Source organism: Parvularculales bacterium, from assembly GCA_036881865.1.
In the GTDB taxonomy this organism is placed as follows: Bacteria; Pseudomonadota; Alphaproteobacteria; order JAPOUT01; family JBAJNM01; genus JBAJNM01.
Window position 1 is genome coordinate 57,672 of record JBAJNM010000001.1, and the last position, 57,201, is coordinate 114,872.

The 57,201-nt window shown below is 49.5% G+C and carries 57 protein-coding genes, 1 tRNA gene and 1 pseudogene (2 of these 59 running past the window's edge); 36 read left to right on the top strand and 23 right to left on the bottom strand.

The window, feature by feature from the left end; genetic code table 11:
* A protein-coding gene (locus tag V6Z81_00275) for a Tim44/TimA family putative adaptor protein (protein MEG9860934.1) crosses the window boundary here: on the bottom strand, positions 1–240 show its beginning. It extends 474 nt beyond the left edge of the window; only the first 240 of its 714 coding nucleotides appear in the window; its start codon is at positions 238–240; its stop codon lies off the left edge, out of view.
* A gap of 256 nt (positions 241–496) precedes the next feature.
* Here V6Z81_00275 and V6Z81_00280 point away from each other — a divergent pair, with 256 nt between their 5' ends.
* Entirely contained in the window at positions 497–1,006 is a 510-nt protein-coding gene (locus V6Z81_00280; GenBank protein ID MEG9860935.1) for an FxsA family protein, read from the top strand.
* Between the two features lie 36 nt (positions 1,007–1,042).
* Complete coding sequence (gene secB / locus V6Z81_00285) at positions 1,043–1,594, top strand: protein-export chaperone SecB (GenBank protein MEG9860936.1); 552 nt, start codon at positions 1,043–1,045, stop codon at positions 1,592–1,594.
* Between the two features lie 15 nt (positions 1,595–1,609).
* Here secB and dnaQ read toward each other — a convergent pair whose 3' ends face one another.
* Genes dnaQ through V6Z81_00310 form a run of 5 tightly spaced genes read right to left on the bottom strand, consistent with a single transcriptional unit; the run spans position 1,610 to position 5,327 of the window.
* Positions 1,610–2,347, bottom strand: a complete 738-nt coding sequence (gene dnaQ, locus V6Z81_00290; protein MEG9860937.1) for a DNA polymerase III subunit epsilon — start codon at positions 2,345–2,347, stop codon at positions 1,610–1,612.
* Positions 2,348–2,358: 11 nt separating this feature from the next.
* On the bottom strand, positions 2,359–3,009 hold the full coding sequence (coaE, locus tag V6Z81_00295; protein ID MEG9860938.1) for a dephospho-CoA kinase: 651 nt from the start codon (positions 3,007–3,009) through the stop codon (positions 2,359–2,361).
* A 14-nt stretch (positions 3,010–3,023) separates the two neighbouring features.
* Positions 3,024–3,899, bottom strand: a complete 876-nt coding sequence (locus tag V6Z81_00300; protein ID MEG9860939.1) for a shikimate dehydrogenase — start codon at positions 3,897–3,899, stop codon at positions 3,024–3,026.
* Positions 3,899–4,504, bottom strand: a complete 606-nt coding sequence (locus V6Z81_00305; GenBank protein ID MEG9860940.1) for a Maf family protein — start codon at positions 4,502–4,504, stop codon at positions 3,899–3,901. The genes V6Z81_00300 and V6Z81_00305 overlap by 1 nt, the downstream gene beginning before the upstream one ends.
* A complete protein-coding gene (locus tag V6Z81_00310) occupies positions 4,494–5,327 on the bottom strand; it encodes a pyruvate, water dikinase regulatory protein (protein ID MEG9860941.1) in 834 nt (277 codons plus the stop codon). The genes V6Z81_00305 and V6Z81_00310 overlap by 11 nt, the downstream gene beginning before the upstream one ends.
* Positions 5,328–5,819: 492 nt before the next feature.
* On the opposite strand from V6Z81_00310, the gene hemE reads away from it, so the two are divergent.
* The 7 genes and pseudogenes from hemE to V6Z81_00345 all read left to right on the top strand — a co-directional run bounded on the left by hemE (position 5,820) and on the right by V6Z81_00345 (position 13,833).
* On the top strand, positions 5,820–6,878 hold the full coding sequence (gene hemE, locus V6Z81_00315; protein MEG9860942.1) for a uroporphyrinogen decarboxylase: 1,059 nt from the start codon (positions 5,820–5,822) through the stop codon (positions 6,876–6,878).
* Between the two features lie 9 nt (positions 6,879–6,887).
* Positions 6,888–7,976: a ferrochelatase gene (gene hemH, locus V6Z81_00320; protein ID MEG9860943.1), complete on the top strand. Its 1,089-nt coding sequence runs from the start codon at positions 6,888–6,890 to the stop codon at positions 7,974–7,976.
* Positions 7,973–8,431, top strand: coding sequence for a protoporphyrinogen oxidase HemJ (gene hemJ, locus V6Z81_00325; protein ID MEG9860944.1), 459 nt, complete (start codon positions 7,973–7,975; stop codon positions 8,429–8,431). The genes hemH and hemJ overlap by 4 nt, the downstream gene beginning before the upstream one ends.
* Before the next feature lie 328 nt (positions 8,432–8,759).
* The gene (rho, locus tag V6Z81_00330; GenBank protein ID MEG9860945.1) at positions 8,760–10,019 is read left to right on the top strand and encodes a transcription termination factor Rho; all 1,260 of its coding nucleotides are present in this window, start codon (positions 8,760–8,762) and stop codon (positions 10,017–10,019) included.
* Between the two features lie 152 nt (positions 10,020–10,171).
* A complete protein-coding gene (locus tag V6Z81_00335) occupies positions 10,172–10,798 on the top strand; it encodes a hypothetical protein (protein ID MEG9860946.1) in 627 nt (208 codons plus the stop codon).
* Between the two features lie 206 nt (positions 10,799–11,004).
* Positions 11,005–13,500, top strand: a pseudogene (locus V6Z81_00340) (DNA methyltransferase).
* A 3-nt stretch (positions 13,501–13,503) separates the two neighbouring features.
* Entirely contained in the window at positions 13,504–13,833 is a 330-nt protein-coding gene (locus V6Z81_00345; GenBank protein MEG9860947.1) for a type IIL restriction-modification enzyme MmeI, read from the top strand.
* A 42-nt stretch (positions 13,834–13,875) separates the two neighbouring features.
* Here the strand turns inward: V6Z81_00345 and V6Z81_00350 are convergent, their stop codons facing one another.
* From V6Z81_00350 to V6Z81_00365, 4 genes are all read right to left on the bottom strand, one after another.
* Positions 13,876–14,574, bottom strand: a complete 699-nt coding sequence (locus V6Z81_00350; protein MEG9860948.1) for a dienelactone hydrolase family protein — start codon at positions 14,572–14,574, stop codon at positions 13,876–13,878.
* Positions 14,575–14,632: 58 nt separating this feature from the next.
* Positions 14,633–15,865, bottom strand: a complete 1,233-nt coding sequence (locus V6Z81_00355) for a hypothetical protein (protein MEG9860949.1) — start codon at positions 15,863–15,865, stop codon at positions 14,633–14,635.
* Positions 15,819–16,085, bottom strand: coding sequence for a hypothetical protein (locus V6Z81_00360; GenBank protein MEG9860950.1), 267 nt, complete (start codon positions 16,083–16,085; stop codon positions 15,819–15,821). Before V6Z81_00360 ends, V6Z81_00355 begins: the two co-directional genes overlap by 47 nt.
* Before the next feature lie 71 nt (positions 16,086–16,156).
* On the bottom strand, positions 16,157–16,642 hold the full coding sequence (locus tag V6Z81_00365) for a thioredoxin domain-containing protein (GenBank protein ID MEG9860951.1): 486 nt from the start codon (positions 16,640–16,642) through the stop codon (positions 16,157–16,159).
* A gap of 41 nt (positions 16,643–16,683) precedes the next feature.
* Here V6Z81_00365 and mnmE point away from each other — a divergent pair, with 41 nt between their 5' ends.
* The 13 genes from mnmE to V6Z81_00430 all read left to right on the top strand — a co-directional run bounded on the left by mnmE (position 16,684) and on the right by V6Z81_00430 (position 34,469).
* Positions 16,684–18,018 carry a tRNA uridine-5-carboxymethylaminomethyl(34) synthesis GTPase MnmE gene (gene mnmE / locus V6Z81_00370; protein MEG9860952.1) on the top strand — a complete coding sequence of 445 codons (1,335 nt, stop codon included), beginning with the start codon at positions 16,684–16,686 and terminating at the stop codon, positions 18,016–18,018.
* Between the two features lie 49 nt (positions 18,019–18,067).
* Complete coding sequence (mnmG, locus tag V6Z81_00375; protein ID MEG9860953.1) at positions 18,068–19,969, top strand: tRNA uridine-5-carboxymethylaminomethyl(34) synthesis enzyme MnmG; 1,902 nt, start codon at positions 18,068–18,070, stop codon at positions 19,967–19,969.
* The gene (rsmG, locus tag V6Z81_00380) at positions 19,950–20,654 is read left to right on the top strand and encodes a 16S rRNA (guanine(527)-N(7))-methyltransferase RsmG (GenBank protein MEG9860954.1); all 705 of its coding nucleotides are present in this window, start codon (positions 19,950–19,952) and stop codon (positions 20,652–20,654) included. The genes mnmG and rsmG overlap by 20 nt, the downstream gene beginning before the upstream one ends.
* Before the next feature lie 3 nt (positions 20,655–20,657).
* Entirely contained in the window at positions 20,658–21,461 is an 804-nt protein-coding gene (locus V6Z81_00385; protein ID MEG9860955.1) for a ParA family protein, read from the top strand.
* The gene (locus tag V6Z81_00390) at positions 21,461–22,432 is read left to right on the top strand and encodes a ParB/RepB/Spo0J family partition protein (GenBank protein MEG9860956.1); all 972 of its coding nucleotides are present in this window, start codon (positions 21,461–21,463) and stop codon (positions 22,430–22,432) included. Before V6Z81_00385 ends, V6Z81_00390 begins: the two co-directional genes overlap by 1 nt.
* A gap of 99 nt (positions 22,433–22,531) precedes the next feature.
* Positions 22,532–22,999 (top strand): DUF3576 domain-containing protein, encoded by a 468-nt coding sequence (locus V6Z81_00395; GenBank protein ID MEG9860957.1) that lies wholly within the window; start codon positions 22,532–22,534, stop codon positions 22,997–22,999.
* Positions 22,996–25,599: a leucine--tRNA ligase gene (leuS, locus tag V6Z81_00400; GenBank protein MEG9860958.1), complete on the top strand. Its 2,604-nt coding sequence runs from the start codon at positions 22,996–22,998 to the stop codon at positions 25,597–25,599. The genes V6Z81_00395 and leuS overlap by 4 nt, the downstream gene beginning before the upstream one ends.
* Before the next feature lie 109 nt (positions 25,600–25,708).
* On the top strand, positions 25,709–26,116 hold the full coding sequence (lptE, locus tag V6Z81_00405; protein ID MEG9860959.1) for an LPS assembly lipoprotein LptE: 408 nt from the start codon (positions 25,709–25,711) through the stop codon (positions 26,114–26,116).
* The gene (gene holA, locus V6Z81_00410; GenBank protein ID MEG9860960.1) at positions 26,113–27,180 is read left to right on the top strand and encodes a DNA polymerase III subunit delta; all 1,068 of its coding nucleotides are present in this window, start codon (positions 26,113–26,115) and stop codon (positions 27,178–27,180) included. The genes lptE and holA overlap by 4 nt, the downstream gene beginning before the upstream one ends.
* Positions 27,181–27,241: 61 nt before the next feature.
* Entirely contained in the window at positions 27,242–27,922 is a 681-nt protein-coding gene (rpe, locus tag V6Z81_00415; GenBank protein MEG9860961.1) for a ribulose-phosphate 3-epimerase, read from the top strand.
* Positions 27,923–28,046: 124 nt separating this feature from the next.
* Positions 28,047–29,765 (top strand): heparinase II/III family protein, encoded by a 1,719-nt coding sequence (locus V6Z81_00420; protein MEG9860962.1) that lies wholly within the window; start codon positions 28,047–28,049, stop codon positions 29,763–29,765.
* A 185-nt stretch (positions 29,766–29,950) separates the two neighbouring features.
* Positions 29,951–31,708 (top strand): amidohydrolase family protein, encoded by a 1,758-nt coding sequence (locus V6Z81_00425; protein MEG9860963.1) that lies wholly within the window; start codon positions 29,951–29,953, stop codon positions 31,706–31,708.
* 232 nt (positions 31,709–31,940) lie between these two features.
* Entirely contained in the window at positions 31,941–34,469 is a 2,529-nt protein-coding gene (locus V6Z81_00430) for an alpha/beta hydrolase fold domain-containing protein (GenBank protein MEG9860964.1), read from the top strand.
* A 327-nt stretch (positions 34,470–34,796) separates the two neighbouring features.
* Here V6Z81_00430 and V6Z81_00435 read toward each other — a convergent pair whose 3' ends face one another.
* Positions 34,797–35,000, bottom strand: coding sequence for a hypothetical protein (locus V6Z81_00435; protein ID MEG9860965.1), 204 nt, complete (start codon positions 34,998–35,000; stop codon positions 34,797–34,799).
* A gap of 163 nt (positions 35,001–35,163) precedes the next feature.
* Between V6Z81_00435 and V6Z81_00440 the strand changes: the two genes are divergently transcribed.
* From V6Z81_00440 to V6Z81_00450, 3 genes are read left to right on the top strand one after another with little or no spacing between them, the layout of a single operon-like run.
* A complete protein-coding gene (locus V6Z81_00440) occupies positions 35,164–36,273 on the top strand; it encodes a Fic family protein (GenBank protein ID MEG9860966.1) in 1,110 nt (369 codons plus the stop codon).
* A gap of 35 nt (positions 36,274–36,308) precedes the next feature.
* Positions 36,309–36,560 carry a hypothetical protein gene (locus tag V6Z81_00445; GenBank protein MEG9860967.1) on the top strand — a complete coding sequence of 84 codons (252 nt, stop codon included), beginning with the start codon at positions 36,309–36,311 and terminating at the stop codon, positions 36,558–36,560.
* 8 nt (positions 36,561–36,568) lie between these two features.
* Positions 36,569–37,018, top strand: coding sequence for a hypothetical protein (locus tag V6Z81_00450; GenBank protein ID MEG9860968.1), 450 nt, complete (start codon positions 36,569–36,571; stop codon positions 37,016–37,018).
* 91 nt (positions 37,019–37,109) lie between these two features.
* Here the strand turns inward: V6Z81_00450 and V6Z81_00455 are convergent.
* Positions 37,110–37,185, bottom strand: a tRNA-Ala gene (locus V6Z81_00455).
* 211 nt (positions 37,186–37,396) lie between these two features.
* On the opposite strand from V6Z81_00455, the gene V6Z81_00460 reads away from it, so the two are divergent.
* Genes V6Z81_00460 through V6Z81_00470 form a run of 3 tightly spaced genes read left to right on the top strand, consistent with a single transcriptional unit; the run spans position 37,397 to position 39,585 of the window.
* Positions 37,397–37,684, top strand: coding sequence for a YggT family protein (locus tag V6Z81_00460; GenBank protein MEG9860969.1), 288 nt, complete (start codon positions 37,397–37,399; stop codon positions 37,682–37,684).
* A gap of 3 nt (positions 37,685–37,687) precedes the next feature.
* Positions 37,688–38,596 (top strand): bifunctional methylenetetrahydrofolate dehydrogenase/methenyltetrahydrofolate cyclohydrolase FolD, encoded by a 909-nt coding sequence (folD, locus tag V6Z81_00465; GenBank protein MEG9860970.1) that lies wholly within the window; start codon positions 37,688–37,690, stop codon positions 38,594–38,596.
* Positions 38,596–39,585 (top strand): aldo/keto reductase, encoded by a 990-nt coding sequence (locus V6Z81_00470; GenBank protein MEG9860971.1) that lies wholly within the window; start codon positions 38,596–38,598, stop codon positions 39,583–39,585. Before folD ends, V6Z81_00470 begins: the two co-directional genes overlap by 1 nt.
* Positions 39,586–39,746: 161 nt before the next feature.
* Here the strand turns inward: V6Z81_00470 and V6Z81_00475 are convergent, their stop codons facing one another.
* The 5 genes from V6Z81_00475 to V6Z81_00495 all read right to left on the bottom strand — a co-directional run bounded on the left by V6Z81_00475 (position 39,747) and on the right by V6Z81_00495 (position 42,512).
* Positions 39,747–40,970, bottom strand: coding sequence for an argininosuccinate synthase (locus tag V6Z81_00475; protein ID MEG9860972.1), 1,224 nt, complete (start codon positions 40,968–40,970; stop codon positions 39,747–39,749).
* Positions 40,971–41,020: 50 nt separating this feature from the next.
* The gene (locus V6Z81_00480; protein ID MEG9860973.1) at positions 41,021–41,374 is read right to left on the bottom strand and encodes a helix-turn-helix transcriptional regulator; all 354 of its coding nucleotides are present in this window, start codon (positions 41,372–41,374) and stop codon (positions 41,021–41,023) included.
* On the bottom strand, positions 41,343–41,474 hold the full coding sequence (locus V6Z81_00485; GenBank protein ID MEG9860974.1) for a hypothetical protein: 132 nt from the start codon (positions 41,472–41,474) through the stop codon (positions 41,343–41,345). Before V6Z81_00485 ends, V6Z81_00480 begins: the two co-directional genes overlap by 32 nt.
* Before the next feature lie 69 nt (positions 41,475–41,543).
* Positions 41,544–41,984 (bottom strand): ankyrin repeat domain-containing protein, encoded by a 441-nt coding sequence (locus tag V6Z81_00490; protein MEG9860975.1) that lies wholly within the window; start codon positions 41,982–41,984, stop codon positions 41,544–41,546.
* Positions 41,985–42,035: 51 nt separating this feature from the next.
* On the bottom strand, positions 42,036–42,512 hold the full coding sequence (locus V6Z81_00495; protein MEG9860976.1) for a hypothetical protein: 477 nt from the start codon (positions 42,510–42,512) through the stop codon (positions 42,036–42,038).
* Positions 42,513–42,872: 360 nt separating this feature from the next.
* Here V6Z81_00495 and V6Z81_00500 point away from each other — a divergent pair, with 360 nt between their 5' ends.
* The 3 genes from V6Z81_00500 (at position 42,873) to V6Z81_00510 (ending at position 45,210) form a co-directional block, all read left to right on the top strand.
* A complete protein-coding gene (locus tag V6Z81_00500) occupies positions 42,873–43,763 on the top strand; it encodes a CoA ester lyase (protein MEG9860977.1) in 891 nt (296 codons plus the stop codon).
* Between the two features lie 3 nt (positions 43,764–43,766).
* Positions 43,767–44,825 (top strand): MaoC family dehydratase, encoded by a 1,059-nt coding sequence (locus V6Z81_00505; GenBank protein MEG9860978.1) that lies wholly within the window; start codon positions 43,767–43,769, stop codon positions 44,823–44,825.
* A gap of 70 nt (positions 44,826–44,895) precedes the next feature.
* The gene (locus tag V6Z81_00510; protein ID MEG9860979.1) at positions 44,896–45,210 is read left to right on the top strand and encodes a hypothetical protein; all 315 of its coding nucleotides are present in this window, start codon (positions 44,896–44,898) and stop codon (positions 45,208–45,210) included.
* Here V6Z81_00510 and lepA read toward each other — a convergent pair.
* The 5 genes from lepA to rpmI form a co-directional block, all read right to left on the bottom strand.
* On the bottom strand, positions 45,191–46,984 hold the full coding sequence (gene lepA, locus V6Z81_00515; protein ID MEG9860980.1) for a translation elongation factor 4: 1,794 nt from the start codon (positions 46,982–46,984) through the stop codon (positions 45,191–45,193). The genes V6Z81_00510 and lepA overlap by 20 nt on opposite strands.
* Before the next feature lie 32 nt (positions 46,985–47,016).
* Entirely contained in the window at positions 47,017–49,497 is a 2,481-nt protein-coding gene (gene pheT, locus V6Z81_00520; GenBank protein MEG9860981.1) for a phenylalanine--tRNA ligase subunit beta, read from the bottom strand.
* A 38-nt stretch (positions 49,498–49,535) separates the two neighbouring features.
* The gene (pheS, locus tag V6Z81_00525) at positions 49,536–50,672 is read right to left on the bottom strand and encodes a phenylalanine--tRNA ligase subunit alpha (protein MEG9860982.1); all 1,137 of its coding nucleotides are present in this window, start codon (positions 50,670–50,672) and stop codon (positions 49,536–49,538) included.
* Positions 50,673–50,698: 26 nt separating this feature from the next.
* Positions 50,699–51,055, bottom strand: a complete 357-nt coding sequence (gene rplT, locus V6Z81_00530) for a 50S ribosomal protein L20 (GenBank protein ID MEG9860983.1) — start codon at positions 51,053–51,055, stop codon at positions 50,699–50,701.
* Between the two features lie 76 nt (positions 51,056–51,131).
* On the bottom strand, positions 51,132–51,329 hold the full coding sequence (gene rpmI / locus V6Z81_00535) for a 50S ribosomal protein L35 (GenBank protein ID MEG9860984.1): 198 nt from the start codon (positions 51,327–51,329) through the stop codon (positions 51,132–51,134).
* 184 nt (positions 51,330–51,513) lie between these two features.
* Between rpmI and V6Z81_00540 the strand changes: the two genes are divergently transcribed.
* Complete coding sequence (locus V6Z81_00540) at positions 51,514–52,503, top strand: glycerophosphodiester phosphodiesterase family protein (protein ID MEG9860985.1); 990 nt, start codon at positions 51,514–51,516, stop codon at positions 52,501–52,503.
* Here V6Z81_00540 and infC read toward each other — a convergent pair.
* Positions 52,500–53,033, bottom strand: a complete 534-nt coding sequence (infC, locus tag V6Z81_00545; protein ID MEG9860986.1) for a translation initiation factor IF-3 — start codon at positions 53,031–53,033, stop codon at positions 52,500–52,502. The genes V6Z81_00540 and infC overlap by 4 nt on opposite strands.
* A 298-nt stretch (positions 53,034–53,331) precedes the next feature.
* On the opposite strand from infC, the gene V6Z81_00550 reads away from it, so the two are divergent.
* The 4 genes in view from V6Z81_00550 to V6Z81_00565 are tightly spaced (at most 49 nt apart) and all read left to right on the top strand, a layout consistent with a single transcriptional unit that may run on beyond the window.
* Positions 53,332–55,359 carry a protein meaA gene (locus V6Z81_00550; protein MEG9860987.1) on the top strand — a complete coding sequence of 676 codons (2,028 nt, stop codon included), beginning with the start codon at positions 53,332–53,334 and terminating at the stop codon, positions 55,357–55,359.
* Positions 55,356–56,285: an ankyrin repeat domain-containing protein gene (locus V6Z81_00555; protein MEG9860988.1), complete on the top strand. Its 930-nt coding sequence runs from the start codon at positions 55,356–55,358 to the stop codon at positions 56,283–56,285. The genes V6Z81_00550 and V6Z81_00555 overlap by 4 nt, the downstream gene beginning before the upstream one ends.
* 49 nt (positions 56,286–56,334) lie before the next feature.
* On the top strand, positions 56,335–56,568 hold the full coding sequence (locus V6Z81_00560; protein ID MEG9860989.1) for a hypothetical protein: 234 nt from the start codon (positions 56,335–56,337) through the stop codon (positions 56,566–56,568).
* Positions 56,514–57,201: the 5' portion of an AEC family transporter gene (locus V6Z81_00565; protein ID MEG9860990.1), read on the top strand. The gene runs 95 nt beyond the window's last position; 688 of the gene's 783 nt are visible here — the first part of the coding sequence; it begins with the start codon at positions 56,514–56,516; the stop codon falls past the right edge of the window. Before V6Z81_00560 ends, V6Z81_00565 begins: the two co-directional genes overlap by 55 nt.

Sequence of the window (57,201 nt, forward strand, 5' to 3'; positions counted from 1 at the left end):
TGCCCCCCATTGATGGGCACCCTCAGCGGAGCTGACACTTTCGGTAGAGCTTTTATCCGCCCCTGTCTTGACATCAACACCAACCTTAGCGTCAACAGAAGTATCCCTACCTGTAAAGTGGTCTGTCTGAGGTCGGCGCTCATGGCCAGTCCTACGCCCTAAAACACTACGTAACTTCAGGAAAACAACAACCGCTAAAACCAGAAAAACGATATTGACAAGGTCAAATACATTTTCCATGGGCAACGCTTTCTATTATGGTGAAGTTGGCTAACATAAAGACCACTCTACGCTTCTTTGACAAACAGAGTAAATAGAAAACAGGCTACACAAGGATAATCCCTACCTCTATCGTAGCCGAACTTGTAGCTGGCCTTGTAAAACAACCTATTATACATCATATTTTCACTGTATTTCCATTAGGGTTTTGCTGTGATGCTTAAATTATGAACAGAGCCGCCTTACAATGCCCTAAAACTTGAGAAAAGGCTATATTTTGCGCAGGTTTGTTCTTCCGCTTGTCATAGCATTCCCGTTTATTGAGATTGCCCTGTTTATTGAAGTAGGCAGCCTTATAGGCGTAGGCGCTACACTGTTTCTGGTGATTTTATCAACAATGCTGGGCTTTAGCTTACTGCGCTATCACGGTTATATTACCTTTGCCCACCTACGGGCAGTACAGAATACTGATGAAAGCCCCGCAACCGGCTTTCTTAAAAAAGCCCTTGGCACCGCTAGCGCTATTCTTTTAATAATCCCCGGGTTTCTAACCGATGCTCTTGGGCTTTTACTCTTAGTGCCTATGTTACGGGAAACCATAGCCCGCCACATATTGACCTCCTCTATAGTTCAAAGCCGCTCTCCCCCAGGAACACAAAGACCAGAAAAATCAGGGGGATTTGTGATTGATGCCGAAGACTGGCATGAAATCTCCACCCCTAATTCTGCTCAATCCCGTGACGATGGCAACAGCCAAAACGGATCGTCTTCTCCATGGCAACCCTAAACCCCAACAAAAAGTCATAGAAATAGAGAGGCGCTTATGTCTGACGCTCCCCCTGAAGGACAACAAAATCAATCCCCCGCCAAAAAGCAAGAAAATCTGCACCCTGCGACACAGATGCGTATCCTATCGCAATATGTGCGGGATTTATCTTTTGAAAATCCGGATGCGCCACATAATTTGACAGATTTCTCAAACAAAGACCCAAAAATCGACGTCCAAATTAATGTCAATGGGAGGCGCTTAGCTGAAACCGATTACACCATAGACTTAAAAATAGAAGTTACTGCCAAATCCGGTGACTCAAGCAAAGGGACTAATACATTCTTTATGGTGGAACTTGTTTATGGCGGCCTATTCAGGCTCATTAATGTTCCGGAAGACGCTCTTCAACAGGTTATTATGGTGGAGTGTCCTAGGCATTTGTTTCCCTATGCCAGACGAGTTCTAGCAGATGCCGTTCGGGATGGTGGCTTTCCCCCTGTTATGTTAGACCCTGTGGATTTTGGACAATTATATGCTTCCCGCGTCAAGCATGACACAGTAAACACACCGGAGCCTTCACACATTAACGGATCGGGAACAGTATAATAACTCCTTTAAGAATTACCCGTCGCTAGAGAGACGCTTCCAGAGTGGAACAATGCCATCTGCAGCATCACGGGCTAGGCTTTCAACAAAAATATCATGAGATTTACGATCTTCATCGCTCAATCGTGGGGGCAACGGATGCAGCCGTGCCACACAGGCTGCCGTTGCAATACCACCATTTTGCCCACCATCGACCATTCCGCCGTCAGATGCCCCCATACTGACAAGCCCTAAATCCGGTTCACGACCTCCTAAAAGTTTCAGATAAACCTCGGCTAGAAGTTTAGCATCAAGTAAGGCGGAATGTTTTTCTCGCCCAGACAGGTCAATCTTAAAGCGCCTACATAGAGCATCCAGATTATTAGGACGACCTGGATATTTGCGTCGCGCTATCTCCAACGTATCAATGGCTCGATCTTCCGGAAACGGTGGCCAGTCAAGACGCTTAAGCTCCGCATTAAGAAAGCCCATATCAAAAGGCGCATTATGCATCACCAAAGGGGCTTCCCCTATAAACGATAAAAAATCCTCTACAATATCAGTAAAGACTGGTTGGTCAGCCAGAAACGTATCATCCAGACCATGGACCTTCCAGGCGACCTCCGGCATGGCACGCTCCGGATTAACATAGGTATGATACTGTTCTCCCGTTGGCACATAATTGATTAATTCTATACAACCAATCTCAACAATGCGGTGATCTTCATCCACTTCAAGGCCGGTGGTCTCTGTATCCAGAACAATCTCTCTCATATCTCTCTTTTCTAATTTCGCTGCATCGCTTGTTCACGCAGTTGTGCTACTATTTTTTTCACCTGCTTAAAAGCATAATCAAGCCCCTGACTACTATCTACAATATAATCAGCCCGCTCCCGTTTTTCTTCATCAGGCATTTGAAGAGCTAAGATAGACTCGAACTTCTCCTCCGTCATACCCTCCCGCACCAAAGCCCGCTCTCGTTGCATATCAGCAGGTGCACTTACCACAACCACAGCCTCAACCCTTTCCTCCCCTCCAGTTTCAAACAACAAAGGAATATCCATAACCACCAGCGCCTGAGCTTGCGATATAGCGGTTTTTAAAAAATCACGCCGACCCGCCTCAACAAAAGGGTGAACAATGTCCTCAAGACGGCTGACCGCCACTTTATCTCCCAAAACCAATTTCGAAAGCACCACCCTGTCAATCCCCCCACCTGCATCCACAACGCCCGGAAAGGCAGCAGCGATAGCCGTGACAGCCGCTCCACCCGGGGCATACAACTCTCCCACCACCGCATCAGCATCGTACACCGGAACCCCGAGACTCTGAAACATTTTAGCCGTTTCCGACTTGCCCATTGCAATAGAGCCGGTCAACCCCACAACAAAGGGACGACCGGACAAAGGACGAAACGTAGAAGTAGAAGACGGCATAAGACTCTGTTCTATCACAAAGATAGACGATCGATAATATGGCGTCTCAACTCTTCTGTGACCTCAGGGTGCACTCCGAACCATGCCTCAAACCCAGGCACCGCTTGATGCAACAACATACCCAAGCCGTCTACCACCCTAAGACCTCTAGCCGCCGCCGCCTGCAAAAGGGGTGTTTCAAGTGGCGTATAAACAACGTCACAAACCACTGCTTCCCGAGGTAGCATCGCAATATCGAACTCAAGGGGCGGGGCACCTGTCATACCCAACGTGCTGGTGTTAACCAAAAGGCTGGCGTTGGTAAGACAAGAAGATAAGCGCTCTTTATCACCAAAGGACAAGACGTCCCCTGCCACCCCTAAATCATCCATAATTGCTTGACCCTTAGAAAGGGTACGATTGACCACAGAAAAAAATGACACGCCAGAATCCGCTAAAGCCCCGATAACCGCCCGCGCCGCACCGCCTGCTCCTATAATAACCACCGGCCCTACCTGCCATGTTGGGGTCTGGCTTTGAAGCCCTGCTATAAACCCGACCCCGTCTGTATTGTACCCTATCACATTATCGTGGGTAAAAACGAGAGTGTTAACCGCCCCCAAATGGTGGGCAGCTTTGTCCAATTTTCCATATTTTTGCACATAATCAAAAACTGCTATTTTGTGAGGAACCGTTACATTAACCCCCGCATAGTCTTGTGCACGCATATCATTCAAAGCGCTTTCTATGTCATCAGGTTTTATGGCGATGGCCTCGTAACGTCCCTGAGTTATGCCATAAGTGCGCAACCAAAATTGATGAATAAGAGGTGAGCGGCTATGCTCTATAGGCCAACCTATAACCCCTGCTCGTATTTCTGCCGCATTATTCTTATTCACTACATCAGGCACTATGAACCCACCACCCCCCGATGACGTAAGGCCTCCAGCAGTGGCAAGAGGGGGAATCCTAAAACTGTAAAATAACTGCCTTCAATTTTGTCAAAAAGCTGAACGCCCACGCCCTCCAGATGATAACAGCCAACACTACCTAGAATATCCTCCCCGACTCTCTCTAAATATTCCTCTAAGAAACCATCACTAACTAAGCGCATAGTCAGCACAGCTCGGTCACAAAAACGCCATTCTATCATGCCAGCTCGAGCTATAACTACAGCACTATAGAGTTCATGAGAGCGACCTCGCAACGCCTCCAGCGTACGCCGTGCGCCTGCCATATCTTTGGCTTTGTCAAAAAAATCACCTTCACACCATAAAATCTGGTCGGCTCCAATGACAAAAGAAGCCGGCTCTTCACTACTGACCGCTAGCGCTTTAGCTTCAGCTAATGCGCTCGCCAAAGTTTTAGGGGCAACCCCCTCAAGTTGATCCTTTATCGCAGCCTCATCAACGCCAGATGCCTGCACGGTGCATATTAGCCCTGCACTCTCAGCAAGTCGTCTGCGGCTTACGCTGGTGGATGCCAAAATCAAAGGCACACTCCTATCAAGGTGCATAATCTTCCTGACGCTTTGAGTACAAATCAAGTATGGCGGCTGCAGTCTCCTCAACCGAGCGGCGGGTCACATCAATCACCGCCCATCCCCAGCGCGTAAAAAGTCGACGCGCATCCTGCACTTCATCATTTACTAGATCTTTATCTACGTAATTGGTTTGTCGGTTTTCTACTAAAACCGACATGCGATTGCGCCTCACCTCAATCAAGCGTTCCGGATTTGTTGTTAACCCCACTATGAGAGGATGCTTAACCTCCCCGAGGATAGGGTCTAGTGGAATTCCCGGTACAATAGGTACATTAGCTGCCCGAATACCTCGATGAGCCAGATACATGCAGGTTGGAGTTTTTGACGTGCGGCTAACTCCCACGAGGATAACATCAGCTTCGTTTAAGGTCTCAGTCATCTGTCCGTCATCGTGAGCGATGGTATAATCAAGAGCCGCCATACGTTTAAAATATTCTGAATTCATAACATGTTGACCTCCCGGGCGATGAGTAGACTCGCTACCTAGGTAGTGACCAAGAGCTTCAATAGCTGGGTCCAGAACTGATACATGAGGTATAGACAGAATATGGCATTGGCTTTCCAGTTGACGGCGCAAGTTATTATCAACCAGTGTGTACATAACCATACCGGGTTTTTCTTGAATAGCAGAACACACTCGCTCTAGTTGACGAGCACTCCTCACAAGAACATGAACGTGTTCAACGGGGTTCGCCATATCATATTGGGCACATGCAGCGCGAGCTATGGTATTGAGCGTTTCACCAGTTGAGTCCGATATAAGATGGAGGTGAAAGATATCCTTATTATCAGACATAAAAATAATAACTTTCGAATACTAGAGCCTCTATGAAGTGGGAAAACATAGTTAATATCAAGTTAATAAACTGTACATTTTATAGTCGGAGGACCTCAATTCAAAAACAGTTAGAATATGTCCTCTGTTCTCCCTTACTTTTTTCCACCGGAAAAAATACATATCCAGCCTTTACGGAATAATGTGGAGAAGAATAATTCACGATTATAGCATATTTTCCCACATCTCTCTTTTAATTATTGGCTCCATTAATCAATGAAATAGACAAGAGAACATATGAAAATCATCGTGTAAGTTTCCATCTACGCCTATTGTCCACATAGTTCTAAAATACTTAAGACTTCTTTTAAACATGAGAAGCCGTAACTTCGCTGTACACAAGTTCAGGAGAATTTATGATATACACATGACCCACAGGGATTCACATCTATCTACTCCTTATATTATAAGACTCTATATATTACAAAGGAGATAAACAGATAACAAGGAAACATGACAGAACATTATCTAAACAATACAAAACATTTTCATTCTGTTTTCTCAGATGAAATTAATTTTTCAAGACCTCCACCGGTATGGTTTATGAGACAAGCAGGGCGCTACTTACCGGAATACAAATCATTACGCGCACAAGCAAAAGATTTTCTGGATTTTTGTTTTACTCCCTCTCTTGCAGCAGAAGCAACTTTGCAGCCTATTAGGAGATTTAATTTTGATGCAGCTATTCTCTTTGCAGATATTCTTCTTGTTCCATATGCGTTAGGACAGTCTGTACGTTTTGAAGAAAACATTGGGCCTGTTCTTGAATCTCTTAGCGGTAACCCAACCCTTCTCAGTAGATTGTCTCCTGATAATGTCATGGGATGTCTTGACTGTGTTTATGAGACAGTATCTCGTGTAAAATCAGAGCTTCCATCTGATGTTGCTCTGATTGGTTTTGCCGGTGCGCCGTGGACGGTTGCCACTTATATGATTGGTGGGAGAAGCACAAAGGACCGTGCTCCTGCTCTTGCATATGCTTCTAGGAAACCACAGGAGTTAACCTTTTTATTAGATATGTTGGTTGAGGCCACGGTTCCTTATCTTGAAGGACAGATAAAAGCAGGCGCTGAGGTTATTCAGTTGTTTGACACGTGGGCAGGGGATTTATCAGAATTTGATTTTGAGTCTTATGTTATCAAGCCTACTGCTGAGATTGTTCGACGGCTTAGAAGTAAATACCCTCATGTGGATATAATTGGATTTCCTCGTGGGGTTGGTAATCTCTATGTGGACTATGTCAAACGGACTGGTGTTTCGGGGATTAGTATTGATGCTAGTGTTGAACCTTCATGGGCGGCACAGCATCTTTGTCCTTTAGGAGTGGTTCAGGGTAATATTGACCCTGAGGTGGTGGTACTGGGGGGTGAGGTGATGGAGGCCAGCGTTGCTAGATTGCGAGAAACCCTTTATGGGTTGCGTTTTATTGCAGGCCTTGGCCATGGTATTCTACCTCACACACCACCAGAGCATGTAGCAGAACTGGTAGATGAGATAAGACGTATGCCATGAGGGGAAACCGTGAGCGCCCAACTAAGTAAGAAAGGGGAAAAAGAGAGATGGGCAGTTGTTCTGCTTAATTTGGGCGGACCGGATAGTCTTAAATCTGTGCGTCCATTTCTGTTTAATTTATTCAGAGATAGGGCAATTATCCGTGCGCCGACTTTAGTGAGGTTGCCCCTTGCGTGGTTGATTTCAACACGCCGTGCTCCCGTAGCCCGCGCTATATACGAAGAGATAGGTGGACGCTCTCCTATTTTGAAAGAGACTCAGGCTCAGGCCCAGTCCCTTGAATCTCACATAACAGAAGAAGTAAACAACGTAAAAATCCGCGCGTTTATTGCCATGCGATATTGGCATCCCCGCGCCTATGAAACGGCACAAGCGGTGGCCGCCTTCAAACCTGACCGCCTTATTGTGTTGCCATTATATCCACATTATTCAACCACCACCACGGAATCCTCTCTACAAGACTGGAATAAAGCTGCTTACAGTGCAGGCCTTAACATTCCCACTCATGATATTCATATTGTGTGTTGCTATCCCGAAGAGCCGGATTTCATAATTGCCCATGCTGAACTCATAGTCCCCCATCTTGCCGTTTCTCCTGAAAGTAACACTCGCCTTTTATTTTCAGCACACGGTTTGCCAGAGAGAATTGTGGCCGCCGGTGATCCCTATCCCCACCAAATGAGAAAGACGTGTGAGAGCGTTATTAAAGCCTTGAGGTCATTAAGAGCAGGTTCCCCTGACCCGGAATGGAAACTTTGTTATCAAAGTCGGGTAGGACCCCTTGCATGGATTGGTCCCTATACGGAAGATGAGATTATCCGTGCGTCTAATGAGAAAAAAAATATTGTCATAGCTCCTATATCTTTTGTTTCAGAGCATTCTGAAACCCTTGTGGAACTGGATATTGAATATAAACATTTGGCCGACGCTCATGGGGCTGCAAGCTACCGACGCGTACCGGCCTTGGGGACAAATCCGGCGTTTATAAAAGCTTTAGGGAGTCTTGTCAGGCGTGCGGTCAAGAAAGAAGGGTTAATGTGCCCTGAAGATACGCCAGGCTTTCCCTGTGCAGCGGATGCTCTACAGGCTGTGTTATGAGCGCTGTTGTAACGTTTCTTGAGAACTCGTATGTATGGCTTAAGGCTTTTCATGTAATCGCTGTTGTGTTTTGGATGGCGGCGTTGTTTTATTTGCCGAGGTTGTTTGTCTACCACGCAGAAGCGGGGGATGATGCCGTACGTGGTGTGGCGTTTAAAACTATGGAGAGGCGTCTGCGACGCGGCATTATGACTCCGGCTATGATAGTTGCGTGGCTCTTAGGGGGTCTGCTTTTAGTGGCCGGAGGATTTAGTGTTTTTGGAGAGGGTTGGTTTTGTCTGAAAATCATTTTTTTATTGGGGTTAACAGGGTTTCATGGTTTTTTAGCTCGTTGTCGGCGGGGTTTTGAGAGAGATGCCAATCGTTACAGTCCCCTTTTTTACCGTTTTGTTAACGAAGTGCCACCACTTTTAGCAATCTTTGTTATTGTTTTGGCTATTGTGCGTCCTTTTTGAGCATGCAAACAATATCGCGCTCTAGGTTGCAGTTTTCCTCTGTATTTTTTGCTTGCAACAAGACTTTCATCATTATATAAAGGGGATACCTAACTGGTAAACAAAAGCCGTTCTGATTTGCGCTTTGGATACCTTTCATAATCTTCTTTATCTGTTTTCCTTGACGTCAAGCTTCTGTGCGAAAAGCATGTGCTAGGCGACATGCGTCCGGCAGGATGCTTAGAGGTCAGATTATCCCCCTATTGTCATCGGCACATTAGTGCTACGCCCCTAAAAATTTTCCCCACAACATACCTTAAATTATAAGTGAGGCACCATTATGCAGAAAATGAAACTGCAAGAACTAAAGGCCAAACAACCAACAGAACTCCTAGCTTTTGCCGAAGAACTGGAAATTGAAAATGCCAGTGCCCTGCGTAAACAGGATATGATATTTGCCATATTAAAAAAACTGGCCGAACAGGAGGTTAGTATTTTCAGTGAGGGTGTTGTTGAGGTTGTGCAAGACGGCTTTGGATTTTTGCGCTCAAAGGAAGCCAACTATTTACCCGGTCCTGATGATATCTACATAAGTCCCAATCTGGTAAGGCGGTTTTCATTGCGCACAGGTGATACGGCAGAAGGAGAAATCACCGCGCCTCGCGATGGAGAGCGTTATTTTGCCTTAAACAAGGTAACCTCTATCAATTTTGAAGACCCTGAAAAAACCCGCCATAAAATCCATTTTGACAATCTAACGCCTTTGTATCCCGATGAGGGAGTGGTCATGGAGATTGATAATACCGATGATAAAAAAGATTTATCAACCCGCGTCATTGATATTGTAGCCCCTCTGGGCAAGGGACAGCGTGCCCTTATTGTAGCCCCCCCCCGCACCGGCAAAACAGTTCTTCTGCAAAACATAGCTCACTCAATTACGGCTAATCACCCGGAATGTTATCTGATTGTGTTGTTGATTGACGAGCGTCCGGAAGAGGTGACTGATATGCAACGCTCTGTTCAGGGGGAGGTTATCTCGTCCACGTTTGACGAGCCTGCCACCCGTCACGTGCAAGTAGCGGAAATGGTCATCGAAAAAGCCAAACGCCTTGTGGAGCATGGTCGTGATGTTGTTATTTTGTTGGATAGCATCACCCGTTTAGGGAGAGCCTATAATACGGTGGTGCCTTCTTCCGGTAAGGTGTTGACCGGTGGTGTGGATGCCAATGCTTTGCAACGCCCAAAGAGGTTTTTTGGGGCGGCCCGTAACATAGAAGAGGGGGGATCCTTGACGATTGTATCCACAGCGCTGATTGACACAGGCTCTCGTATGGACGAGGTGATTTTTGAAGAGTTCAAGGGAACCGGTAATTCAGAACTGGTGCTAGACCGAAAGGTAGCGGACAAGCGTGTGTTTCCGTCAATTGATATCCTCAAATCAGGCACCCGTAAGGAGGAGTTACTGGTGGACAAAGCAGCTCTTCAGAAAATGTACATTTTGCGCCGGATTCTTAATCCTATGGGATCGGTGGATGCTATTGAATTTCTGCTGGATAAACTCCGCTCTACCAAGACTAACAATGAGTTCTTTGACTCTATGAATACATGAAAGCGCTGATAATTACCACGACTATGGGTAGCGTTGTAGGCTAGTGCTAGTTACGGTTTGTGCTGGACAAACAAGCCTTATCTGGAAATAATAGGGAACAGTGTCTAAAGCGGAGCATGGAGTCCGTAGAAACCAGAGAAGGAGTATCCATCATGGTTAGCAATGTCTCTTACCCCTCTTCTGTATCCTCCCCTGTTGATTCCAAGGAGCGTGCAGTCTTTACTGCCATGGATCATAGTACGGCGGAAGATTGGATGAAAATAGGTGCCGCCGCCCATCCCTTTCAGGCGGGGCTTGCTGATAGAGTTTTATCTCATCTTAAATTACTGGATGGTGATTTCGGGGGTTTTGCCGTTGACCGGTTAACTCACTCGCTACAATCGGCGACATTGGCTCACAAGGCAGGTAAGGATGAGGAATATGTTGTGTGTGCGTTGTTGCACGATATGGGCGACACGCTAGGATGTTATAATCATGCCGATATTGCTGCAGCTGTCTTGAAGCCGTTTGTTTCAGAGAAAAACCATTGGATGGTTGAGAAGCACGGTATCTTTCAAGGCTATTATTTTTTCCATCATCTGGGTCTTGACCGGGAAATGCGCGAACAGTTTAGAGGCCATCCTCATTTTGAGTATACGGCGCAGTTTTGTCATTTATATGATCAAAACGCGTTTGACCCATCGTATGAAACTATGCCGTTGTCAGCTTTCGAGCCGATGGTGAAACGGGTTTTTGAGCGTCCTAAAAACAGCATCTACAAACGCGAAGCAGCTGAATAGCAAGCCGTTTTATAGCATCAAGTAAGCAAGGCCGGACTCAGGAAATATGAGGCTGGCCTTTATTACTTTAGTAAGAGGATATTTGAGTTCCTAAATACAGATAACCAATACAATCTTGGGGAGATGTAAAGAGTGGTCGTGAATATGAACGGTTGGCATCGTGTAAGCTACACAAGACAATAAAAAACTAGGAAACTCTCTATAAAATGCGTTTGTCCTGGAATGAGATTCGTATCCGTGCCGCTGCCTTTGCTAAGGATTGGGAAGGTGAGGGCTATGAAAAGGGGCAAACGCAGCTTTTCTACCGCGACTTTTTCAAGGTCTTTGGTGTGTCCGTCCGTCGTGTCGCCAGCTTTGAAGAGCCGGTTAAGAATTTGGGCGACAGGCGCGGTTTTATCGACCTGTTCTGGAAAGGTGTCGTTCTGGTTGAACAAAAAAGCATCGGGCGGAATCTTAAGAAGGCAAAGATACAGGCGTTAGATTATTTCCCGGGTCTGAAAGATACGGATCTTCCCCGTTGCATTCTTCTCAGCGACTTCCAGAGCTTTGAGTTGTACGATCTGGAGGAAGATGACGCGCTCTCAATAACGATTGCCGACCTGCCAAAACATGTGGAAAAATTCGGTTTTATTCTTGGAGTACAGAAACGCTCATTTAAGGATCAGGATCCGGTAAACATTCAAGCGTCCGAACTGGTCGATAAACTACACGACGCACTTGAGGATGTCGGGTATACAGGCCATGATCTTGAGCAGTTTCTTGTCCGCACTGTTTTTTGCTTATTTGCGGACGATACCGGCATTTTCGAGCCGCGCGATATCTTTCTTGACCTTCTGGAAAACCGAACCCGCGAGGATGGTTCCGACCTTGGCGGCTGGTTATCTCAGTTGTTCCAGATACTGAATACACCTGAAGACAAACGCCCCAAGAACCTTGATTTGGATCTTGCCCGCTTTCCGTACGTGAATGGTGATTTATTCCGTGACCCTTTGCTGATCCCGTCTTTTGATACCGTCATGCGGCGCAAGCTGATTGATGCTTGTCAATTTGATTGGTCTGGTATATCCCCTGCGATATTCGGTTCACTTTTTCAGTCGGTGATGGATAAAGATGAACGTCGTGCACAAGGTGCACATTACACGACCGAGAAGAACATCCTCAAGGTAATCGAGCCCCTCTTTTTAACCGATCTTAGAGACGAGTTTGACCGCCTCAGGGTCCGCAAGGACAGTCGACGTCGTGTCGAATTGCAGGCATTTCATAAACGTCTGGCCGCTCTGACATTTTTTGATCCGGCCTGCGGCTGTGGCAACTTCCTGATTATTACCTATCGTGAATTGCGGGTTCTTGAGATCGATTTGATCCGCGAGCTTCGCGCTTACCGCACTAGTGAAGACCAGCAAGAGCTGGACGCCGCTGATCTGTCACTTTTGAACGTCGATCAGTTTTACGGGATTGAGATTGGCGAATTTCCCGTTCGTATCGCTGAAACCGCGCTGTGGATGATTGACCACATCATGAACAATAGGCTCAGCTTGGAGTTCGGGCAGAATTTTGTGCGTATTCCGCTCAGGAAATCGCCGCATATTGTCCATGGTGATGCACTGGAAACAGATTGGGCCAGCGTTCTGCCGCCCTCAAAATGCAGTTTCATTTTGGGCAATCCACCTTTTAGTGGTGCGAAGCATCAAAAGGACGAGCAACGCTCACAGGTTCACGCCATTGCGGCCTTGGGCAAGTCTGGGGGTACATTGGATTATGTCACTGCGTGGTTCATTAAGGCAGGTGAGTATGTAAAAGGCACGTCTATACACATTGGTTTCGTGTCAACTAATTCCATAACCCAAGGTGATTAGGTAGCACAGCTTTGGCCAATCCTGTTTGAGCGCTACAAGCTGGAAATTACCTTTGCCCATCGCACCTTCGTCTGGGGTTCTGATGTGCGCGGCAAGGCTCATGTGCGTGTTGTCATCATCGGGCTAACAGAATCCAAGGCTGTTCCAAAGGATCGGCGGTTGTTTTCCTATGATGACATTAACGGCGAACCCCATGAAAGTGTACACACTGCCCTATCACCCTACCTGTTCGACGCAAGCGGCTTGTTTGATTCGCACATTGCGGTACGGGAAGAGAGCCAACCTATAAATGGTTTGCCGAAATTAATTACAGGATCTCAGCCAATTGACGATGGAAATTTCATTATAGGTTCTGAAGAATACCATCCATTGAAGAAAGAAAACCCTGAGTTTGCATCTTGGTTTCGGCCGTTTATAGGTGCACGGGAATTTATTCAGGGTTCAAAACGTTATATTGTTCACCCTGCTTCAATACCACCGCAGATAGCTAAAAAATTAAACGGATTGAGCAGGCGCCTTGAGGCCGTTCGAAAATTTCGTCATGCAAGCAAGAGAATATCAACAAAAGCGATTGCCGATAGTCCAGGCGAATTCGGCGTCACAGTCATTCCAGACGAGCCATTTCTCGCGATTCCGCAGGTGAGCAGTGAACGCCGTCAATATGCGCCTATCGGCTGAATTAATCCGCCATTAATGCCGAGTGATAAGCTCCGTGTTTTACTCGGCGCTACAAAACCTCTATTTGGCGTCTTAACCTCGTCAATGCACATGGCTTGGATGCGCCTTGTCACAGGGCGTCTGGAAAGCCGTTACATGTATTCTGTCGGCGTGGTTTACAACACCTTTCCAATGCCACCAGTTTCTGAATTTGTTTTAGGGAAATTGGAGCCTTTGGCTCAGGCCGTGCTTGATGCCCGTGCGGCGCACCCAGATTCAACGTTAGCGGATCTGTATGATCCCGACCTGATGTCATCGGTGTTGCGTAAAGCCCATCAGGCACTTGACCGCTCCGTCGACGGTCTTTACCGCAAACAGGCCTTTTCATCGGACCGTGAAAGAGTAGAGCATCTGCTGGCGATGTATGAAAAAATGAAAGCCCCTCTGGCAGATAAGAGTGGAAAGAAGACCATTGCAAGAAAGCAGACTACTAAGAAAATCAAAACACGAGTTGATTCATGATACTTAAACTGAATTCAATAGACGGTTTTTATGAACTGTGGATTAACGCATATGCGTATTGAAAAAATCTGCGGTACGATTGTTGGCGAGTTTAGCTGCAGCTTCATCAAAATGAGCCCCGCCCTGCCGTGCAAAGGCGTGGTCCTGGCCCTCGTAAACATGAATACTGGTGTGAGTATTTTTATCTAACCCGGCGCGTATCTGAGCCTGAGCCTCCGGAGGCACGAATTCATCTTTGGAAGCTATATGGAGCATAAGGGGATTTTTTATCTGCACTGCTTCTGTTAAATAGTTTTGAATGTTGACACCGTAATATCCAACACTGGTATTGATATCGGTGCGACAGGCTGTAAGGTATGCCAGAAGTCCTCCCAGACAATAGCCCACTGCGCCAACTTTGCCTGTGCAACTATCAAGACTGCGCAGATGACTTATAGTATCGGCGATATCATCAACACCACCATCTACATCAAAACGTCCGAACAGGTCAAAGGCTTGCTGCCAGTCTTGCTCGTTTTGATCTGTGAGTTCAATGTCGGGTTCAAGCCGCCAGAATAAATCCGGACAAAGGGCTGTGAAACCTGCGCCGGCAAGATTATCGGCAATGCCACGTATGACGGCATTAACGCCGAATATTTCCTGAATAACAACAATACCAGGACCTCGTCCGCTGTCCGGTGTTGCCAGATAGCCGCTAAACGAACCGGCACGACCTTTGATAGTTATAGATGTTCCGCTCATAGGTGAATCCTTCATATTTTGTGTTGCCAGATGAGTTTGGCGGGGGAAAGAGGCCTCGTCAAGAGCGGGGTCTGAGCGCCTGTATGATAGCCTCCGGCGTCTTAAGACGAGGCGTACACATCTGGCCACGGCAGATAATAACCCCGGCAGGGGAGGTGGAGTCATAACGCACAACATGAGCCGGTGGTGCGGCCTTTAGAGCAACCGCATGTAAAGATTGCGCGACCTTTCCTCCACACAAAGTTATCTCTACGGCGTTGAACAGTTGGTCCATACCGTTAAGAAAGCCCGCCATGGCAAAAGCATTGTTGGCAGAATCTCCTGAAAATGCCCGTGTGTGAGTTTCTGTCCGTGCTTGCCAGTCTGCCTCGTCATCAAGGGAGTTAAGACGTGCAAAAACATCTACCATCACCCCATTGGCGGCCGGGGTAGCATTATCGTGGGTTGGACGGGTGTGCACAATGAGGGCTTCGGCATCGGAGGCGGTATAAAAATAACCTCCCCGTTCTTTGTCCCGATAGTAATGATCAAACAGAGTAAGCCAATCTGTTGCCGTGGCGAGATATTTATTGTCTCCGGTGGTCTCAAACAGCATAAGAGCAGCGCGTATCATGTTGGCGTAATCATCGGAGACTGCAAGCCCGCCGCATTTTCCAGCACACCATGAGTGATGCAACCGTCCATCTTGCATCATAGCATTGACCACAAAGTCAAAAGCCTTGAGAGCGGCGTCAAGCCAGTCCGGCCTGTTGAAAGTAAGACCCGCCTGCGCCAAGGCCTGGATGGCAAGACCGTTCCAGTCAGCCAGCACTTTGTCGTCTAAAGCAGGGGCTATGCGTTGAGCGCGGACAGCAAACAAACGAGCGTGGGCTTCAGAAAACCGGCTTTCTGTTTCCTCTGCGAGTTCTGTGTCTTTTTTTGGGGATGTGTTGATGTCTAAGCGGTTTAGAATGTTGACATTTTCCCAATTGCCCTGGGGAGTTATGTCATAGGCCTTGCAAAAATCCTCTGCATCTACCCCTAAAACCGAGAGTACCTCGTCATAGGACCACGTATAAAACCTACCTTCACCTCCATTGCTGTCCGCATCAAGAGAGGCTGCAAACGCTCTCCCCGGCAGAGTCATCTCGCGTATCATCCAGTCTATAGTTTCACTAACCTGTAGCCGATAATGTTCCCTACCGGTGGTGCGCCACACTGTGGTGAGGAGAGAGACCAACAGAGCATTGTCGTAAAGCATTTTTTCAAAATGAGAGGCTAACCACCTCCTCGTCCGTTGAATAACGTGCAAACCCTCCCCCTAAATGATCATAAATACCGCCTGCACACATACCATCCAGAGCTCGCGTGACGGCATTTTGAAGATCTGTATCATTTGTGCGCACTCCAACCCGCCATATGAGTTCTAAAATCATCGGTTGAGGAAACTTGGGTGCTCCTTTAACGCCACCATGAACAGGATCCATGATGGTAAGCAAACGCTGCGCTGCTTTATCAGGTAGGTCTTGCATGGGTTCTACAAGAGGGGGTGCACTTTCTTTAAGACGGGAGAGATGGTGCAACAGGATAGCGTAATTTTTCTCTATTTTTCCGGAGCTTCCCTATAAAGACGGGCAATCTCCTCCAGTAAATTAACAAAACCGGGCCGTCCATAGCGAGGTGTTTTCGGAAAATATGTACCTCCGAAAAATGGCTCTCCCTTTGAGGTGAGAAACATGGTCAAAGGCCAACCACCCTGCTCTCCCAAACCATGAAGGGCGCTCATGTATATGCTATCAATGTCGGGACGCTCTTCACGGTCCACTTTTATATTGATGAAATGGCAGTTCATAACATCGGCAACGGAAGTGTCTTCAAAACTTTCATGCGCCATAATGTGATACCAATGACAGGCCGCATAACCTACAGAAAGTAAAATGGGTTTATTGTCCGCTTGCGCTGCTGCAAGGGCATCAACCCCCCAAGGCCGCCAATGAACAGGGTTATCTTTATGCTGCCGCAGATAGGGACTGGTTTCTTGTTCTAAAAGATTGCTTGCCGTGTGGGTCATGATAGGTTCAGCGTTCATTTGACCGTATGCTGTTGTCGGATGCAATCCTGTTATGATAAATGAATAAAACCTCTACCATTGTCGCTTTGTCCACACCTCCTGGCCAGGGAGGAATTGCAGTGGTACGCCTGTCCGGTCCTCAAAGCGGAGCAGCCATTGAAGCCTTGACCGGCAAATCTCCTGCAGAGCCGCGCCGTGCGGTGTTGCGGTCTTTATATGATGATGCGGGTGCACTACTGGATAAAGGATTAGTGCTGTTTTTTTCTGCCCCTGCCAGCGCTACAGGCGAGGACATGGCCGAGTTTCATGTCCATGGGGGGCCGGCGGTTGTAGCGGGAGTTTTGGAAAGTCTTACAGGGTTATCGGGTATTGATCTTGCAGAGCCGGGGGATTTTACGCGCCGCGCTTTTGAAGCCGGTCGCTTGGATTTAACGGCGGTGGAAGGATTGGCAGATCTGATAGCCGCTGATACAAAAGCTCAGCATCGTCAGGCGGTGCGTCAGATGAACGGCGCACTGGCACATTTGTGTGATGGCTGGCGGGATCAGTTGGTGAAGGCGTTGGCGTATCTGGAGGCGGAGATCGATTTTCCTGATGAGGATTTACCGGAGGCTTTGTCAGCTGAAGTTGTATCTCCCTTAATGGCGGTAGTAGAAGATATGGAGCGTACGTTGAACCGTGTTGGAGGCGAGCGCATCCGTGAGGGTGTTCAGGTAGCCATCATAGGTCCACCCAATGTTGGTAAGTCTAGCCTTCTTAATGCATTAGCGCGGCGTGAAGCAGCGATTGTGGCGGACGAATCAGGCACCACGCGGGATGTTATAGAAGTTGCTCTTGATCTTGGGGGCATGCCGGTTGTGTTGTTTGATACGGCGGGCTTGCGGGAGGTTGAAGAGGGTGTGGAGGCGGAAGGTGTGCGACGGGCGCGCGTTAGGGCAGATCAGGCGGATATACGCCTTATCATGGTGTCGGTGGAAACATCAGTAGAGGATGCGCGGGATGTTCTTGCTTTGCGCCGTTCTGGTGATGTGGTTGTTGTGAACAAACAGGATTTGGGGAGGCACAACACTATAGAAGGAGCTTATCCGTTATCTGTTTTAACAAGTCAAGGTTTAGAGATGTTAGAAGAGGTATTGGTGCAAGCGGTTACAGAGCTGGCAGGTGAAGGGGAGGGTACTGTGGTGACGCGGTTGCGTCATCGGGAGGCGCTGGGGGCGGCACATAGAGCATGCGCACGGGCGCTTGAGGTTTTGTCATCGGGAGGTAGCGCCAAAGTAGAACTGGCAGCAGAGGATGTACGGCTTGGTGTGCGGGCGTTGGGCCGTCTTGTGGGTCGGGTAGATGTGGATGATATTTTAGACGTTATTTTTCGCGATTTTTGCATCGGCAAGTAATCGCCGAACTGTTTTTGACGTATTCCATGGCTTCCGCTAAAGAATACTTGTGGATGCACGGGCACATAATAACACTCCGAAGCGGCGTTTTGATGTTATCGTCGTTGGCGCGGGCCATGCAGGATGCGAGGCTGCTGCTGCTGCCGCCCGCATGGGTGCTGATACGTTGCTCGTAACCCATAAGTGGGAAACTATTGGAGAAATGTCTTGTAATCCGGCCATAGGAGGGTTGGGTAAGGGACATCTGGTGCGGGAAATTGATGCGCTGGATGGTTTGATGGGGCGTGTTGCCGATGCGGCAGGTATTCAGTTTAGGCTTTTGAATCGTAGTAGGGGGCCAGCGGTGCGTGGGCCCCGGGCGCAGGCTGACCGTGCTTTATATAAGCATGCCATGCAGGAGACGCTGGCGACAGTGTCGGGGCTCAGCATTCATGTGGGTGGGGTGGAAGATATTATAAGAGAAGGCTCGCCGGACACAGAAGAACATGTGGCGGGAGTTGTGCTGGTAGATGGAACACGGCTTTTTGCCGGCGCTGTAGTTTTGACCACGGGCACATTTTTGAGAGGTATGATTCACATCGGTTCGGAGCGTATTCCTGCCGGTCGAGTGGGAGACGCACCGGCGGTTGGATTGGCGCGTACTCTTGAAGAGCTGGGGTTTCCTTTGGGACGGTTGAAAACCGGTACCCCGCCTCGTCTAGTGGCAGGCTCTCTTGATTTTGACCGTCTTAAAGTACAACAGGGGGATAAGAAACCTATGCCGTTTTCTTTTATGACAACGGAAATTACAACCCCTCAGACGGTATGTCATATTACGGAAACAACACCACAAACCCATGAAATCATTATAAAAAATATAAAAAAATCGGCTCTTCATGCAGGCCAGATTGGAGGTCCGGGGCCACGCTATTGCCCGTCCATTGAAGATAAGGTGGTGCGGTTTTCTACCCGCGATGAACATCAGATTTTTCTTGAGCCGGAGGGGTTAGATGATGACACCATATATCCCAATGGTATTTCCACATCTCTTCCGGCGGCAGTTCAAGAGGCTTTTGTGCGGACTATTCCCGGTCTTGAGAAAGCGGTCGTGCGACGTCCGGGTTATGCTATTGATTATGATTACGTAGATCCGCGCTCTTTATACAGAACGCTGGAAACGAAGCGTCTACGAGGGTTGTTTTTGGCAGGACAGATTAACGGCACAACAGGCTATGAAGAAGCCGCTGCTCAAGGATTATTGGCGGGGGCCAATGCGTCCACGGTGGCAGGAGGCAGCGGCCATGGTGAGGGGCTGATTATTTCCCGCGCCGACGCTTACTTGGGGGTATTGGTGGATGATTTGGTCACCCGTGGGGTTTCTGAGCCGTATCGGATGTTTACCTCACGGGCTGAATATCGCCTGACGTTGCGGGCAGATAATGCCGATCAGCGGCTAACACCTTTAGGGATATCCCATGGCTTGGTGGGACCGGAGCGCGCCGCTCATTTTTCCGCTAAAATGGGTGTTTTGGAACAAGCGCAACAGACTCTGGAAGCGTTATCATTGACCCCTGATGAAGCGAGTCGTTATGGATTGGTTATCAATCAGGATGGTCGGCGGCGGGGAGGTTTGGCGTTGTTGGCGTATCCGGAGGTAACGGTAGCGCGTCTGGCGAAAATTTGGCCTCAGTTGGAGATTATTCCGGTGGCCATTGCGACCCAATTGGAGTGTGAGGCGTGTTATTCCGGCTATTTGGAAAGGCAAGTAGCAGATATTCGGGCTTTTCGGCGGGATGAGGCGTTAAATCTGTCGCCAAAATTGAATTATGACCAGATTCCGGGTTTATCTTCTGAGGCTCGACAAAAACTGGCAACTATACGGCCGGTGACTTTGGGACAGGCGGCTCGTATTGAGGGAGTAACACCTGCCGCGCTAACAGCGCTTTTGGCCCATGTTAAAAAGCGGGCGTGATTTTGGGCCGCTTGATTTTCAGCGCGCCACGGATGTTTCACATGAAACAATGGCGCGTCTTGCTTGCTATATTGATCTTTTAAAGCGCTGGAATCAGCATATAAACCTTGTCTCTCCCCAAAGTATAACTTCTTTGTGGTGGCGGCATATGTTGGATTCCGCCCAGCTGTTTCCACTGGCATCGCCAGAGGCCCGTCACTGGTTAGATGTGGGAAGCGGCGGAGGCTTTCCGGCTATGGTGCTGGCCATTATGGCTATGGAGCGTATCCATGAGGCAACAATCTTGCCCTTTTCTTTTGCCCTTGTGGAAAGTGATAACCGTAAAGCCGCTTTTTTGCGGGAAGTCACCCGCCAGACCGGCGCGCCGGCAAAGATTTATGCTGATCGGGTTGAAAATCTGGAATCCATAGACATCTTCGAAGAAGGAGTAGATGTAGTGACAGCACGTGCTTGCGCTCCCCTGCCCCGGCTTTTAGAATGGGTGCTGCCTTTTTTTGGGGAAAATACAGTGGGGGTTTTTCCTGTAGGTCAATATATAGTAGATATAAAAAACCAATCTACTATATATAGTACGAACAAGGTGCAATTTACCATAGAACACCTAACGAGTCGCACGGATCCATCATCAACAATCCTGAAAATCCGTCGCATTCTTACACCGTTAAGGCGTAACCTCAAAGTGTAAATCATGACAGATGCCCCCCGAAAACTCGTGTTAGCCAACCAAAAAGGTGGTGTTGGTAAAACTACCGTGGCTATTAATCTAGGAACGGCACTAGCCTCTATCGGTAAAAAAGTTCTGCTATTGGACCTTGACCCTCAAGGCAATGCCAGCACAGGCCTTGGCGTTAATCCGCAACAACGGAGGCTCTCGTCTTATGAGTTGTTAACGGAGGATATACGCCTTAAAGAGGTTATACTGTCAACCGCCGTCTCAGGTCTGGATTTGATACCCGCAAGTCTTGATTTATTAGGGGTGGAACTGGAACTGGCCGAAGCTCCACATCGTGCTCATCGATTGGCTTCGGCGCTAACGGAGAATCGTGCTGCTGTAGACTTTTATGATTATATTTTTATGGACTGCCCCCCTTCTCTTAACCTTTTGACCATAAATGCTATGACCGCCAGTGATGCTATTTTGGTACCGCTACAAAGTGAGTTTTTTGCGCTGGAGGGGTTAAGTCAACTTCTGAGCACCGTTGAGCAGGTGCGTAGTAATTTGAATGAACGTCTTACCATTCAGGGTATTGTACTAACTATGTATGATCAGCGTAATAATTTGTGCGAACAAGTGGCGACGGATGTCCGTCAGGTCTTGGGAGATAAAGTGTATGACACAATAATTCCTCGCAATGTCCGCATATCGGAGGCCCCGTCTCATGGGATGCCGGTTTTGGTGTACGACCACCAGTGTGCCGGAAGTCGTTCCTTTATGAAATTGGCTGCCGAACTCATGATGCGCGAGGAAAACGCGCATCATGAAAAGGGATAATGATGGCAAAAAAAACGGATAATGAGTCTGCAAACACGGATACGTCCAGTTCAACCTCTATCTTGGGCCGGGGCCAAGAACGCGGGTTGGGACGCGGGCTGGCCTCTCTGATTGGTGCAAATAAAGAACAGCTGCCCCACGCTACCGCCTCCGGTTCGGGTGTGAGAACAGTACCGGTAGCGTGGCTTTATCCCTCCACTTTGCAACCACGCCGCCACATGACTGACGATGCACTAGCGGCTTTGGCGCAATCTATTCAGGAGCATGGTGTGGTGCAGCCCATTGTGGTGCGACCACACCCCTCTATAGAAGAGCGCTATGAAATCATTGCCGGTGAACGGCGCTGGAGGGCGGCTCAAAAAATTCAGCGTCATGAAGTGCCGGTGGTCATCCGCGAAATGGATGATGAGGAAGCTTTTGAGGTCGCGGTTGTTGAGAATGTCCAAAGGGCCGACTTGGATGCTGTTGAAGAGGCATTGGCCTACCGAAAAATGGTGGATGAGTTTAAGCACTCTCAGGAACAAGTGGCAAAAATTATCGGCAAAAGCCGCGCTCATATAGCTAACATGATACGCTTATTAACATTGCCGGCGGAGGTGCAGGAAATGCTCATTGAAGGAGTGCTGACAGCCGGTCACGCCCGTGCTTTGGTGGGAGTCTCTGACGCGGTTAATCTGGCCCGACAAATTGTCTCCCAAGGCCTATCGGTTCGGGCGGTAGAACGTCTTGTAGCCAAACGCCGTGCAGATAAAACCAAGGACAAAAATAAACCTGCTGCCACAACCCACACTGCAAAAGGGAGCGAGGCCGATATACAGCAGCTAGAGCGTTCTCTTTCCCTTGCGTTGGGCTTATCTGTTTCCCTGACCCATAACAGTGAGACCGGTAGCGGTGCAGTGCGTATTATCTGGCGCACAACAGAACAGTTTGATGCTCTCCATTCTCGCCTTATGAGCCCGCCCTCTACCTAAGTCGGTGTTGCCAGCCTTGCGGCAACACAATATACTTAAAACAACATTAAATGATTTTCTCGTCTTCCCTTCATTAATAACCGTTGATCTTCTGTAATTATGGCGTGGTTTTTCCGTCTCTCTTTTGGGCCATCTCTCAGCGTGGCCGTATGTCTTGTTGCTGTAGCACTCTTGGGGGCGTGTGGAGGGGCCTCTCGGGAAACGACGTATCCAGAATATGGTGAGGGTCAGGGCCGAGCCAATGTATTTTTATGGGATGCGACGCTGAAAACGTTATCTTTTGCACCCCTATCTTCTGCTGAACGCTCAAGCGGTGTGGTTATCACCAAGTGGTATAGGCTGCCTGATAATGAAAATGAGCGGTTCAAAATCATGGCCTACATATTAAGCAACCAATTGCAGTCAAGCGCGCTGAGGGTGACACTCCTTCGCCAGATTCGCACTGCGCCGGGTTCGGGGTGGGGCGAAGCGGTTGTTTCTCAGGAAACCGTGACGGAGTTAGAAAATATTATCCTACGGCGCGCTAGGACGTTACGGGTTGAGGCGGAGGCCGATAAAGACAATTGACGGACGCCGACACATCAGGCCATATTGATATTAGCAATAGTGAGGCCCATTGGCAGAGCGCCTGGGAGGCGGCAGATGCCTTTAAGCCCGGTACTCCGAATGATCCCCGGCCTAAATATTATGTGTTGGAGATGTTTCCCTATCCATCAGGGCGGCTTCACATGGGCCATGTGCGTAATTACACAATGGGCGATGTTGTTGCACGTTTCAGGCGCGCACGGGGGTTTAATGTGTTGCATCCCATGGGGTGGGATGCCTTTGGGTTACCCGCTGAAAATGCGGCTATAAATAAGAGTGTTCATCCGGCTCAATGGACTAAGACCAATATTGAATCTATGCGTGTTCAGATGAAAGCGTTGGGATTGTCTTTGAACTGGGACAGAGAGATTACTACGTGTAATGTGTCTTATTATCGCCATCAGCAGTCGTTGTTTTTGGATTTTCTAGATCGGGGTCTTGTTTATCGGGGCGTTCGTGATGTTAATTGGGATCCGGTAGAGCGTACGGTACTAGCCAATGAGCAGGTCATAGACGGGCGTGGCTGGCGCTCCGGTGCGGTGGTTGAGCGCCGTTCTCTGGCGCAATGGTTTTTGGCGATTACAAAAGCGGGCGAGTCGTTGCTGACAAGTCTTGACGGTCTAAAGCGGTGGCCGGAAAAAGTACGTGTCATGCAGGAGAACTGGATTGGTCGATCTGAGGGTCTGACCATGCGCTTTGTTTTGTCCAACGTGCCACCTGATGGCGGGAGTGAAGAAGATGTTCTCGAGATATATACCACCCGACATGATACGATTTTTGGAGCAAGCTTTTGTGCTATAGCGCCGGATCATCCGTTGGCGGTGCGTTTGGCGCAGGGTAATTCTGGGCTACGGGATTTTATAACCTCGTGTAAAAGTCAGGATACGAGCGAGGTTTCCCGGAGTATTATGGAAAAGAAGGGGTTTGATACAGGTGTTGTAGCGAGTCATCCTTTTAATGAGGCTCAGGCATTGCCGGTTTATGTGGCCAATTTTGTACTGATGGATTATGGAACGGGTGCTATTTTTGGGTGTCCGGCGCATGACCAACGAGATTTAGAATTTGCGCACAAATATAATTTGCCGGTCTTGCCGGTGGTTATTCCTGAGGGGGAAAACCCGGACAGTTTTGCTATCGGAGATGAGGCGTTTACGGGTGTTGGGGTGTTGCGACACTCGGCTTTTTTAGAGGGCATGACCCCTGAGGAGGGCAGAGAAGAAATTGCCTGTCGTATGGAAGATACAGGATGTGGCTGGCGGACCATTCATTATCGCTTGCGGGACTGGGGGGTTTCCCGTCAGCGTTATTGGGGTTGTCCTATTCCTATTATTCATTGTGAGGTGTGCGGTATCGTTCCAGTGTCTCGTGAGGATTTGCCAGTGCAGTTGCCGGATGATGTTTCATTTGATGAGCCGGGCAATCCGTTGGAGAATCATCCCACATGGAAAAATGTGCTGTGTTCCCGCTGTGGAGTTGAGGCTACGCGCGAAACTGATACGCTTGATACATTTGTGGATTCATCGTGGTACTTTGCCCGCTTTTGTGCCCCTCAATCTGATACTCCCACAGACACCGAGGCGGTTAACTACTGGCTTCCTGTAGACCAATATATTGGCGGTATTGAGCACGCTATTTTGCATCTTCTTTATTCGCGTTATTTCACGCGCGCCATGAAAGAGACGGGCCATGTAACGCTGGATGAGCCTTTTGAGGGTTTGTTTACTCAGGGCATGGTCTGCCACGAGACGTATCAAACGGCGGATGGACGTTTTGTTGAACCTGACGATGTTGTTCGTCGCGAGGGTAAGGTTTTTTTTAGTGATGATCCCAAGACAGAAGTGACCGTGGGACCATCAGAAAAAATGTCAAAATCCAGAAGCAATATTGTCAATCCGGATGTTGTAGTTGCTCGTTATGGTGCAGATGTAGCGCGATGGTTTATGTTGTCTGATTCACCACCGGAGCGAGATGTCTATTGGACCGAGGCGGGTATAGAGGGAGCAGCGCGCTTTCGCAGACGTTTTTGGCGTCTGGTAGAAGCGGCGGGTGATGATTTATGTCCACCTGAGAGCCCCATGCCAGCACTGGAGGGTGAGGCGGCTGAAATGCGTCGTGCTGTTCATCGTATTGTGGCGGCAGTGACGGATGAGTTGGAAAGGTTGCGGTTTAATCGCGCCGTTGCTCATATTTATGAGTTGGTCAATGATGTTGCGGGGTTTCAGGAGCAAGGTGCAGGGGCTGCATGGGTGCGGCGGGAGGCTTTGGAGTTTTTGGTAAAGATTACGGCTCCTGCCATGCCTCACTTGGCTGAAAGTGCGTGGCGGGCCTTGGGACATGATACACTGGTGGCTTTGTTGCCGTGGCCGATTGTTGATGACAGTCTGCTGGTAGATAATATGGTGACCATGGCGGTTCAGGTGAACGGTAAGCGTCGTAGTGAAATCACTGTAGTGCGAGGTGCTTCGCAAGACCACATAGCACAAGAGGCGTTGGCGTGTGACAAGGTGGAGAAAATTGTTGATGGCAGAGAAATACGCAATCTTATTGTGGTGCCGGACAGGATTGTCAACATTGTGGTCTAAAATATTGCACGGGAGTTTCTTGTGCGGTGTTTTTGTGTTATCGACGGGCTGCGGCTTTCAGCCTCTTTATGGAGACCGGGGAAGTGGGGTGCCCTCGCTGGCGCAACAGATGGCGTCTGTTGAGGTGAAAGCGCCCTCCACCCGAACAGGGTTTCTGGTGCAGCGTCGTTTGTTGTATGGTTTGTCGGCAGAGGGTAAGGCGGTAGCCTCTCAGGATTATGTGCTGGATATAGCTATAAACCAATGGGAGGAGGATGTTCTGCTCCAACAAGATGCCGATGTGAGCCGCCGTAACGTTGTCGTTGAGGCCTATTACACACTGGCGGATGCGGGCACGGGCCAGTATCTTTATCGCAGTAATAATAGAGCCGTTGCGGGATACAACCGATTTGATTCTGACTTTGCCAATATTGCTGCCGCTCAATCTGCTGAAATGCGGGCAGCGGAAACTGTAGCGGATAGTATCGCTACCCGCCTTGCTCTTTATTTCAGCAAAAGTGAGGAAGATACTTCATGAAACTAAACCGCAGTGATATGCAGCGCTTTTTGAAATCACCCTGTGCGGGTGTTCGTCTAGCGTTAGTTTATGGTCCAGACAGAGGTTTGGCTCATGATAGGGCCAGTCATTTAGTGCGGGCGGTTGCGGGTAATGTGGATGATCCGTTTCAGGTTGCTACCTTAACGGAGGGGGATTTAGAAAAAGACCCCGCACGTCTTGTAGATGAAGCATTGTCATTGTCTATGACCGGTGGGCGTCGTGTGGTGTGGGTGAGACATGGTGGCAGGCGTACGGCAGAGCAGGTAGCGGCGTTATTAAAACGGCCTGTTTCTGAATCAGATGAGAGTGCTTTTGTTGTTGTGGAAGCGGGGGATTTAGCACCGTCTTCGGGTTTGCGTAAGGCCGCAGAAAAAGCAGGTGATGCTGTAGTGCTGCCTTGTTACAACGATGACAGCCAGACGTTGGGGCAGTTGGTGCGGGGTATATTAAAGGAGCATTCTCTTGTTATAGAGCCAGAGGCGCTGGATTATTTAATCACTCACTTGGGCTCAGACCGAGGGGTGACTCGCCGCGAGGTGGAAAAACTTGTGCTTTATATGGGGGGTGGTTCTGGAGAGGGGGCAGAGGAGGCTTGGGTGAGTTTGGAAGATGCCCAAACGGTTGTAGGCGACACATCAGTGTGGCGGTTGGATGCTATTGCGGATGCTACCGCCGAGGGAAACGCAGCGGCTTTGGGTCCCTCTTTGGATAGGGCTTTTATGGCTGGCACAAATCCTGTTGCTGTGTTGGCTTCCGTTTCGGAGCATTTGCGACGGTTACATTATATTGCTGTGAGGGCTGAAAAGGGCACACCTCCCGCTGTGACTATAAAATCATTGCGCCCGCCAGTGCATTTTACCCGTGCTCCTTCTGTGGCGCGGCAAATGGGGCGGTGGTCTCGTGCTCGTTTGGATAGAGCACTGGCTCTTATCACTCAAGCTGATGCGGATTGTCGCCGCACCGGTACGCCCACTCAGGCTTTGTGCGGACAGGTTCTTGTCACCATTGCCAATTTTGCGCTTGCTGCCCAAAAAAGGGGATAAACAGGGCGTACATCCTAAGATTTCTTGCGCTGTGGGAAGCAAACTGTTAAGTCTGCGTAGAATGGTAGCATCGGTTAAAATATCTCCCTCTATTCTGGCTGCCGATTTTTCTCAGCTGGGCGAGGAGGTGCGTGCATTGGATGCCGCTGGTGCAGACATTATTCACATGGATATTATGGATGGGCATTATGTGCCCAATCTCACCATAGGCCCGGGGGTTATGAAGGCTATACGGCCGTGTTCACAAAAACCTTTTGATGTGCATTTGATGATAAGCCCCGTGGATAATTTCATCGTGCCTTTTGTTGAGGCAGGGGCGGATAGTATTACGTTTCATCCGGAGGCCAGCCGTCACGCGCATCGTACGCTACAACTCATTAAGGCTACGGGATGTCGTGCTGGGGTGTCTCTTAATCCAGGAACCTCTGTGGAGTGTGTGATGCCCATGCTGGACATGATAGACTTGGTTTTGGTGATGAGTGTCAATCCGGGGTTTGGGGGGCAGACTTTTTTGGGGAGTCAGATTGGAAAAATTGAAAAATTGTCAAAGATAATAAAAGCCTCGGGTCGGGATATTGACCTACAGGTAGATGGTGGCGTGACCGTTCAGAATGCCCATCTGGTTATTGGGGCGGGGGCTACAACGTTGGTTGCGGGTACGGCGGTGTTTCAGGGGGGGGCTGAGTCTTATGAGAGCAACATTAAGGCGTTGCGATCACCAATGGGGTTACGAGCGGGGTGATGCTTGCCCCAAGCTATAAGACGGAGTTCTGGGCGTGTGGCCTCGCCTGATAAGTAGGCTTATCCTTGTTTGGGGGAATCGGCTGTATGGGAGCAGGCTTTACAATTTGACTCTGGCAGGACCGATGCCCGATTTAGGCATAACCGGCCCGCCCAGTCTTCGGTCGGGACAAGCAGATATTGCAGAGTCTATTGTGAGGGGGGTTTATCTTTTGCCCGGAGGGCGGGTTGATACGCAAGGGCAATCACCGTTTTCTGTAAGACCACCAGATAGATTATGGGCAGAAAGCCTGAACGGGTTTAACTGGCTTACTCATTGCGCCACTGCCGATAGTGATAAGGCACGGGTGATTGCACGACACTGTGTTAGTGATTGGGTAGATCGGTGTGGCCGATGGGAAGCGGTGGCGTGGGAACCCCATATCATAGGTCGGAGATTGCTATCGTGGTTCACCCATACGCATCTTTTGATTCAAAATACAGAGATGGTTTATCGCTCCAAAGTTATTCGTTCTATGGGACAGCAGGCGCGACATCTTACGCGGGTTGCCAATGGTGCACCTAGTGGTCTTCCTCGATTGACAGCAGCGATGGGAGTTGTGTTGTCGGGATTGTGTTTGTCGGGAGGAGCTAAGAGGATTCCCATCGGATTAGATTTGATGAAACGTGAATTGCAGGGGCAAATCTTGCCCGATGGGGTTCATGCTAGTCGTAATCCGGCGCTTCATTTAGACGTACTTCTTGATCTCGTGTCTATAGAGAAAGCCTTTGCGCTTGCGGGGCGCACATCGCCTGAATTTTTGAAAGAATCTATCAGGCGTTTGAGTCTTATGGTGCAATTTTTTCTCCATAGTGATGGGCGATTGGCGGTCTTTCAGGGTGGCAATGAATGTTGGGCAGATGAAATTAAGGCTGTTCTTCCTCAGGGGAACGGGTCGCAGATACCGTCTTCCGGTTTTGCACCATGGGCAGGGTATCAACGTCTACAAGGTGGTGAGACTGTGGTTCTGGTAGAAACCGGATCTGGTGAGGTGGCTTCCAAACAGGTGCCCGCTGTAGTGCCACGTCTGGCGTTTGAAATGAGCGCCGGAACTGACCGAATTATCGTGAATTGCGGAAATACGTCTTTTTTTGGTCATAAGTGGGCTGAGGCCATGTGGTTGCCCTCGGCTCTTTCTACGTTGACCATGAATACTCAGTCCACAGGTCTTGGCTCTATGGGCGTTGGACGGTTTGCGTTTAGGGGTGCGGTCACGAGACGGTCTCGCCCGGCGGAGTGTTTGTTTCATCAAGATGAGACAGGAGTATGGACAGATGCTACCCGGGTTAGGGGTGGGGTAGTACATAGGCGAAGACTCTTTCTAACGTCTGAGGGTGACAGTTTACGGGGGCAGGATATACTAAGCAGTAGTGTTCAGAGAAGCGGGCGTTCGGTTAAGGGAGAGGCGGTGCCTTTTACTATCCGGTTTCATGTGCATCCGTCATGTCGGGCGTCTTTGGCTGCGGGTGGGCAATCGGTATTGATTGCACCGGAGCATGGGATGGGGTGGCGTTTTATTGCGCGGTGTGGGGAGGTTCCTATTGCTATAACTCTGGAAGGTGGTGTTTATGTGGGGGAGGGTGCGGGGGAACACATTCGTCGAACCCACCAGATTGTCGTCACAAGCAAGACGCTCTCTAACATACAGTCAGACACGCAGATAATTATAAAATGGATGTTTCAGAAGCTGGAGCGAAGACCTTTTGATAAGGTCGTATCAGCCTCTTCTGAACAGGATGGTTGTCAATTTTCACTTGATTTTGGAGAACCCGACCTGAAAAAAAACAAAAACGCTCAATTTTGACTAAGAATGATAAAAGTTCCGGCTATTTGTGCTATAAATCAATAGGTTAGTAAATTAGCTCCTGCTCATTCGACCCGCTCCCACTTTACAACGGTTTTTTGGGGGGACTTAAGTATATAATTCCTTAAGATTTCATCTCAGCGAGGACTGCGGGGCTTGCCAGCTTTAAGTACCGCAGAGATATAATGGAGGTGCTTGTGAACGAACATCAATGGGATTTGGTTTTGCGTGGCGGCAATATTGTCGATGGCACAGGTGTTCCACCTTATGTTGGTGATGTAGCTATTTGTGATGGCGTAATCGCTCAGGTCGGTGAGGTATATGGTGTTGCAAAACGTGAGCTAGATGTGACAGGCTATCTGGTGACACCGGGCTTTGTTGACATCCATACACATTATGATGGTCAGGTGTTGTGGGATCAATGTCTTGCACCTTCATCCTGGCATGGTGTAACGACGGCTGTGATGGGAAATTGCGGTGTTGGTTTTGCGCCCTGCAAGCCCGAAGACCATAAGCGTCTAATCAAGCTGATGGAAGGTGTGGAAGATATTCCAGGCGTCGTATTGGATGAGGGCTTACCCTGGAACTGGAAATCATTTCCTGAATACCTAGATGCGGTTGATATGCGCAATTATGACATTGATATAGCCGCACAACTGCCGCATGGGGCATTACGTCTTTATGTGATGGGTGATCGAGCCGAACGTCTGGAAAAAGCGACGCCAGATGATATCGAGACAATGGCAAAGATCGCAGCTGAAGCCGTTGAAGCCGGAGCGGTCGGGTTTTCAACATCGCGCACCATCAATCACCGCACAAGCGATGGCAATCCAACGCCGTCACTGAAAGCGAGTGAGGATGAGCTGTCGGGGATCGCGATGGCGCTCAAGGAGAAGAACAAAGGTGTCCTGCAATTCGTGTCCGATTTTGACGATCCGAAGCAGGAAATGGCGATGCTACAAAACGTAGCGCGTGAGTCTGGTCGCCCTCTGTCTGTATCTCTGGCACAAAGTGACATAAACCCTGATGGTTGGCGGAATCTGCTGAGCTGGCTCTCAGTGTCAAATGATGAAGGCCTTGAGGTACGCGGTCAGGTTGCCGGTCGACCTGTAGGGATCATGCTGGGGTTTGATGTTACCCTGAACCCATTTGTAGGGTGCCCAACCTATCGTTCATTTGCAAACTTGCCACTGGCGGAAAAAGTATCGCGCCTGCGCCAAGCGGAAACCCGCTCTCAAATTCTGGAAGAATTTGAGGCAGGTGATTTCCCGGAAGGGCTCCGAATATTCATCAATTTCAATCGTATGTTTATCCTCGGTGAACAACCCGACTATGAACAGGAAATTGACCAGAGCATCGGTGCCCGGGCCGTACGCCAAGGCCTTCGCGCCTCTGAGCTTGCTTTCTACGAAATGCTCAAGCATGACGGCCACGCGATGCTATACTTCCCATTTCTAAATTATGCACAAGGCTCTCTGGAGCCGAGTCTTGAAATGATGCAGCACAAGAATACTGTTCTTGGTCTCGGGGATGGAGGGGCACATCTTGGATCAATTTGTGACGCGAGCTTCACGACGCATATGCTAACGTTTTGGACACGGGACCGAACGCGCGGAGCAAAATTGCCCATAGAAAAAGCCGTTAAGTGGCACAGTCACGATACCGCTGCCGCGGTGGGTCTTTTGGATCGCGGCTTACTGCAATCAGGATATAAGGCAGACATCAACGTTATCGATTATCATGGTCTGACGCTGCACGCGCCGCAAATGGTGCGCGACCTGCCTCACAAAAGCGGTCGATTGATGCAACAGGCCGATGGCTACAAATACGCGATTGTATCAGGGATCGTAACATATGAAGATGGCGAATGGACCGGGGCTACTCCCGGAAAACTTGTTCGCGGTGCACAATCAGTAACCAACGAGCATAGGCGTGTCGCGTGACGCGCTACCAGCCTTGAGAGATTCAGAAGACCCCCCACCAACTCCAAGTATCTAATTCGGGCACTTCTGTATATAAACCCCCTTTTTCATATTCTTTCTCTAGGCTTTCCCCAATTTCCGCCCTCTCCATCACTAGCCTTAAGAGCCGACGCAACATCAAGAGCGTGAATTGCCCCCTTGTTGTCTGGGCCCCGACTCGCTAACCTATTGAAAGCTATTTAGGAAGGTACCGATGAAACTGGATTTTGCGACAACGTCGATGCTGGCCAATATGGCGCTCAATGAAGTGCCACCGCTGAATACGCTGAGCGCCGATGAGGCGCGGCTGGTTTTTGCTGAGATTTACCGTTCTATGCCACCAGGGCCTGAAAGCGTCAGTAGCGAAGACATTTCCATTGTCGTTGAGGGCGGCGAAATTCGCGGCCGTATTTTGCGCCCGGCCGATGAAGCGCAAGCCGTAATGATTTACTATCATGGCGGCGGCTGGGTGATCGGTAATATTGACGATTATGATTTGGTCGGTCGTCATCTAGCCGAAAAAAACAACGCCATTGTGGTGATGATCGATTACCGAAAAAGCCCGGAGCACAAATATCCGGTGCCGATGCGGGATTGCTATGCGGCCTTGAATTGGGTGGAAGATAACCGCACAAAAATCGGTGCTGACAATCTGCCGCTGATTGTGGCCGGCGATAGCGCGGGCGGCAATTTATCGGCCGTCATGGCGCAAAAAACCGCCGCTGAAAATGGCCCGAAAATCGACTTGCAGCTATTGATTTATCCGGTGACGGATGGGCGGATGCAAACCGACAGCTTTACCCATGAGGATAAACAACTGTTCCTGACGGCTGAGTTGATGAGCCATTTCTGGGATCAATATGCCGATGAAAAACAACGTCTGGAGCCCGAAGCCTCGCCCCTCTTGGCGGGTAATCTGGCGGATGTCGCACCGGCTATTGTGCTGACGGCAGAGTTCGACATTCTGGTTGATGAAGGCAAAGCCTATGCCGATAAGCTGGATGAAGCTGGTAGGCTAGTTGCTTACAAATGTTTTGAAAGGCAAATGCATGGCTTTTTCGCCATGCCGGATGCGCTACCGGTCGGCTTTGAGGCGATGGATTGGGCAACCCACGAAATCGCACGTCATATGGCACCGGTCGAGATGGTTGATGCGGTGGTGGTCGGAGCCGGCTTTTCCGGTATGTATCAATTGCACAAACTGCGCGAAATGGGCTTGTCAGTGAAAGTGTTTGAGGCAGGCGAAGATGTTGGCGGCACCTGGTACTGGAACTGCTATCCCGGCGCCCGGGTTGATATTGAAAGCATGGCTTACTCTTTTTCTTTTTCGAAAGAGCTGGAACAGGACTGGGTGTGGTCGGAAAAATATTCGCCGCAACCCGAGTTACTGCGCTATGCACAACATGTCGCCGACCGGTTTGACTTAAAGCGTGATATTTCTTTCAACATGCGTGTCACCAGCGCACATTTTGACGATGACAATAATGAATGGCTGGTCACTACTGAGTGCGGCAAGCGGGTGCGGGCACGCTTTTTAGTGATGGCCTCTGGCGTTTTATCAGCTGCCAAAACGCCCGATATTGCCGGTCGTGACAGATTTAAAGGCGAGACCTATAGAACCGGCCTGTGGCCGAAAGAAGGGGTAGATTTTACCGGCAAGCGTGTGGCCGTAATCGGCACTGGTTCGTCAGCCGTGCAGTCTATCCCGCTGATTGCCGAAGAAGCGGAAGAACTGGTGGTTTATCAGCGCACCGCTGCCTATTCGACACCGGCGCATAACCGACCTTTGATCAATTCCGAGATTGATACGATGAAGACTAATTATGATGCTTACCGGCAAGAGCAGCGCCGGACCCCGGCCGGTATTGTCAATCCGGAGCGCATGCCGGAGCGTACCATGGACGTGCCGGAAGAAGAACGTCGGCGGCGCTTTGAGCAAGCCTGGGATGGCGGGCTGCTAACCGGTCTATCGTCCACCTTCTCCGATATACTGGTTAATGAAGAGGCCAATAATGAAGTGTCGGAGTTTATCGGCGACCGCATTCGCGCGACCGTGAAAGACAAACAAACGGCGGAGGATTTGACGCCGAAAGCCTATCCTTACGGCACCAAGCGACCCTGTATCGATACGAATTATTACGAGACCTATAATCGCGACAATGTCTCTCTGGTTAATTTGCAGCGCACGCCGATTGAGATGTTTACCGAAACGGGCATCAAAACCAGCGATGGATTGCGCGAATTTGATGCAATTGTTTATGCCACCGGTTTTGACGCCATGACCGGTGCGCTGCTACAGGTCGATATTCGTGGTCGCGGTGGGAGGCGTCTGGTTGATGCGTGGATTAACGGGCCACGCTCTTACCTAGGTATTGCCATTCACGGCTTCCCCAATCTGTTCACCATTACCGGCCCATCAAGCCCGTCTGTGCTGTCTAATATGCTGGTATCGATTGAGCAGCATGTCAATTGGGTGACCGATTGCATTGGCTGGATGCGCGAAAACGGCAAGACGGCGATTGAGCCGAGCGATGCGGCCGAGTGCGAATGGGCAGAACACACTGCGCACCTCGCCAGTATGACCTTATTCCCGAAAGCCGATAGCTGGTATATGGGGGCCAATATGCCGGGCAAACCGCGTATGTTCCTTGCCTATGTCGGTGGTGTCGGCGCCTATCGGATGATATGCGATCAGGTTGCCGCCAATAATTATTACGGCTGTGAGTTTACACCTAAGGATTAGAATCTGGCACACCATATTCACGAAACGTTACTATTAAGAATTAGAATTTGGCACAGCATCCGGTTTTATCTGGGTCTTTTTGCGCATTAAGAATTAGAAAATTTCCGGCCATTTGTTATATAAACCAATAAGTTAGCTAATTAGCCCTTGGTTGTTTGGCACGTTTCCGTTTTGCAACGGCTTTTTGGGAAATTATATACTTGAGGCCTAATTTTCTTGGAGAACATTATATACACTACTAGGTGCTCATTTTGACGGCTATACCAGCGAGGGGCTGTTGAAAGCAAGCCCTACTTCATGAAGCCACTACGATTTCTTCTTCAAGATCTATAGTCGACCTTTGCCGAGAACGGCTATAACCTCAACATTCTGTGCGCCGTCGATACCTTTGATGAAGAGGAAGAAATAGATCTCGCCGAGGTACGGGCCGAAATCTGCGCCTGCCTGCGCGACCATCGGAAAAGGTCTATGGGTGTGATGAATCCACGCATCTTCAGCGATAGGAGGCAGAACGCCCAAAATTTGTGTCAACCATGAGAATCATCACAAGTTTCGCCGTTTTTTTATGCCAATACCATCAACACATACAAAAATTGTGCCAATCAAAATAATTGTCACAAATTTTGCCATTTTTTGTTACAATGATCGTCAATAGACACAAGTTTGACTCAATTTTGTTACAGAGAGAAAAGCAATGAACACGTCGTACGCACAACAGTTAAAAGCTCTGCCACCGCAGGTTAACCTTGAAACGGTGGAGGTTTACAAGGCGCTGGCGGCGGCAAATCGAGCTTTGGGGGAGTTGAAAGGCAAGGCTTTGACCCTCCCCAATCAGAACATTCTAATTGATACGCTGTTCTTGCAGGAAGCGCTGGCCAGCTCCGAGATTGAAAATATAGTAACTACCCAAGACGAAGTATTTCGGGCGGACCTATTCGCTGATACAGGCCCCGTGGAAGCCAAAGAGGTCACCCGCTACCGTGATGCCATGAAACTAGGTTATAACTCATGGTGCGAAAACGGTTTTATCAGCGAGAACATGTTGATTGAGATGTTTCGCATCCTCAAACAGCGCAATGACGGATATCGCACAACGCCCGGCACGGTGCTACGCAATGCGCGGGGGGAAACGGTCTATACGCCGCCGCAAGATGCACAAGATATTGTGCGGCTGATGCGCGATTTGGAAGCCTTCATTAACGCAGAACCGGACGATCTGGACCCGCTCATCCGCATGGCGCTCATCCATCATCAATTTGAAAGTATACACCCCTTCCCAGACGGTAACGGACGGGTAGGGCGGATGCTGAATGTGTTGTATCTGACCCACGCAGGTTTGCTGGATGCGCCCATTTTATATTTAAGCCGCGCCATTAACCACACCAAACCCGATTACTACCTTCTATTGCGGGCAGTGCGCAACGAAGGCGTATGGCAAGAATGGGTTATCTATATGCTTGATGCAGTGACGGAAACGGCATTCTCCACCCTGCGTTTGGTGGAAGGCATACGTGATTTGATGCGCCAGACTAAGATTCGCTTGCGTGAAGAAGGACTCTACACGCAGGAATTGTTAAACAATCTGTTTCGCCATCCCTATACGCGCATAGCTCCTGTCGCGCGAGATTTGAGGGTCCACTACAACACTGCCGCCAGCCGTCTGAAACAATTAGCCACCAAGGGCTTTGTTCAAGAGGTGAGAGAGGGGCGGAATAATTATTACATCAACGAACCTTTGGTAGCCTTGTTCGTAAGCGTATCAGGAGACGATAATCTGCAGGAGCATGATAAAAAAAGGTCCTGAAGATACAAAAATATTATCTAAAAGAGGGCGACTCGATGAGAAAAAACTATGCACAGGAGTATATTAATAACCTCGTATCTGAAGGCCGATATTGTGTATCAACCGAGGGAGCGCGGGAAACTCTGGGCGTCACCACAGATACCATCAGGAATGCGCTTTTTTGGTGGTGTGTCGCTATAGCAGTATTTGAACTGGTCCTCTATACGGGAGTTTTGGGCGGTCTGGCTTTCATTGTTGCCCCGCATATTGTCTCCTCTTTCATCCTCACTCTGCCTCAGGTATCTTGAAGCAAACGATGGCTAACGTAGATACTTCGCACGGATATTTTGGTATTCGAATACCGAAGATTGAATTTTCTGAATGGTACGCACGGGATGATGTAAAAAACAATCCTCATAGAAACCAACCAGGGGTTTATATTATTGCGCGATTTGTTCATAAACCAGAAGGAACGGCAGATTATAATGCGAAAGAAATACTGTGCGTTGGTGAAACGACGAGGGATATTCACACACGGTTGAAGCAGTTTTTCAGAGCAGCTAAAAACGGAAAAACAAATCACAATCCGGGTAAAAAATTTTTTCGAAAATTCTCTGGTAATCTTGACAATATTTACGTTGCTAGTTTTTCACCTGAGCTTGAGGAAGAACATTGTCTGGACCCCTTTATTCGTTACCTAGAGCGTAAGTTAATCTTGGAATATGCCATTAAGCACGGCTCGATTCCATTTTGTAACAGTGAGTGAATATGGATTCTAATCCTTAATGGTAAAATTCTAGTTCTTAATAGTAAATTCTAATTCTTAGCTATAAACGACAACGGCTTTGTTTCTTAGGTGGTGGAGCCGAGGGGAATCGAACCCCTGACCTCAGCATTGCGAACGCTGCGCTCTCCCAACTGAGCTACGGCCCCCTACGTCTTCCCCTGCTATTACACCAATCAAACAGAAAGTAGACCATTGTGGAAAATACACCAATTTCTGTCAATCTATATACTGGGCGACATACTCGCCTTTTCTATGTCAGACTTGCGCTCCAACCGACATAGGGATACACATAAGGTGCACCAGAAAACAACGTGAGAGGGCTTATCCCTCCTGCTGTATGCCATACAGGTTTTTAACATGCAGTCTCTTCTTATCCTTATCAGCCAAATTATCCAACTTTATATATGGGTGGTTATTATCAGTGCCGTTATGAGTTGGCTGGTAGCGTTTAATGTTATTAATACCAGCAATCGATTTGTTTACACGGTGATTTATACTCTGAACCGGCTAACAGAGCCTGCATTGCGCCCTATCCGTAACCTGTTGCCTGATATGGGGGGAATTGACCTATCGCCTGTTGTTTTGATTTTAGGTTTATTCTTTGTGCAAAATCTCCTGTGGGAGTTCTTTGGCTCTCTGTATTGAATAATGTCGGCGTGTATTATTGACGGCAAGAGCCGCGCTGAAACGTTGCAGAATGCTGTAACGCGTGCGGTGTCAATCATGCGCGAGGCGCATAATGTTATTCCGGGTCTTGCGGCGGTATTGGTGGGGGATGATCCGGCTAGTCAGGTTTATGTGCGCAACAAAATACGACGTACGCAGCAAGCCGGCATGATGTCCTTTGAAAAGCGGTTCCCTGCTAATACATCGGAGGCCATCATTATCCAAACCGTGCGTGAACTCAACAATGATTCTGCGGTTCACGGCATTTTAACTCAGCTCCCTTTACCTGCGTCTATATCTTGGCGGCGGGTGATAGAAACCATAGCACCTGAAAAAGACGTGGATGGTCTTCATCCTTTTAATGCCGGATTTTTAGCGGGCGGACAGGCAGCCATGATACCGTGTACCCCTTTGGGGTGTCGTATTCTTCTGCGGGATTATCTGGGAGATATGAGCGGTGCTCATGCCCTTATTATAGGCCGCTCTGTTCTTGTAGGGCGACCTTTGGCGACGTTGCTTGTGGAGGATAATTGCACCGTTACGCTCTCTCACTCCCGCACCCGTAACTTATCGGCGTTAGCGCAGACGGCGGATATTCTTATAGCTGCTACCGGACAAGCAGAGATGGTACGTGGTGATTGGATTAAACCCGGCTCAACAATCATTGATGTAGGCATCAATAGGGTACCTGTGCCTGATGGTGAGAAGGGACGTCTTGTGGGAGACGTTGCCTTTGATGAAGCCGTCCATATCGCCGGTGCTATAACGCCGGTGCCGGGAGGCGTCGGTCCCATGACGATTGCATGTTTGTTGCGTAATACCCTTGCCGCAACTTGTAAGCAACATGATATTACTTTACCTGACACAATAGCCTCGGAGGTTTTTTTATAATGCAGCAGCGTCAGTTTGGAAATCTTTGGCCTGTCAGTGCTCTGACATTGGGCGGTGGCGGTATTGCACAAGCATGGGGTGAGACTACCCGCGAAGAAGCTATTGCCACAACACGCCTTGCAGTGGAGCGCGGCATTACTCTGCTTGATGTAGCCCCTATGTACGGACGAGGGGAAGCGGAACGGATTGTTGGAGAGACGTTTGGGGGGCATTTGCCGAAAGGGGTGCGGATTTCCACAAAATGTTTTGTAGGTATGATAGAGCCGGACGAAGCGCGGACACGTCTGGAGACCTCTTTGGCGCGATCTATAAAAACTATGGGTGTGGAGCAGGTAGATTTATTTTTTCTTCATTCCAACATTTGTCCTGATGGATATGTTTATGCCCGCTCTCCTGAACTTAAGCATCGTATGGCGGTTGACTGGAGTCTTTATACGGACACTATTGTGCCCACAATGGAACGTTTGGTCGAGAAGGGCATGGCAGGAGCATGGGGCATTACGGGTGTGGGGCAGCCTGACTCTATTCAACAGGCCCTAACCTATGAGCGTGCGCCAAGTGCTGTTCAGGCCATTGCTAATTTGATGGATAGCCCAGGGGATATGCGGCGCTACGCAGAGCCACCTGTTCCCCGCGACATTATAGCGCTGGCCGGTAAGCGAGATATCGGAGTCATGGGCATACGTATTGTGCAGGCAGGTGCGCTGACGGCTTCCTTTGACCGCGACATTCCGTCTGAATCTCTGGATTGGGCGGATTATGAGCGGGCGGCTTCTTTTAGAGCCTTATCGGAGGAGGTTGGTGAAGATCCGGCGCGTCTGGCTACCCGGTATGCTCTTTCCATGGATGGCGTAGATACGGTGGTTTTAGGTGTTAAAAACCGGCAAGAGTTGGAAGATGCCCTCGCTGTTGAGGCTCAAGGGCCGCTGGATGCGTCTCTTATAGCACGGATAGATGCGCTGGGCCTGAACACTCCTGTGGCGGTTTAAGGCAGATTGCTGACCGCCTGATCCGAACCCTGTAACGGCTCATAATCTATCCAATGCGCTCCTGCAACCAAGTGGGTGCGGAGATGCTGTTTCTCTAAACTCCCAAAGATCTGGATAACCCATTACCATTCCCCAACGTCAAAGCCTTGCAGAAACAATACTTAAGGTGTCTTTCTCCGGCGAGCGGCAAGCAAGCGTAGCCGAAGAGCATTGAGTTTGATAAACCCTTCTGCATCTTTCTGGTCATAAACACTATCTTCCTCAAAGGTGGCATAATCTTCAGCATAAAGCGAGTTTGGCGATGTCCGCCCAACAACAGAAACTGACCCTTTGTAGAGTTTAACCCGAACACGTCCCGTTACCATTTCAGAGGCATAATCTATGGCTGCTTGCAACATCTCACGCTCCGGTGCAAACCAGAGACCATTATAAATCAGCTCCGCATAGCGCGGCATGAGTTCGTCTTTCAAATGCATAGCACCACCGTCTAACGTGAGGGATTCCACCCCACGATGAGCCGCCAGCAGCACCGTTCCCCCCGGCGTTTCATAAATACCCCGCGATTTCATGCCTACAAAACGGTTCTCTACAATATCCAACCGTCCAATACCATGCCTCCCCCCCAACTCGTTAAGGCACGTCAATAGAGCTGCCGGTCCAAGGGTGACACCATCTACCGCCACCGGGTCTCCTCTCTCAAAGTCAATTTCAATTATTGCGGGCTTATCGGGGGCGTCTTCCGGTGATACCGTGCGCTGATAAACATACGCCGGACATTCCTCTGCCGGATTTTCCAATGCCTTACCTTCACTTGACGTATGCAGTATATTGGCATCTGTGGAAAACGGCGCTTCGCCACGTTTATCTTTTGCAATAGGAATCTGATGCTGCTCGGCAAAGGCAATAAGCCGCGCACGGGAGGTCAAAGACCACTCCCGCCATGGCGAAATAATGCGAATATCCGGATTGCAAGCATAATAGCCCAACTCAAACCGCACTTGGTCGTTCCCCTTGCCGGTAGCGCCATGGCATACGGCATCTGCGCCGGTTTCAACTGCAATCTCTATCTGACGCTGCGCAATAAGAGGCCTGGCAATAGCTGTTCCCAACAAATACGACCCCTCATAAAGAGCATTGGCCCGAAACATGGGAAACACATAATCGCGCACAAAGATATCTTGTAAATCCTCCACAAAAATATCTTTGGCCCCTAAGGCTTTGGCTTTCTCGCGGGCAGGCCTGAGCTCTTCTCCTTGCCCCAAATCAGCCGTGAATGCTACTACCTCGCACCTATACGTCTCATGGAGCCACTTCAAAATGACCGACGTATCTAACCCTCCGGAATAGGCCAGAACGACTTTTTTTATCGGCTCGTTTTTACTCATCGCTTATACTCTTTTATTGGTAATTATATACTTTAGTGAATCCATTCTGTTCACTTCTTACCCGCCATCGTCCGTATAACCCCCGCCACATGTTTTAAGGCCGTCGGAGTTAGTTTCGGAAGCAACAGGGCGACCCGCCACTGTTGGGGCGTCAGAGGGTTCTTCACCGTTCCGATGGCAGGCTCTAGAATGTCTCCGACCGGTACGCCGTAAATTCCGGCAATCTTTATAAGCCGGTCCAGAGGGATGGTTCCCTTGCCATGCTCGTAATTATGGAGTTGCGAGGTTCCTATACCCAGTTTTCCCACCACCTGACTCAATGTCAGGTCAAGAGCCTCCCGGTGCTCCTGGAGCAGGTGGCCGATCTCCTTGTCAATGGCTTTTTGGTTTTTCGTCTTTTTCATCGTCGTCCAGTTTCTCCACGGGGGGAACCAGTATCACCTCGCGGGCGAATTTCGCCATGTCGTCCAGCGTCGGCAGATCGTCTTTGTCATCGTCTCTCATCTGATGTTCCCTTCTTGCTCTGTTACTTTTGAGCAAACTATTACATTATTAGAAACCTCAATCTATGTCTCAATGATACTGGGATTCTTGAAGCAACCAGTAGACTTCGGTGTCTTTAAGATCTTCATTGTCCTGTGCCCGCTCAAAAGGTGTTTTTCCTTTTTTGTCCTTCGCTTGCGGATCGGCACCATTTTTCAGCAAAGATTCCAATACCTCTGGGTGTTTGCTCCCTGTTTCCGCTACATGAAGAGGCGTTAAACCACCCTCAGAACGGGCCTCTATATCTGCACCATGTTCCAGTAGCAGTTTTACCACCGCTGGTGTTTCGCTGTAGCCTGTCGCAAAATGCAAAGGCGTAGCACCACCCTCAAGAGCAGCCTCTACATCGACCACGGTGGCTGTCTTCCAAAATGTGTCACTTAGTAACACATTATCCTCTTGTGCATGAAGTGTAACTGGTGCGTAGACCAGTAAAAACTGTACGCAAAGGAAAGCGGTTATTGGTTTCATGTTATTCCCGAACGCCAGTTATTTTATCATTTTCACAATAGCTCAAAAATACTAATATCCTACAACTCCAAGAATTACATCAAAGTCCAACAACTGTTTATAACGTTGCAATTCCTTGACTACATCTTTCTGAGTTACAAGGCTAAATCCAGCAACTTTGCCTAATGTTTCATTTGAAATTGCAAAAGCCGCCGGTATACCAACAGATTTCGCTAATTCTCTGAATTCCTTTTTACATCTTTTAGTTAGAGTGCTTGTCTGCAAATCCGAAACATCTTTACCTAGGGCCCCCATGAGGGTTTTATCAACAGGGGTTATCACCCCTTTAATTTCTGGGTGTTGTGCAAAAGCCAGAACAAACCATTTCATCAACGAGTTTTTTTCTTGCTCGTTAATAGAATGAAATATGCAGGAAGATAGCTTTTCGGTAGGTGTTTGTGAATATGCAGGAGAGTTTGATAGCAACAACGTGCTTAATAGAAATAATGAGATAAAAACGGCTTCTATCGTTGTTTTGTTTTTAATCATGAATATTTTTCCTCTTCTCATTGTGGGACGTTTATGCTGATTGTTCGCCAGAGGCGATTAAATTTCCTTCAAAGTAGCAACTCTCCCACGGAAGTTTACTCATGTAAGATGCTCCTTAGAGAAATAACATGATTGAAGCATACTGCGATTACCAATACTCAAAACCGGTAAAAACGGGGTGAAGCAAGGTTTATTACGGTTTGGTCACTAAAGTATATAATTACCCTTTTATTACTCTGTGTACTTTTGCCACTATAGGTAAAAGCCCACTTAGCGCAAGGTGGGGAACAACCCCGCTCTTGCGGCTTGCCTACGGACTTTATAAGGTGCAAGGAAACGGCATATTAGCAAGGAGATTTTATGTCAGATCACCGTCCACGCCGGAGTGTGCTTTATATGCCAGGGGCCAACGAAAGAGCGCTAGACAAGGCAAGAAGCTTGCCGGCGGATGCGCTCATTCTTGATTTAGAGGATGCCGTAGCCCCTGATGCTAAGGAAGCTGCCAGAAATCAGGTAGCCGCAACTGTCCGTCAGGGGGGCTATGGAGCACGGGAGGTGGTCATTCGCATTAACGGATCTGATACTCCGTGGGGAGCGGCGGATATGGAGATGGCTGTCTCTGTAAGGCCCGATGCTATTTTAGTGCCAAAAATTAACACCCCCGAAAATATCAGACGTACAAGCGATGCCATGACGCAAGTCGGTGCAGAGACCGACTTGCCACTTTGGGTTATGATGGAAACCCCCCGCGCCATGCTAAACGCCGCGGCCATTGCCCATGAAGCCGAAAGCAAAAATGCGCGACTTTCCGTGTTCGTTATGGGAACCAATGATTTGGTAAAAGAAATAGGGGCCACCCATACGCCGGAGCGCACATCGGTTTTAGGGGCTTTGTCTCATTGCCTGCTGGCAGCACGAACTTCTGGTCTTTGCATTTTGGATGGTGTCTACAATGATATTAAGGATGAAGCAGGATTTGAGGCAGTTTGTCAGCAAGGAGCTGATATGGGGTTTGATGGCAAGACATTAATTCACCCAAGCCAGATCGTCACATGCAACCGCATTTTTTCACCCGATGAACAAGAAGTTTCCGAAGCGCGCGCTATACTGGCAGCTTTTGATAAACCGGAAAACGCAGGCAAGGGTGTGCTGAGTGTTGACGGACGTATGGTAGAATTGCTCCACGCTGACATGGCACGACGCATTGTTGCTATTGCCGATACCATCGCTGCTCTTGAAGGAGAGAGCTAACTCATGACTGTAGAAAGCACTGTAGAGAACAAGGGCAATTTTTTTGAAGATTTTTCTGTGGGTCAGGAAATTATTCATGCCACGCCGCGCACCCTAACCACGGGAGATGCTGCTCTTTATATGGCGCTTTTTGGATCACGTTTTGCGCTACAGTCATCAGATTTTTTTGCACAATCCCTTGGCTTTTCCGTCTCCCCTTTAGATGATTTGTTAATCTTTCATGTGGTGTTTGGCAAAAGCGTGCCGGATGTTTCTCTTAATGCTGTAGCCAATCTGGGTTATGCGGGGGGGCGTTTTTTAACGCCTGTTTTTCCCGGTAATACGCTTACCGCCCGTTCTACGGTTATTGGCTTGAGGGAAAACACAAATGGCAAGACGGGCATCGTTTATGTGAATACCACAGGAACAAATCAGCACGGCGAAGTTGTGTTGGATTATGCACGCTGGGTGATGGTAGCCAAGCGCAATCCTGACACCCCTGCTCCTGAGCCGGTCATCCCCACCCTGCCGGCTGCGGTGGCGGCCTCAGACTTACGTGCGCCGGAAGGCATTGATTACAAGCGCCTTGACGCCAGCGCCTCCGGGAGCACACAATTGTGGGATGACTTTGAGGCAGGCATGAAGTTTGACCATCGGGATGGCGTTACGGTGGAAGAGGCAGAGCATATGTTGGCGACCCGGCTTTATCAAAATACGGCCCGGGTTCATTTTGATGGGTTTACTCAGAAGGATAGCCGGTTTGGTCGCCGTTTGATTTATGGTGGCCATGTGATTTCTTTGGCACGGGCTTTGAGTTTTAATGGTCTATCTAACGGGTTTCACATCGCTGCTATTAACGCAGGGCGTCATGTAGCACCCTTGTTTGCAGGCGATACGGTATTTGCCTGGAGCGAAATAGTTGATAAGGCGCCTCTTGAATGCCGCGCTGATATTGGGGCTTTGCGAGTGTGCACCAGAGCTACAAAAAACCGGCTTTGTGCTAACTATCCGGGTGCACGGGACGACGACACGGATGGTCTCATTCTGGATTTTGACTATTGGCTCCTGATGCCGCGGCGCTGACGGCTGTCTTGCACGCCACATAGGGCTGGCGTGGGCTGGGCATTCTGCCTATTATGCGGAGAGGTTTTTCATGTATATCATCAGACGCATAATCTTTACTATATTATGGTTTATGGCGGCGGCGTCTGCCTCCTACGACATTATTCTCAGTTTGCGGGAACAAGCCCCCGTAACAACCCCTCTGGGTAGAGTGTGGTATTCACTTCATCCCGACAGCCTCAATCTGATGCAAGCCGTCGTACAACGTTACATCTGGCCGGATCTCTGGGACAATGGTGCCGTGTGGCTTCTGCAATGGCCCTTGTGGGGGGTGGTACTTGGCATCGTTTTTGTTTCGTGGATTGTACGTCTTGCCTTCTCTGCAACTACTCGTCGTCCATCCTGAGGGCGGCAATAAAGGCCTCTTGGGGAATATCCACGCTTCCAAAACGGCGCATTTTCTTCTTGCCCGCTTTTTGCTTGTCCAAAAGTTTGCGCTTGCGGGTAGCGTCGCCACCATAACATTTGGCGGTTACATTCTTACGTAGCGCCGGCAGAGTCTCTCTGGCAATAATACGCCCCCCAATCGCTGCCTGTATCGGCACCTTAAACATGTGACGTGGAATAAGCGTTTTTAGTTTTTCGCACATGGCCCGTCCCCTAACCTCTGCCTGACCGCGATGTACAATGAGGCTTAAAGCATCTATAGGGTCTTCGTTCACCAAAATGCCCATCCGCACTAAATCTCCCGTCTCATAACCCTCTATCTGATAGTCAAAACTGGCATAACCCCGAGTGACAGATTTAAGCCTGTCATAAAAATCAAACACCACCTCATTGAGTGGTAAATCATAAACAACCATGGCGCGGGTTCCGGCCCATGTGAGATTAACCTGTCGTCCGCGGCGCTCCTCACACAATTTAAGAACTGAGCCCAGCGTATCCTCCGGCGATAATACTGTTGCCCGTATCCATGGCTCTTCAATATGGTCAATGCGCGTTACATCGGGCATATCGGCAGGGCTGTGGAGTTCCATTTCTGTGCCATTGGTAAGAAATACCCGATAGACAACACTGGGCGCTGTGGTGACAAGGTCAATGTTGAACTCCCGTTCAATGCGCTCTTGAATAATTTCCATATGCAACAACCCTAAAAAACCACATCGAAACCCAAACCCCAGCGCCGCACTGCTTTCCATTTCAAAGGAAAAACTTGCATCATTCAAACGCAAGCGGGCAATGGCCTCGCGCAGATTTTCAAACTCTGCCGAGTCGACAGGAAACATGCCACAAAACACAACAGGCTGTGCCGGTTTGAACCCTGCTAACGATTGCGCTGCCGGTCTGACATCATCGGTCAGCGTATCCCCCACCCGTGCGGCGGCTACCTCCTTTATACCTGCCGTGAAAAAACCAATCTCTCCCGGCTCCAGCTGGTCTACATAGTCTTTTCCCGGTCTAAACACACCAACTTTATCTATACTATAAGTATGGCCCGTAGACATCATGCGCACCCGTTGTCCGGGCCGCAAAATACCGTTCATCAGCCGCACTAACACCACGACTCCTAGAAAAGAATCATACCAACTATCTACCAACAAAGCCGCCAGAGGTTCATCGGTTAAACCCACCGGCGGGGGCAATCGCGTGGCAATCGCTGACAACACGTCTGTAATGCCTGTACCGGTCTTGGCGGAAACTTCAATGGCTTCTGAGGCATCCAGTCCTATGACGTCTTCAATTTGGGTGCGAACACGAGGAGCGTCGGCGGCAGGCAAATCGATTTTGTTCAACACCGGAATAATTTCATGGTCTGCATCAAGAGCCTGCCAAACATTGGCTAATGTCTGAGCCTCTACACCCTGACTGGCATCAACTACCAACAGCGACCCCTCACAGGCGGCAAGAGAACGGTTGACTTCATAAGCAAAATCAACATGGCCCGGTGTATCAATGAGATTAAACTGAAACATTTCACCATCAGGTTCGCGCCAATCAAGACGCACCGTTTGAGCCTTGATGGTGATACCCCGTTCACGCTCCAGAACCATGCTGTCCAGAACCTGATCTGTCATTTCCCGGTCACTCAAGCCGCCGCATAATTGTATCAGCCTGTCTGCCAGCGTTGATTTGCCGTGGTCAATGTGGGCAATGATAGAAAAATTGCGGATACGGTTAATATCGGTCATAAAGCCACCGCATTGTCATGACCTCAGCGAGTAGCCGTGCGCAATACCGCACCCAGTTTGCCCGCTTCAGCGATAATTTTTTCAGAGACACCGGAAATGGTATCATCTGTCAGGGTTTCATGGCGTGGCTGCAGTGTTACCTCAACAGCAAGAGATTTTTTGTCTGCTTCAATACCCGCACCCTCAAAAACATCAAACAGTACAACATTGCTGATGAGGGTTTTATCAGCCTGACGCACCGCATTCAAAATCTGTCCGGCAGGTAAGTTGCTATCCACAATAAAAGCGAAGTCTCTTTTGACCATCTGGAAATCTGAGGCGGCCAAAGCACCGCGCGCGCGTCCACGCCGTTGGCGAGATGTGGGGAGGACTTCCGGAAAAATCTCAAAGGCTACAACAGGACCGTCTACATCCATCGCTTTCAGGATGCGAGGATGTACTTCACCAAACCAGCCCAAGCATATTTTTGCCCCCAGATGCAACGCACCGGAACGGCCGGGATGATAATAATCGGGTGCGGCATCGCTAAAAACTCTGACCTGTGCTACCGGTGCACCCATGGTCATCAAAGCGGCAAGAGCATCAGCCTTAGCATCATAAACAGATACATGCGTTAAGGATTTGCGCCAATTGCGCCCTGTGCCCTCCATAACGGCTGTTCCCCGCCGGAGACCCGCGATCGCCAAACATTGTGTGTTTTGATAGTGCATACTAAACTGAGAGCCCACCTCAAAAAGTGCCACATCATTAAAACCGCGTGCCCCATTACGTCCGGCTGCCGCAATTAGCCCGGGCAACAGCCCGGGCCTCATAGCAGACATTTCTCTGGATATGGGATTAAGAAGACGTAAAGTTCCATTCTTCTCTGTGTCCTCTGCATCTCTCAGGTTGGCGCATAACAAAGCATGGTTTTCAGGAATAAAAGCCCACGTAACAGCCTCTACCATGCCGCGACCGGCTAGGTGACGCCGCGCTGCCCGTATTTGTTTTTGTTGCACGGTTAGAATTGGGCGCGCAACACCTTCTCCTCTCTTCAGAGGCGTTGAGGGCACATCATTCACCCCGTAAACACGAATAACCTCTTCAACAAGGTCAGCGCTACCAACAATATCAGGCCGGAAAGATGGAGGAGTTACCTGCCATGGTGCATCTTTGCTTCCATCAGGGCGTACTACGGTAAAAGCCAGTGCCGTCAATATCTCTTGTGTCCTGATCTCCGGTACATCAATCCCCGTCAAGCGGTTCACATGATCAGGCTGAAACAGTACCGGTGCGGCTTCCAACGGCGCACTCTCCGTTTGTGCCATTATGAGCCGACTCACCTCGCCACCACAAAACTCTACAATCATTGCCGCCGCACTTTGACACCCCTCCTCAACGGAGGCCGGGTCAACGCCCCGCTCAAATCGCCGGCGTGCCTCGGAATCAATACCAAGCCGCCGCCCTGTCTGAGCCGTACGGACCGGATCAAACCACGCACTTTCAACAAGCACTTCCGTTGTGGCTTCAGATACACCTGATGCCTCACCCCCCATAATACCGCCCAACCCTAACACGCCGCTATTATCAGCAATCACGCACATGGTTTCATCAACAGCATAATTTTTACCATCCAGTGCCGTAAAACTTTCTCCAGCCTGCCCCAGCCGTGCTCGTACATCTCCGTTTAGTTTGGCTACATCATATACGTGCAAGGGCCGTGCGCGGTCATGAGCGATGTAATTGGTAATATCTACCAACGCATTAAGCGGGCGCAGTCCAACTGCCTGTAAACGGCGTTGCATCCATTGGGGAGAGGCTCTATTTTTCACGCCCCTTACAATACAACCAGCAAACAAGGGGCACGCCCGTTCTGTCTCCAGAGTGAATTCAAGGCCGATGCCAGTTGATCCGTCAAATCCTGACGACAAGGGTGGCGTTACAAGAGGCTTTAACGTTCCCAGACCCGCCGCTGCCAAGTCTCGTGCAATCCCTCTAATGCCAAGACAGTCCGGACGGTTAGGCGTGATGGTCACCTCAATAACCGGATCGTTTAAACCCATGGCATCCGCAAAAGGCGTACCAACCTCAAGGGCACTGTCTACTTCGATGATGCCATCATGCTCGTCGGACAACCCCATTTCACGTTCTGAACACAACATGCCATGAGAGGCAACACCCCTGATGGTAGCAGGCTTCAAGTGCACTGCTGTACCGGGTATAAAAGAGCCGGGCGAGGCGAAAACTCCCTTCATGCCTGTTCGTGCATTGGGTGCGCCACATACCAGCTGAACCGTTTGTGCCTTACCTTCAACAAGGGTTTCTACCTTGCATACCTGAAGCCGGTCTGCATTTGGGTGAGGTTTAGTCTCGCGAACATAGGCAATGGTGAAGGGTCGCAACTCTTCAGCCGGATTATACAGACTTTCAACCTCCAACCCCAAAGCGGTTAATGTTTCTGATATAGTCTCCAGACCAGCGGTGCTGTCTAGATGATCATGGAGCCAACTCAAAGGTATTTTCATAATGACTCACTCTACAGTAGCTAACTCATGAATTTGGCTCATGAAGAAAGACCACCAGCGAGATCGGGCATATCTAACGGTAAAAAGCCGTAATGTTTTAACCAACGCCAGTCGGCATCAAAAAAAGTGCGCAAATCAGGAATGCCATATTTCAACATGGCCAGCCGGTCTATGCCCATGCCAAAAGCAAAGCCCTGCCAGTCTCCGATTCCTTCTCCGTCAGACCATGGCTGTGCCGCATTGGCGGCGCAATTTTCCAGCACTGCCGGATGCACCATGCCACAACCCAATATCTCCATCCAGTCGTCGCCTATGCCGATATGCAATTCATCGCCTCGTCTCTGACAGCGTACGTCCACCTCTATAGATGGTTCCGTGAAGGGAAAATAGCTGGGACGAAACCGTAAATGCACATCCTCCGTTTCAAAAAAAGCCTGCAGGAAAGATTCTAACGTCCACTTAAGGTGACCCATGTGAATTCCTTTATCAATAACCAGCCCTTCCACCTGATGAAACATAGGCGTGTGGGTTTGGTCAGAATCGCGACGATAAACCCGTCCCGGCGCAATAAATCGAAACGGTGGTTCTCCCGCCTCCATAGCCCGTACCTGAACTGGACTCGTATGAGTACGCAACAACCGCCGGTTACTATCATCTTCTCCTGACAGATAAAACGTATCATGCATATCCCGCGCCGGGTGACTGGCAGAAATGTTTAGCGCCGTGAAATTATAATAGTCTGTTTCAACTTCCGGTCCTTCTTCAACGTTAAATCCCATATCAGCGAAGATAGCGACAATCTCTTCGCTCACCTGAGAGACCGGATGTACACGCCCCTCACCAAGAGCTCCGAAATCTACCGGCAGGCTTGTATCCAACGCTTCTTTTGTTAATCTCTCTTCAAGAGCCGCATTATGGAGCGCTGTCCGGCGGGTATTTATAGCATCGCCAAGCAATGTTTTAAGCGCATTCAAGCGAGAGGCCGCCTCAATACGTGCCTCCTCCTCCATAGCGCCCAACTGTTTCATTAAAGCCGGCACACGCCCCTTACGCCCCAACACCTGAAGTCGCACATCCTCCAGCGTTGGTTCATCATCAGCGGCTGCAATAGAATCAAGGAACTCTCGTTCCAGATCATCCAAGGCGGCCAGATCCATTTCCGCCTGTGTTGTCATGTTCTATATCGCCGGAAGAATAATTATCAATCCAGAGCTGCCGTCGCTTTCACCGCCAGAACCTGAAACGCATCCGGTTCACGCACGGCCAGCTCTGCCAGCATCTTGCGGTCTACTTCTATCCCCGCACGGCTGAGGCCATGAATGAACCGCCCATAAGTCAATCCGTGTGCCCGGGCCGCCGCGTTAATACGCTGAATCCACAAAGCCCGAAAATTGCGCTTTCGAGTCCGACGGTCCCGATAGGCATATTGTCCGGCACGGTCTACTGCCTGACGCGCAATCCTAAATGTGTTCTTGCGCCGCCCGTAGTAGCTTTTGGCCGATTTGATAACTTTACGGTGGCGGGCGTGGGCCGTCACCCCTTTTTTCACACGTGACATGATATACGCTCCTCTTTTATATCTTTAATATGGGTTTTGACTCGACTGCGTCTTGCCTGCATCACACCCTGACTTGTCAACCGTAGGGCATATAGTTGCGCACCACGGGCGTGTCACATTCCTTCATGATGGTAGTGCCGCGTTGGGTCCGCAATTGTCGTCCGGAGCGTTTAATCATGCCGTGACGCTTGTTGGCCTGAGCGGAGCGTACTTTTCCACTCGCCGTAAAGCGGAATCGCTTTTTAGCGCCGCTTTTAGTCTTAAGTTTGGGCATTTTGCTTCCTCTTAGTTATTGCTTAAAGCCTACACGAAGCCTTGAAAATCGCCTCGGCATGCCCTGTACGCCGGACCATTTCTCTAGGATATCCCCGTTATAGAGATTTTTTACGATAATGCAACTTGCTCTTTCTTATTTTCCCACTATAGAAGAGAGCATCCCTTCCTGAGGACGCATTCTCATGGCCCACTTCCCACCCCCTAATAGTTCAAAGGGTAGACCGCTTGTTGTCGCCCACCGGGGTGGGGCCGGATTAAAGCCGGAAAACACCCTTGCTGCCATTGAAACAGCTCTGGAGATGGAGGTAGATGCCATAGAGGTTGATGTTCACCTCTCTGCCGATGGCGTGGTGGTGGTACACCATAACGAAAGTTTGAACCCCTCTATAGCCCGTGGAGCGGATGGTTGCTGGCTGCTATCCCCCACGCCACTTATTAAAAATCTCACCCTTTCCCAGCTCCAACGCTATGACATTGGGAGGCTCAAGCCCGATAGCGATTATGGGGCTAAGTTTCCTCATCAGGAGTCGGTTGGTAGGGTGCACATTCCCACCTTGGATGATGTCATAGAAACTATCTACCGGCTGGGCCGTCCTAGTACGCAGCTTTTTCTCGAGCTTAAAACATGTCTTTTTGACCCTGCCCGTGGTGCGGACCCAAAACGATTGGCTGCCAAAGCCGTCGAGAGGATAACGCACCACAATATGATAGCGCGAACACGGCTGCTTTCTTTTAACTGGATTGCACTCCTTGAAGCGCGGCGGCTGCTACCGGAGATCCCTAACTTTTTTTTAACGGTGCCTTTTGCTCTGATAGACTCTGCCCGCTACAATGCTCCCGATGGTCCTTATGAGAGGATGGGCCTTGCCCGCACCCGGCCGGCACCTTGGGCGGCGGGGTTTAACTGGCAAGACAGTAAGGAGACCGGTATAGGCGCACGGATGGCTCATACCGTTGCACGTGCCCGTGATCAGGGTCAGGCAGATGGATGGGCGCTTTGGCGTGGCGACCTTAGCCCTGAAATAGCCGCTTATGCCTGCGCTCTTGGAATTAATTTGGCCTGCTGGACAGTTAATGAAACAAACGATATGACTTCTGCGATAACACATGGTGTCACCGCCATCATAACCGACAGACCGGACCGTCTTCTTGATCTTTTGAATTCCCCCTAGCGAGGGGCTAACACCATGACCATCTGACGGCCCTCTATTTTGGGTTGTAATTCTACCTTGGCTACGTCTTCTGTCTGCTCGCGCACACGCTCAAGAAGTGTCATACCTAAATGCTGATGGGCCATCTCCCGCCCCCGAAACCGAAGCGTCACCTTGACTTTATCCCCTTCTTCAAAGAACCGCATAATGGACCGCATCTTAACCTCATAATCATGGGTATCTATGTTGGGCCGCATTTTGATTTCTTTGGTCTCAACGGTTTTTTGATTACGCCGCGCCCGGCTAGCTTTCTTCTGCTCTTCATATTTGAATTTGCCATAATCCAATATCTTGCAGACAGGGGGCTCGGTGTGGGGCGATACTTCCAGCAAATCAAGCTCGGCCTCTTCGGCAAGAGCGAGTGCGGTATCAATATCTAACACATCACGTTTTTTGCCTTCAGCATCAATAACCAGCACACGAGGTGCCGTAATCATCTCATTTACCCGAAGGCCGTCTTTTGATGGTTTTTCACTATCTGGTTTGCGAATGGGTCACGTACCTCTCTATTTGTTTCACACTATTATTACTTCCAGGACTGTTTCCAGACCAAATCCAAGGCGCACGGTAAAGTCTCATAGACCTTGCCCCGCTCCTTTAGCATAGAATTATCGTCTTGCGTCCGCAAGTCAAGGGGCGTTTGTTTACGAAGGCGCCGGTTGTGGGCATAATCCTACCGATTTTGTTAGATGCGATTATTCGGCTATCATGAGTTTATGCACCCGTGACGGGTGCGATAGATTTTACGCCCCATAAGAGTATACGTCATGGGGAAGTGCAGTGGTAATAATGTCTGACAACAAAAGCCAAACCACCAAAGATGCGTTGCGCCGTGATACCCCGTGGATTTTTCGCACCTACGCGGGGCATTCTACGGCTTCTGCCTCTAATGCGCTATTTCGGGAAAACATGTCCCGCGGACAAACGGGACTCTCTATAGCTTTTGACCTCCCTACCCAGACCGGCTATGACCCCGATCATCCTCTCGCCCGGGGCGAAGTCGGCAAAGTAGGCGTACCAGTTGCGCATCTGGGTGATATGAGAACCCTGTTTGAGGATATTCCCTTAGACCGGATGAATACCTCTATGACCATCAATGCCACGGCTCTCTGGTTATATGCCCTTTATGTTGCTCTGGCCGACGAACGAGGTATTGACCGGCACACTCTTTCAGGCACAACCCAGAACGACATCCTAAAAGAATATCTGGCGCGCGGGGCTTATATATTCGCACCTGACCCCTCTATGAGATTAACCGCCGATCTTATCGCTTTTGCTTACCGGGAAACGCCAAAGTGGAATCCCGTGAATGTCTGCTCGTATCATTTGCAGGAGGCCGGAGCGACTCCGGTTCAGGAGGTAGCCTTTGCGCTGGCAGCTGCCCGAACTGTGCTGAGCCGGGTGCGCAACGGCGGTCAAATTGACGAAGATGATTTCGTTCACATTGTCGGCCGCATTAGTTTTTTTGTTAATGCCGGTGTGCGCTTTATCACCGAATTATGCAAGATGCGGGCTTTTGCGCGGTTGTGGGATGAGATATGCTGCGAGGAGTATGGCGTTGAAGATGAACGATTGCGGCGCTTTCGCTATGGGGTTCAGGTCAACTCTCTGGGATTGACGGAGCAACAACCTGAAAACAATGTCTATCGAATTTTGCTTGAGATGTTAGCGGTAACCTTGTCGCGGGATGCGCGGGCGCGGGCCGTTCAACTGCCGGCATGGAACGAAGCCATAGGTCTCCCCCGCCCGTGGGATCAGCAATGGTCGCTCAGAATGCAGCAGATATTAGCCTATGAGACAGACCTTCTGGAGCATGATGATATTTTCAATGGGTCCTTGGTGATTGAAGAAAAAGTAGAAAACATGATGGGGCAAATCAGAAAGACAGTCGCAGAGATAGATGCCATGGGTGGTGCCGTGGCGGCGATTGAAAATGGCTATATGAAACAGCAGCTCGTTATGTCCAATCAGGCGCGTGTTGCGGCTATTGAACAAAACGATCAAATTGTTGTGGGGGTGAACCACTTTCAGGAAACGGCACCTTCCCCCCTTGCTACCGGTGTTGACAGTGTGGTGACGCCGTCTCGTGAGACGGAGGAAGAACAGATTGCGTGTCTTAACGCATGGCGGGCACAACGGGACGAGCGCAAAGTCAAAGAGGCTCTTGAAACCCTTGAGCGTACCGGGCGGGAGGGCGGTTCCCTCATGCCACCATCTATAGAGGCGGCCCGCGCCGGTGTTACCACCGGAGAATGGGGCCATGTTTTACGGCTTGTGTTTGGTGAGTATCGCGCGCCCACAGGTGTGGGGGGACAGGGGGCGTCACGGGCAAAAAGTGCCGAAAGTGCAGCAGTCCGGTTGCGCGAGCGGGTTGTCTCTCTGGCAAATAGATTGGGCCGCCGCCCCCGTCTTTTGGTGGGCAAACCCGGGTTGGACGGACACTCAAACGGTGCGGAACAAATAGCCCTGCGCGCACGGGATTGCGGCATGGAGGTGATTTACGAAGGCATTCGCCTGACCGCCGTCGAGATTGTCAAGGCCGCCCTCGAAGAAAGTGTTCATATCGTGGGCTTGTCTATTTTGTCCGGCTCTCATCTGGCTTTAGTCCATGATGTGATGGAGCGTATGGAGGCGACAGGCATTGGATATGTGCCGGTGGTCGTAGGCGGTATTATTCCGGCCCATGATGCGGACACACTTAAACGATATGGCGTAGCGGCAGTTTATACCCCGCGTGATTTCCAGTTAGATACTATTATGGCAGATATGATATCTATCATTGAGAAACGCAATCTGAAGAAGGAGAATGAAACATGAGAACAAAAGCGGGTATCTTTCTGGGGTGTCTGTTTTTATTGTCCGTCTTGCTATCCCCTCTTCAGGCGCAAGGTAATGTGTTGTCGGATACAGTGTGCGACGCGTATCGGTATCAACGCGGGCCTTGCCGGTTGTTGGATGTGACGTTTTGGCGGACGGTTACGGTGACCGATGTAGAATCCGCTCTTCGTCAGGACGCTGATATCAACGCCCGCAATAAGGGTGGTTTCACGCCCCTGCATTTTGCAACGCGCTATAGTGCACCAGTGGCAGTGGTAGAACTGTTGCTGGAGAACGGGGCTAATATAGAGGTTCGCAGTGAGTCGCTTGGTTACACACCCCTGCATTTTGCGGCGCGCAATAGCAAGGCGGCGGTTGTGAAACTATTGTTGGACCGTGGTGCCGATATAGAGGCTCGTGTAAAGATTAACGGGTTAACGCCCCTGCATGAGGCAGCGGGTAGTAGCAAAACACCGGCGGTGGTGAAACTATTACTGAATCACGGGGCTGATATAGGAGACGGCGGTACGTTTGGAGAAACACCCTTGCATTTGGGGGCGTCCTATAGCCAAACACCATCGGTGATAAAACTGTTACTAGACCATGGGGCCGATATAGATGCCCGCAATGAGGGTGGACAAACGCCCTTGTATTATGCGGCGAGCGATAGCGAAACACCAGCAGTGGTGAAACTGTTACTGGATCATGAGGCTGATATAGAGTCTCGCGATGAGGATGGAAAAACGCCCCTGCATGCGGCAGCGTCATTCAATCCCACTCTGGCGGTAGTGGAATTATTACTAAATCGCGGGGCCGATGGCGCGGCGCGGGACAACTCGGGAAACACACCTCTTGACTATGTTCAGTACAATGAGTTTCTCAAGGGAACCGAAGCCTATCGGCGGCTAAAAGATGCTCAATATTAACTATGACTAGACATGCAAAAAACAACACACCGCCGCCGAATGAAATTACGTGATTGATAATCTGCTTCTGGTAGCGCCTGTTTTTGCCATCGTGGCACTGGGCTGGGTAGCGGCCCGTATAGGATGGTTCACCTCGGCTGCCATTGATGGCGTAGACCGCTTTGTTTTCAATTTAGCCATCTCTCTGCATTCTTGTTTAACACCATCTCTCAAACGGAACTGTCACAAGTGTTGTCGTGGGAGTTGTGGGGCAGCTACTATGGAAGTGCCCTTACAAGCCTGACATTGGGCGCTCTTATCGCGCACTTTATTTTACGCCGCCCGTTGGGAGACAGCGCCATCATCGGCTTTAGCGGCGGGTTCTCTAATCTCGTCTTGTTGGGCTTGCCTATTACCCTAACTTATTTTGGCAACGAAGCACTGTCACCCTTCTTCCTCATTCTCGCAGTTCATAGCATCATTATGTATAGCGTTTCAACCTTTCTGGTTGAAATAGCGCGAGTCAAACGAACCGGAACAACACAAAACACCAACCCCAAAATAATCCGCATTATATGGGCCGGATTACAAGGCATGGTCCGCAATGTTATTATCTTATCTCTGGTGCTAGGCATTATATGGAGCCAGACAGGCTTTGAACTACACGACGTCATAAAAAGTTTTTTGAACTTGTTGGGACGTGCAGGCATCCCCGCCGCTCTCTTCGTTATGGGCGCTATGCTAACTCAATATAAACTCCATCACAGCCTTGGGGCGGCAAGTTTCATATCATTGTTTAAACTTGTGGTACATCCTCTGATAGCTTTTATGCTGGCGCGTTATGTCTTCGCCTTGCCCACTTTGTGGGTTGGCACCATCACTCTCATGGCTTCTATGCTAACGGGGATTTTTACATTCCTCTTAGCCAATCGTTACC

What these genes read in the sequence shown, in the direction of transcription:
- secB (MEG9860936.1), top strand. Translation starts at nt 1,043, where the DNA reads ATGTCTGACGCTCCCCCTGAAGGACAACAAAATCAATCCCCCGCCAAA.
- dnaQ (MEG9860937.1), bottom strand. Translation starts at nt 2,347, where the DNA reads ATGAGAGAGATTGTTCTGGATACAGAGACCACCGGCCTTGAAGTGGAT.
- coaE (MEG9860938.1), bottom strand. Translation starts at nt 3,009, where the DNA reads ATGCCGTCTTCTACTTCTACGTTTCGTCCTTTGTCCGGTCGTCCCTTT.
- V6Z81_00305 (MEG9860940.1), bottom strand. Translation starts at nt 4,504, where the DNA reads ATGCACCTTGATAGGAGTGTGCCTTTGATTTTGGCATCCACCAGCGTA.
- V6Z81_00310 (MEG9860941.1), bottom strand. Translation starts at nt 5,327, where the DNA reads ATGTCTGATAATAAGGATATCTTTCACCTCCATCTTATATCGGACTCA.
- hemE (MEG9860942.1), top strand. Translation starts at nt 5,820, where the DNA reads ATGACAGAACATTATCTAAACAATACAAAACATTTTCATTCTGTTTTC.
- hemJ (MEG9860944.1), top strand. Translation starts at nt 7,973, where the DNA reads ATGAGCGCTGTTGTAACGTTTCTTGAGAACTCGTATGTATGGCTTAAG.
- rho (MEG9860945.1), top strand. Translation starts at nt 8,760, where the DNA reads ATGAAACTGCAAGAACTAAAGGCCAAACAACCAACAGAACTCCTAGCT.
- V6Z81_00335 (MEG9860946.1), top strand. Translation starts at nt 10,172, where the DNA reads ATGGTTAGCAATGTCTCTTACCCCTCTTCTGTATCCTCCCCTGTTGAT.
- V6Z81_00345 (MEG9860947.1), top strand. Translation starts at nt 13,504, where the DNA reads ATGCCACCAGTTTCTGAATTTGTTTTAGGGAAATTGGAGCCTTTGGCT.
- V6Z81_00350 (MEG9860948.1), bottom strand. Translation starts at nt 14,574, where the DNA reads ATGAGCGGAACATCTATAACTATCAAAGGTCGTGCCGGTTCGTTTAGC.
- V6Z81_00360 (MEG9860950.1), bottom strand. Translation starts at nt 16,085, where the DNA reads ATGCAAGACCTACCTGATAAAGCAGCGCAGCGTTTGCTTACCATCATG.
- V6Z81_00365 (MEG9860951.1), bottom strand. Translation starts at nt 16,642, where the DNA reads ATGAACGCTGAACCTATCATGACCCACACGGCAAGCAATCTTTTAGAA.
- mnmE (MEG9860952.1), top strand. Translation starts at nt 16,684, where the DNA reads ATGAATAAAACCTCTACCATTGTCGCTTTGTCCACACCTCCTGGCCAG.
- rsmG (MEG9860954.1), top strand. Translation starts at nt 19,950, where the DNA reads ATGTTAAAAAGCGGGCGTGATTTTGGGCCGCTTGATTTTCAGCGCGCC.
- V6Z81_00385 (MEG9860955.1), top strand. Translation starts at nt 20,658, where the DNA reads ATGACAGATGCCCCCCGAAAACTCGTGTTAGCCAACCAAAAAGGTGGT.
- V6Z81_00390 (MEG9860956.1), top strand. Translation starts at nt 21,461, where the DNA reads ATGATGGCAAAAAAAACGGATAATGAGTCTGCAAACACGGATACGTCC.
- V6Z81_00395 (MEG9860957.1), top strand. Translation starts at nt 22,532, where the DNA reads ATGGCGTGGTTTTTCCGTCTCTCTTTTGGGCCATCTCTCAGCGTGGCC.
- lptE (MEG9860959.1), top strand. Translation starts at nt 25,709, where the DNA reads ATGGCGTCTGTTGAGGTGAAAGCGCCCTCCACCCGAACAGGGTTTCTG.
- holA (MEG9860960.1), top strand. Translation starts at nt 26,113, where the DNA reads ATGAAACTAAACCGCAGTGATATGCAGCGCTTTTTGAAATCACCCTGT.
- rpe (MEG9860961.1), top strand. Translation starts at nt 27,242, where the DNA reads ATGGTAGCATCGGTTAAAATATCTCCCTCTATTCTGGCTGCCGATTTT.
- V6Z81_00420 (MEG9860962.1), top strand. Translation starts at nt 28,047, where the DNA reads ATGCCCGATTTAGGCATAACCGGCCCGCCCAGTCTTCGGTCGGGACAA.
- V6Z81_00425 (MEG9860963.1), top strand. Translation starts at nt 29,951, where the DNA reads ATGGAGGTGCTTGTGAACGAACATCAATGGGATTTGGTTTTGCGTGGC.
- V6Z81_00430 (MEG9860964.1), top strand. Translation starts at nt 31,941, where the DNA reads ATGAAACTGGATTTTGCGACAACGTCGATGCTGGCCAATATGGCGCTC.
- V6Z81_00440 (MEG9860966.1), top strand. Translation starts at nt 35,164, where the DNA reads ATGAACACGTCGTACGCACAACAGTTAAAAGCTCTGCCACCGCAGGTT.
- V6Z81_00445 (MEG9860967.1), top strand. Translation starts at nt 36,309, where the DNA reads ATGAGAAAAAACTATGCACAGGAGTATATTAATAACCTCGTATCTGAA.
- V6Z81_00450 (MEG9860968.1), top strand. Translation starts at nt 36,569, where the DNA reads ATGGCTAACGTAGATACTTCGCACGGATATTTTGGTATTCGAATACCG.
- V6Z81_00460 (MEG9860969.1), top strand. Translation starts at nt 37,397, where the DNA reads ATGCAGTCTCTTCTTATCCTTATCAGCCAAATTATCCAACTTTATATA.
- folD (MEG9860970.1), top strand. Translation starts at nt 37,688, where the DNA reads ATGTCGGCGTGTATTATTGACGGCAAGAGCCGCGCTGAAACGTTGCAG.
- V6Z81_00470 (MEG9860971.1), top strand. Translation starts at nt 38,596, where the DNA reads ATGCAGCAGCGTCAGTTTGGAAATCTTTGGCCTGTCAGTGCTCTGACA.
- V6Z81_00475 (MEG9860972.1), bottom strand. Translation starts at nt 40,970, where the DNA reads ATGAGTAAAAACGAGCCGATAAAAAAAGTCGTTCTGGCCTATTCCGGA.
- V6Z81_00480 (MEG9860973.1), bottom strand. Translation starts at nt 41,374, where the DNA reads ATGAAAAAGACGAAAAACCAAAAAGCCATTGACAAGGAGATCGGCCAC.
- V6Z81_00485 (MEG9860974.1), bottom strand. Translation starts at nt 41,474, where the DNA reads ATGAGAGACGATGACAAAGACGATCTGCCGACGCTGGACGACATGGCG.
- V6Z81_00490 (MEG9860975.1), bottom strand. Translation starts at nt 41,984, where the DNA reads ATGAAACCAATAACCGCTTTCCTTTGCGTACAGTTTTTACTGGTCTAC.
- V6Z81_00495 (MEG9860976.1), bottom strand. Translation starts at nt 42,512, where the DNA reads ATGATTAAAAACAAAACAACGATAGAAGCCGTTTTTATCTCATTATTT.
- V6Z81_00500 (MEG9860977.1), top strand. Translation starts at nt 42,873, where the DNA reads ATGTCAGATCACCGTCCACGCCGGAGTGTGCTTTATATGCCAGGGGCC.
- V6Z81_00505 (MEG9860978.1), top strand. Translation starts at nt 43,767, where the DNA reads ATGACTGTAGAAAGCACTGTAGAGAACAAGGGCAATTTTTTTGAAGAT.
- V6Z81_00510 (MEG9860979.1), top strand. Translation starts at nt 44,896, where the DNA reads ATGTATATCATCAGACGCATAATCTTTACTATATTATGGTTTATGGCG.
- pheT (MEG9860981.1), bottom strand. Translation starts at nt 49,497, where the DNA reads ATGAAAATACCTTTGAGTTGGCTCCATGATCATCTAGACAGCACCGCT.
- pheS (MEG9860982.1), bottom strand. Translation starts at nt 50,672, where the DNA reads ATGACAACACAGGCGGAAATGGATCTGGCCGCCTTGGATGATCTGGAA.
- rplT (MEG9860983.1), bottom strand. Translation starts at nt 51,055, where the DNA reads ATGTCACGTGTGAAAAAAGGGGTGACGGCCCACGCCCGCCACCGTAAA.
- rpmI (MEG9860984.1), bottom strand. Translation starts at nt 51,329, where the DNA reads ATGCCCAAACTTAAGACTAAAAGCGGCGCTAAAAAGCGATTCCGCTTT.
- V6Z81_00540 (MEG9860985.1), top strand. Translation starts at nt 51,514, where the DNA reads ATGGCCCACTTCCCACCCCCTAATAGTTCAAAGGGTAGACCGCTTGTT.
- V6Z81_00550 (MEG9860987.1), top strand. Translation starts at nt 53,332, where the DNA reads ATGTCTGACAACAAAAGCCAAACCACCAAAGATGCGTTGCGCCGTGAT.
- V6Z81_00555 (MEG9860988.1), top strand. Translation starts at nt 55,356, where the DNA reads ATGAGAACAAAAGCGGGTATCTTTCTGGGGTGTCTGTTTTTATTGTCC.